This is a genomic window from Micromonospora sp. NRRL B-16802, from assembly GCF_001279555.1.
GTDB classification, from domain to species: Bacteria; Actinomycetota; Actinomycetes; order Mycobacteriales; family Micromonosporaceae; genus Micromonospora; species Micromonospora profundi.
Genome location: NZ_LGEB01000132.1, coordinates 167,417 through 223,702 on the forward strand (window position 1 = coordinate 167,417; position 56,286 = coordinate 223,702).

Sequence of the window (56,286 nt, forward strand, 5' to 3'; positions counted from 1 at the left end):
ACCGGCAGCATGCCGGCGTGGTGGGCCGCGAGGCCGCGCTCCAGGCCGTCGAGCCACTCCCAGTAGCCAAGCACCGTCAGGTCCTCGCCGGGAATGGCGGTGACGCGGGACTCGACCACCCGGCGGATCTCGGCCCGCTCGTCGGGCGAGGTGAGCCGCAGCCCGGCGGCGAGGCACTGCTGCACCGCGGCGGCGCACCCGGCGCGGCTGAAGATGAACAGGATCGCCGGCAGCAGGCCCTCACGGTCCAGCCTGTCGACGATGTCCGGGCGCATCGGGCCGCGCCACCGTGGCCCACGCCGACCGGCGCCCGGCCCGGCGCTGCGCCCCTCCCCCAACTCCAGGCGGCGCATCTGGTCGCGGGTGTAGCGCAGCAGCTCCGGGTGCACGTCGTGCTTGCGGGCGGCGTCGGCGTCGTGGAACAGGTCGAACATCCGCTTGCCGACAAGCATGTGCTGCCACAGCGGCACCGGCCGGTGCTCGCTTACCACCACCGCCGTCTCGCCGCGCACGGTGACCAGCCAGTCGGCGAACTCCTCGGCGTTGGACACCGTCGCCGACAGCGAGACCAGTGTCACCGAGGCGGGCAGGTGGATGATCACCTCTTCCCACACGCCACCGCGGAACCGGTCGGCGAGGTAGTGCACCTCGTCCATCACCACGTAGGCGAGTCCTTGAAGGGTGCTGGAGCCCGCGTAGAGCATGTTGCGCAGCACCTCGGTGGTCATCACCACCACCGGAGCGTCACCGTTGATGGCGTTGTCGCCGGTGAGCAGGCCAACCTGCTCGGCGCCGTAGCGGGCGACCAGGTCGTGGTACTTCTGGTTGGACAGCGCCTTGATGGGCGTCGTGTAGAAGCACTTGCGCCGCGCCGGTGGCGTCGTCGCGCCGTCGGCCGGCGCCGGGTCGTCGGGCCGCCCCCGCAACGCCAGGTGTACGGCGAACTCGCCGACCACCGTCTTGCCGGCGCCGGTGGGGGCGCACACCAGCACCCCGCTGCCCCGTTCGAGGGACTGACACGCCTCCCGCTGGAAGTCGTCGAGGTCGAACCCCAGGTCAAGGGCGAACTCGTCCAGCGCCGGGAACTGTGAGGCCTGCGCGGCCCGGCGGCGCGCCGCTGCGTACCGCTCGGCGGGGCTCGACATGGCACCAAGATTAGTGCGTGCCGGGACACGACACCCGACAAGGCCGTCCGGAGGGGCCGTCAGCGGGGGTCGGTAGGGTGCACGGCGTGCCGGACCATGCCGAACCGCCCCAGACCAGTCCGCAGGGCAGTGTCGACGACGCCGCCGCCCCCCGGGCCTCCCGACGGCCCGTCAAGGCGGTGCTCTTCGACTTCCACGGCACCCTGGCCCAGGTGGAGGAGCCCCGGCGGTGGGTACTGGAGGCCGCCGCCGCGTGCGGGGTCACCCTGGACCCGGTCCGGGCCACGTCCCTTGCCGATCGGCTCCTGACAGCCGGGCGCGCCGGCGGCCCGCTGCCGGCCCGGGTGCCGCCCCGGCTGGCCGAGTTGTGGGCCGACCGGGATCTCTACGAGCACGCGCACCGGGCGGCGTACACGGGGCTGGCCGAGACCGTCGACGCCGGCATCGAGGGCTTCGCCGAGGCGCTCTACGAGCGGCTGCTCGTCGCCGACGGCTGGCTGCCGTACCCGGACACCACGCCCACGCTGACCGCGCTGCGCGACGCCGGTGTGAAGGTGGCGGTGGTCAGCAACATCGGCTTCGACCTGCGACCGCACTTCGACACCTGGGGCCTGACCGACCTCGTCGACGCGTTCGTGCTGTCCTACGAGGTGGGGCGCTGCAAGCCCGACCCGGCGATCTTCTGGCGGGCCTGCGGGATGCTCGGCGTCGACCCGGAGCAGACGCTGATGGTCGGCGACACCCCGGCGGACGCGGGCGCGGTGGCCGCCGGCTGCGCGGTGCTGGTGCTCCCGGCCGCCGACCCGGGCCGGGAGAACGGGCTCGGCGCGGTGCTGGACCTGGCCCTGCCGGCCTGACCCGCGCAGGGCCAGCCGCCGTGCGGTCAGCCCGGAACGCGGATCACCGGTAGCTCGCCGTCGCCGTAGCGGTCCTCGCCGGTCAGGATCGAGGCGTCGTGTTCGAGGACGGCCAGCGCGGTGGTCGCCAGGTCGGCGCGGCCCGTCAGCGTGCGCCAGTAGCTGAGTTCGTGCCAGGAGTGCCCGTCGGTGGCGAGCACCGCGCAGGCGTCCAGGGCCAGCAGCCGGTGCAGGGTCGCCCGGTCTTTCGGGTCGCTGACGACCGCCAGGGTCTCCGCGACGGTCACGGCGGTGACGCCGAACCTATTGCGGTCCTGGATGACCTCGTGCAAGGGTTCGCCGACATGCACCGACCCCGCCAGGTACGCCAGCAGCGCCGACCGGTCCAGCACGAGCCGGACCGGCCGGTCATCCTCGCGGGTCACGCGGCCGGCTGCTCGACACCGCCCGCGGCGGTGTCGAGCAGATGCTGGCGTGCCCGCTCACGGAGTGCCTTGCGTCGCTCCGGCGACCACTCGGCCTCCACGGCGGCACGCCGGGCGCGTGCCTCGGCCACGCCCTGCTCGGTGATCTCGATGCCCTGATGGGCCAGCTCCGCGTCCAGGGCGTCCAGACGCATCCGGTCCCGCACGGCCTGCGTGATGTAGGCGCTGGCGTTGGACTCCTGCTCCAGGCGCTCCGCCACGTCGGGTGGCACGGAGATCGACAGTTTCCGCATCGCGCTGGTCATACCCGCGACGGTACGCCGGTAGTACCGCGTTGGCGAACGCTTGCGGCCGTGTCGGCGCGAGCGGCGGCCTCGGGAGCCGCCCGAGAACGGCCGATGCCGATCGCCTAGCGTCGTGCCGTGACGGACACCCTGCTGCCCACCCCGCGCGCGGCCGACGCGCCGCCCGAGCGCCGTGGCGGCGTCGTCGCTGTGGGCCTGGTGCTCGGCGGGGCGCTGTCGGTGCAGTTCGGCTCGGCCCTGGCCGCGCTGATCTTCCCGCGTACCGGGGTGGCCGGAGCGGTGACCCTGCGACTGACGATCTCGGCGGTGCTGCTGCTCGTCGTGTGCCGGCCGCGCCTGCGCGGACACGACCGCTCGGCCTGGCTCGCGGTAGGCGCGTTCGGGCTGGCGCTGGCCGGCATGAACTCGCTGTTCTACCAGGCCATCGAACGCATCCCGCTCGGCCCGACGGTGACCCTGGAGGTGCTCGGCCCGCTGGCGCTGTCGGTGTTCACCGCCCGACGGCTGGCCAGCTGGTGCTGGGCAGGGCTGGCGCTGGCCGGGGTGACGCTGCTCGGGCAGAGCGGCTTCGACAGGCTCAACCCGGCGGGTGTCGCCTTCGCGTTCGGCGCGGGCGCCATGTGGGCCGCGTACATCGTGCTCAGCGCGCGGGTCGGCGGTCGGTTCCCGGGCGCGGACGGGCTGGCGCTCGCACTGGCCCTCGCCGCGCTTGTCACACTGCCCCTCGGGATCGTCGACGGCGGCGCTGTCCTGCTCGACCCGACAGTGCTGGCGCTCGGCACGGCCCTCGCGGTGCTCGCCTCCGGGCTGCCGTACACCCTTGAGCTGCTGGCGCTGCGCCGGATGCCCACCGCCACGTTCGCGGTGCTCATGAGCCTCGGCCCGGCCATCGCCACACTCGCCGGCTGGCTGGTCCTGCGCCAGCAGTTGACCCTGCTGGAGTGCGCCGCCATCCTGCTGGTCATCGTGGCGAGCATCGGCGCGGTACGGGTCAGCGCAGCAGCCGCACCGCGCCCGGCACCGCACTGATCGTCACCGGCAGGGCCAGCGACCGCTCCCCGTCGGCGTACCCGACGATGCCCTCGGCCGCCACCTCCACCGTGCGGGCACGGTAGGTGGTCACCAGCGGATGGCTGACGTGGGTGCCCTGGTAGATGCGCGGCTTCACCCGGATCAGGGTCCGGCGGTCGGCCCGGCCGGCCACCACCACGTCGAGCAGCCCGTCGGTCGGGTCGGCGTCCGGGCAGATCCGCATCCCACCGCCGTACGTCGGGCAGTTGCCCACCGCCACGAGGACCGCGTCCAGCTCGTGCGGCACCCCGTCCAAGCGCAGCGTGTACCGGCGTGGTCGCAGCCGGGCCAGCTCGACCAGGATCGCCAGGTCGTACCGACGGGGGCCGCGCGGCCACCGCATCCGGTTGGCCCGCTCGTTGACGATCGCGTCGAACCCCGCCGCGAGGACCGCCCCGTACCAGCGTTCGACGCCCTCCGCGTTGACCATCCGGGCCAGGTCGACGGCGTGGGTCCGGCCGGCGCGCAGCGCCTCGACCATCACCGCCACCGCCGCGAGGGGGTCGGCCGGGAACCCGGTGTCGACCGCGAAGTCGTTACCGGTGCCCGCCGGCACCGGCCCGAACGGCACGTCGGTGCCGGCGACCGCCTGCAACGCCTGGTGGACCGTGCCGTCCCCGCCGATCGCCACGAGCGCGCCGACGCCGTCGGCGACCGCAGCACGGCAGGCCGCCTCCGCCTCGCCCGGACCGGACGCCGACAACAGTCGTATCGGCCGGCCGGCGGCAGCCAGCCCTTCCACAAGCTGGGGCAGCAACGCGCGGTGCCGTCCCCGTCCGGCCGTCGGGTTCGTCAGCACGGCGACGGGGCCACCGGCGAGCGCGCCGGGCAGGTGATCGTCTGCGGTCACGGGCAGCACCGTACCGCCCGCACACCCGCCGGTCACCTGGCTGCCGCGGCGTCTTGATCAGCCCCGCTGCCGTTGCGACGGGCGACGGCCGGTGAGGCGCTGGCCGGCGGTGGTGTGAGCTGCTGGACACGGCGACGCCGCCCCCGGCAGGCGGGGACGGCGTCGGCGGGACCAGACGGCGCGCGGCCGTCAGGTCATGTCGTCGTAGCGACGCTCGATCGGTGCAGGCTTGGCGATCGGCTCGGGGGCACCGATCGGCGCTGTCACGTCGACCCGCTGCCCGGCCACCACCGGATCCGCCTCGTGCTCCAGCGGCGAGACCTCGTCGTCGTCCAGACCGGCGTAGACCTCCTTGCCGCGCCCACGCCGCTTGTCGTTGATGAACGCCACCCCGACCGCTGCGAAGTACAGAGCGCACAGACAGATCGCCAGCGCGGTCATCCCGAACGGGTCAGGGGTGGGCGTCACCACTGCGGAGAACGCGAAGAACACGAACACCGCCACCCGCCACCAGCTGAGTAGCCGCTTGGCGCTTGCCATGCCCACGAAGTTGAGCATCAGCACGATCAGCGGGAACTCGAACGCCACACCGAACAGCAGGATCAGGTTGGTGACGAACGATATGTACCTGGTGACTTCCAGCGTGGTCGAGATGTCATCGCCGGACACGTTCATCAGGAACTCGAGGCCCTTGGCGGTGACGAAGTACGCCAGCACCGCACCGGCGGCGAAGAGCGGCGCCGCCAGAGCCGTGAAGGCGTAGGCATAGCGCCGCTCGTGCCGGTGCAGACCGGGCGCGATGAACGCCCAGAGCTGGTAGAGCCAGATCGGCGCCGCGATGATCAGACCCACCCACAGGCCGATCTTCAGGTTGAGCAGGAACAGGTCCGCGGGGCCGAGCTGGACGAACAGGCACTTGCCGGTGCTCGGGTCGACCGAGCCGGGCAGGTCGCAGTACGGCCGCGACAGCAACAACCGGACCGGCTCGGCCAGCCAGATGCCGAACCCGAAGCCGATCAGGATCGCCAGCGAGGCACGAAACAGGCGGTTGCGCAGCTCGCGGACGTGCTCGATGAGCGTCATCGAGCCGTCGGCGGCCCGCTCGAACGTGCTGGGGCCGCGCTTACGCAGGGCGAAGGCCACGATGGTGGGGCCTCTCGGTCAGTTGTCGCGGCCGCGGTGCACCGGGTCGACGACCGGCTGCTGCTGCGGCGCCTGCTGGTACGGCGCCTGCTGCGGCTGACCGGTGTACGGCGCCTGCTGCCCGGCGTGCGGCGGCAGCGGCTGGTAGCCGGCCTGCGCGTCGGCCTTCTCGGCGAGGTCGCGGTCGTCATCCTGCAGGCTCTTGGTCTCGGCCTTGATGATCCGCAGCGAGCGGCCCAGCGAGCGGGCGGCGTCGGGGAGCCGCTTCGCGCCGAACAGCAGGATCAGCACAACCACAAGAACGGCGATGTGCCACGGCTTGAGGGCACCCATGAGAAGCTCCAGTCGCTCTGTGTCCGGGGGTGGTACGCAGCCCATCGTACGTGCGGACGAGCGGAATGCCACCTGCCGGGGCGGTGATGATCAGGCCCGGCCGGGTGAAGTCTCGACCACCCACGATCATCCGTCAACCGTCGCCCCACAGGTCACCCGGGGTGTACGCCCGCCCTGGCCGGAGGGGCCGATGACGCCCGTCGATCAGCTGCGCTTGGCCTTGATGAGGGCGAGATGATGCTGGGCGGTGTCGAGTTGCTGTTGGATTCCCTCGGCGCGCTGCTGCAACGCCTCGGCGGTCTCCCGCAGCGCCTCGGCCTCGGCGGCCCGCCGCTGCAATGCCACCGAGGCGCGACGCAGGTGGGGCAGCCGGGACAACACCGGTCGTACGGCCAGCGCGAGCACCACGAGCGGGAGCAGCACCACCGCGAGCACGATCCAGATCAGCACGACGGACAGCCTACTGGGTGCGCTCGGCCACTGCCGGACGAGCGTGCCGTATGCAGGAACGAGTGGCCGCTCCGCGCCGCGGATGCCACTCGTTCCATCGTGAGCGGGCTGCCCCGGCCACCGTCGCCGATCGTGCGTCGGCCTGACCAGAGTCGGGCCTAGGACGCCGCTGAGCCGGACGTCGCGATGTCACGGGCCGCAGCCTCGGAGCCGGCGTCCGGGGCAGCGGCGGTGTCGGGCCCGGACCCTCCAGACCCGGCGGCGGGCGCGGGTACGGCATACGCATCGAGGGCGGCGGCTGCCGTGGCCCGGACCTGCTCGGCCAGCTCGACCGGGGCGACCACCGTGGCACCCGGGCCGAGCCCCAGCACGAACCGGCGGGCCCAGCTGAGGTCGGTCACCCGCAGCGAGACGAGCCACTGGTCGCCGTCGCCGGCCTCCACCCGCTCACACGGGTAGTACTCGGTGATCCACCGCTCGCTCCGCCCGATGCGCAGGGTGATCAACGGCAGGTCTGGCGAGGGGCGGAAGACTCCCCCGGCGAGATCGTGCGGGACGGCCTGCGGCGGAACGGTGGCCGGCTCGTCCAGCTCGGTGATCGCGTCGATCCGGTCGGCGCGGAACAGCCGGACCGCCTCCGCGCGCCGGCACCACGCCTCGACGTACGCCCGGCCGCCGACCATCAGCATCCGCAGCGGGTCGATGACGCGCTCGGTGGTCTCGTCCCGGGCGGCGGTGTAGTAGACGATCCGCAGCGCCCGTCCGCCCTCCACGGCGGCGCGCAGCGCCTCGACGCGCCGCGCGTCGCCGGGCAGCCGGACCGCCACCGGGGCGCCCACCAGGTCACCAGCGGCGTCCTCGATCTTGGCGAGGGCCCGTTCGATGGCCTCCCGGTTGGCCACGCCGGGCGTCTCGGCGAGCATCCGCAGCGCCACCACGAGCGCGAGCGCCTCGTCGGGGGTGAGCCGCAGCGGCCTGTCGATCCCCGCGTCGTAGGTGATTGTCACCCGGTCACCGTCGAACGCCATGTCGATCAGGTCGCCGGGACCGTAACCGGGCAGCCCGCACACCCAGAGCAGCTCCAGGTCCTCCCGGAGCTGGCGTTCGGTGACGCCCAGGTCGCCGGCCGCCTCGGCGATCTCGATGCCGGGCCGGGCAAGCAGGTAGGGCACCAGGTTGAGCAGCCGGGCCAGCCGGTCGGCGGAGGTTCGGGAGGCCGGCCGGGTCACCGGGCACCTCCCGTGACGGCCAGCTCGTCGTGCCGCGCGGCGATCTCCTTGAGTCGCTGGATGACCGCCTCGCGGACCTCCGGCGGATCGAGCGCCCGCACGTCCGGGCCGTACCCGATGAGTTGCCCGGCCAGCCCGTCCGGGTCGGAGTACGGCAGGGTGAGCAGGTCGCCGTCCGGGCCGGCGGTCACCTCCACCGCCCAGCGGCGCAGGCCGGCGGCCCGTCCCGGCGCGGCAAGAACCGTGGCACGGCCGGTGTGCTCCACCGGGCCGGACCAGCGCGCGACGTGGCTGATCAGGTCCACCCCGGCGGGCGGCTCGTAGGCGCCGGGGGCGCCGGTCACCCGGACCGTGCCGACGACGCGGGACAGGCGGAAGCAGCGGGTGGCCTCGCGGTCCAGGTCATGGCCGACCACATACCACCGGCCACGCCAGCACACCACGCCCCAGGGCTGCAACCGTCGACGGCTGGGCGCGTCCCGGTCAGGTATGCGGTAGTCGAACCCCACCTCGCGGCGGTCCCGCGCGGCGCTGGTCAGCGGCGCGAACGCCGGGTCGACGGTGACCATCGGCTCCAGACCGAGGGTGGCCTGCGGGTCGACGTCCACGCCTGCGGCACGCAGCTTGGCCAGCCCGGACGACGCGGCGGCCGCCAGCCCGGCGTGCTGCCACAGGCGGGCGGCGATGCCCACCGCGGCTGCCTCGTCCGGCTCGAGCGGGATGTCGGGCAACGCGTACTCGCGGTGGGCGATGCGGTAACCCGGCTCGGCGTCGAAGACGCTGGCCGTGCCGGTCTCCAGTGGGACACCCAGCTCGCGCAGCTCGGCCTTGTCCCGTTCGAATTTGCGCTGGAACGCCTCGTGGTCACGCGCGTCGTCCGGATCGTGCTCGTAACCGGGCACGGTCGCGGCGATCTGCGCGGCGGTCAGGAACCGTCGCGTGGACAGCAGGCAGATCACCAGGTTGACCAGGCGTTCGGTGCGGGTCCGCGACACGGGTAGACGCTAGCAGCCGACACGCCGCAGGCGTGCACCCGCGCGGGCGTGCCGCACACTTGTTCGGATCGGCGGTGTCCACTGCGTGTGTCCGACGCCGGCCATAGTGTGGCCCTCATGGCGCAAGCGGGGACGAAGACCGAGAGCGAGAGCGTCGCAACGGTGGTCGTGGCCGGTGCCGCCAACCTCGCGATCGCCGTCGCGAAGCTGGTTGCCGGACTGATCTCCGGCTCGGCGGCGATGCTCTCCGAGGCGGCGCACTCGGTCGCCGACACCACCACCGAGGTGTTGCTCTTCCAGGCGCTACGCCGGGGCGCACGGCCGGCCGACCCCCAACACCCCTTCGGGTACGGCAAGGAAAGCTACGTCTGGGCGTTCTTCGCCGCCATGTTCACCTTCGTGGCCGGTGCCGGTTTCGCCGTCACCCACGGTGTCACCACCATCCTGGTGCACGAGCACAGCGGCGACTACCTGATCTCGTACGTCGTGCTTGCCGTCTCGTTCGTCATCGAGTCCATCTCGCTGGCGCGGGCCGTGCGGCAGGTCCGCCGCGAGTCCCGGCGGTGGCAGACCACACCCCGGCGGTTCCTGCGCCTGACCGCCGACACCACCGTCAAGGCGGTCTTCCTGGAAGACAGCGCGGCGCTGATCGGGCTGCTGATTGCCGCACTCGGCGTCGGTCTTTCCGAGGCCACCGGCGACGAGCTGTGGGACGGCATCGCCTCGATCCTGATCGGGCTGCTGCTGCTGACCGTCGCGGGCATCCTGGCCAGCAACAACCTGTCGCTGCTTGTCGGCCGGTCGGTCCCGGAGCGGCTGCGTCGCGAGATCGAGCACGACCTGGCCGGCCTGCCCGAGGTGGAGCGGATCGACACCCTGCTGACGATGCAGCTCGGCCCGGACGACGTCCTGGTCGCCGCGAAGGTCGACTTCCGCGACGACGCCACCGGCGCGGCCATCGAGGCCACCGCCGACGAGGCCGAACGGCGGCTCACCGGGCGGTATCCGGCGATCCGGTACGTCTTCCTCGACCCGACCCGGTCGCTGCCCGGTGCCGCCGGAACAGCCCGCGACACCCAGGCCCAACCGAGTGAGGACGCCGGCGGCGAACCCGACCCGAGCTGACCGCCCCAGCACCCGGGCGCGGGGCTGCGCGCACGCGCCGCTAGCGTTTCCCGTCATGGTGCGATGGCGGGCGGGGACGGTGGCGGCACTGCGACGGCAGTGGACCGGGGCGGTGGAACTCGACGTCGATCTGCCCGACGGCACACGGATGCGGGCGCTCGCGTACCCCGAACTGGTCGGCAACCCCGAGCCCGGCGACCGGGTGCTGCTCAACGCCGGCGCGCTGCTGATGGGGCTCGGCACCGGCGGGTACGCCCTCGTGGTGGCACTGCCGGACCGGCTGCCGCCGGACCCGCCGGACGTCGGCGACACCCGCGATGCCGGGCACCTCGTCAAGGCCCGCTACACCCCGCTGCAGCCGATCCTGCTCGGCGTCGACGAGGAGGCGTCGCCGTACCGGGATGTGCTGGCCGACGCCGACGACCTGGGCGGGATGCCAGTGGTCACCGCCGACCTGCACTCGGCGCTGCCGGCGATCCTGGCCGGCATCCGGGCCGACGCCCCGCACGCCCGGGTGGCGTACCTGCTGACCGACGGCGGAGCGCTGCCGGCGTGGTTCTCCCGCACCCTCGCCGGGCTACGACGCGAGCTAGCTGGCACGATCAGCGTCGGGCAGTCGTTCGGCGGCGACCTGGAGGCCACCTCACTGCACGGCGGCCTGCTCGCCGCCCGCCACGTGCTCGACGCCGACGTGGCAATCGTGGCGCAGGGGCCCGGCAACCTGGGCACAGGCACCCGCTGGGGTTTCTCCGGAGTGGCAGTCGGCGAAGCCGTCAACGCGATCGCCACGCTCGGCGGCCACGCGGTCGGCTCGCTGCGGATCTCCGACGCCGACGCCCGTCCCCGGCACCGGGGCGTGTCGCACCACAGCCTCACCGCGTACGGCCGGGTGGCGCTCGCCCCGGCGGAACTGGTGGTGCCCGACGACCTGCCCCTGGCGCTGGCCGCCGAGGTCGACGCGGCGCTGGCGCCGCTCGCGGCCCGGCACCGGATCGTGCGGGTGCCCACCGCTGGCCTCGACGCCGCCCTGCGGGCCACCCCGGTGCCACTGTCCACGATGGGCCGCGGCCTCGACGCCGACCACGCCTACTTCCTGGCAGCAGCAGCCGCCGGCCGCCAAGCAGTAACCCACCTCCCCCGAGCCCCGGGAACCCCAACCCCGTAACCCGAACCCCAACCCCAACTTCGTCGATCATGGAGTTGTGGTGGTGGACGAAGGCGGCGAATCGTCAGAACTCAGGCACCACAACTCCATGATCGACGCGCAAGGCGGCGGGGACTACGCGAGGAAGATCAGGGCTAGCCAGCCGCCCACGATGAGGGCCAGGGCCAGGGCCAGCACCCACGTCGGCACTGTGTAGTCACCGCGCCGGTTGCGGTCGATCTCGGCGCGGATCTTCTCCCGCCGCCGCTCGACCCAGTTCTGCCGCGAGCCGCGCTCGGAGCCGTCGGAAGGTCCAGAAGTCGTCATGGCGCGCCCAGCCTACCGGGCCGGTCGGCCCCGCCGGCGGTGACCACCGACGGGACCGGCACGACCGTCACATGCTGGCGATCAGCCGCTCCACCCGCTCGTCGTACGCGCGGAACGGGTCCTTGCAGAGCACTGTGCGCTGCGCCTGGTCGTTGAGCTTGAGGTGCACCCAGTCGACTGTGAAGTCCCGGCGCTTCTCCTGGGCGTGCCTGATGAACTCGCCGCGCAGCCGCGCCCGGGTGGTCTGCGGCGGGGTCTCCTTCGCCTCGAAAATCTCCGGGTCGGTGGTCACCCGGTCGACCTCACCGCGGCGCTCCAGCAGCCCGTAGAGGCCACGTCCGCGGCGTACGTCGTGGTAGGCCAGGTCCAGTTGGGCCACCCGGGGGTGTGACAGCGGCAGGTCGTGCTTGCGCTGGTAGCGCTCGATCAGCCGCAGTTTGCTGACCCAGTCGATCTCCCGGGAGACCGGCTCCAGGTCGCCGGTCTCGACCGCGTGCAGGACCCGGCCCCACAGCTCGACGACCCGCTTGGCGGCCTGGTCGCCGCCCCGGCGCTCGACGAACTCGGTGGCCTTGGCCAGGTATTCCTGCTGGATGTCCAGCGCGCTGACCTCCTTGCCGGAGGCCAACCGGACCTTGCGCCGGCCGGTGATGTCGTGTGACACCTCGCGGATCGCCCGGATCGGGTTCTCCAGCGACAGGTCGCGCATCACCACACCGGCCTCGATCATCCGCAGCACGATGTCGGCGGTGCCGACCTTGAGCAGCGTGGTGACCTCGTTCATGTTGGAGTCGCCGACGATGACGTGCAGCCGCCGGTAGCGCTCGGCGTCGGCGTGCGGCTCGTCGCGGGTGTTGATGATCGGGCGGCTGCGGGTGGTCGCCGAGGAGACGCCCTCCCAGATGTGCTCGGCCCGCTGCGACAGGCAGTAGACCGCGCCGCGCGGGGTCTGCAGCACCTTGCCGGCCCCGCAGATCAACTGCCGGGTGACAAGGAACGGGATGAGTACGTCGGCGAGCCGGCCGAACTCTCCGTGCCGGGACACCAGGTAGTTTTCGTGGCAGCCGTACGAGTTGCCGGCCGAGTCGGTGTTGTTCTTGAACAGGTAGATCTCACCTGCGATGCCCTCGTCGTGCAGTCGCTTCTCCGCGTCGACGAGCAGCCCTTCCAGGATCCGCTCGCCGGCCCGGTCGTGGGCGACCAGGTCGGTCACCGAGTCGCACTCCGGTGTGGCGTACTCCGGGTGCGACCCGACGTCCAGGTAGAGCCGGGCCCCATTGCGCAGGAACACGTTGCTCGACCGGCCCCAGGACACGACGCGACGGAACAGATACCGCGCGACCTCGTCCGGGGACAGCCGCCGCTGCCCGCGATAGGTGCAGGTGACGCCGTACTCGGTCTCGAGGCCGAAGATTCGCCGCTCCATGGTGTGACATTAGCCGCCTGGAGGCCCCGTTCGTCACTGTCACACCACAGGTGGTGTTTCGGGCGTGGTCACATACCGGTTGAGTGCGACATTCCGTCCGGCCCGAGGCTCGCCACGAACCGCCGGCAGTTGTCGTACTCCGGCAGCAGGCCGCTCTCGCGGGCCTGGGCGAGCGTCGGTGCCGCGTCGTCGCGCGCGGACAGCAGCGGTACGTCCGCAGGCCATTCGATGGCCAACTCCCCGTCCAGCGGGTGCACGGCGTGCTCACCTGTCGGGTTGTACGTGGCCGAGCAGAGGTAGCTCAACGTCGCGTCGTCGGTAAGGGCGCAGAAGCCGTGCCCGAGACCCTCGCTGAGGTAGACCGCCTGCCGGTCGGTGTCGTCCAGCCGGACGCCCTCCCACCGGCCGAAGGTCGGCGAGCCCACCCGCAGGTCCACGATCACGTCGAGGACGGCGCCGCGTACGCAGGTGACGTACTTGGCCTGGCCCGGAGGGACGTCGGCGAAGTGGATGCCGCGCACCACACCCCGCGCGGAGACCGACATGTTGGCCTGCGCCAGGCGCAGTGGGTGGCCGACCGCCTCGGCGAGCTTGTCGAAGCGGTACCACTCCATGAACATGCCGCGCGGGTCGCCGTGCTGCTGCGGGGTGATCTCCCAGGCGCCCTCGATGCCCAGCTCGCGGATCTTCATCGTTGCCCCTGCCGCTCGTGCTTCTCGGCCAGCAGGCCGAGCAGATAGTCGCCGTAGCCGCTCTTGGTCAACGGCTCGGCGAGGGCACGCAACTGGTCGTCGTCGATGAGGCCGGCCCGCCAGGCCACCTCCTCGATACAGCCGACCTTCAGGCCCTGCCGCTCCTCGATGACCCGGACGAACTCGCCGGCCTGCATCATCGAGTTGAACGTGCCGGTATCCAGCCAGGCGGTGCCCCGGTCGAGCAGGGTGACGGACAGCTCGCCGCGCTCCAGGTACGTCTCGTTGATCGCGGTGATCTCCAGCTCGCCCCGGGCGCTCGGGGTGAGCTTGCCGGCGATCTCGACGACCCGGTTGTCGTAGAAGTACAGGCCGGGCACCGCGTAGCGGGACTTCGGCCGGACCGGCTTCTCCTCGATCGAGAGCACCCGGCCGTCGGCGTCGAAGTCGACGACGCCGTACGCCTCGGGGTTGGCCACCGGGTAGGCGAACACCCGGCCGCCGACCAGGTCGCTGTGGGCGGCCAACTGCCGGCCCAGGCCGACGCCGTGGAAGATGTTGTCACCGAGGATCAGCGCGACCGATTCGTCGCCGATGAAGTCGGCGCCCAGCACGAACGCCTGCGCGATGCCCTCCGGGCGGGCCTGCGTGACGTACTCCAGCCGCAACCCGAACTGGCTTCCGTCGCCGAGCAGCCGGCGGAACTGGTCCTGGTCCTCCGGTGTGGTGATCACCAGGATCTCCCGAACCCCGGACATGACCAGGGTGGAGAGGGGATAGTAGATCATCGGCTTGTCGAAGACCGGCATCAGCTGCTTGGACACTGCCCGGGTGATCGGCCAGAGCCGGGAACCGGTGCCGCCGGCGAGTAGGATTCCGCGCACCGGGGGAGCTTAGCCGCAACCGGCCGCCGGCATGTCGGTGGTCGCCGCCCCCGGCCGACCGTCCGTTTCGCGTACACTCCTGGACCCGTGAGGATCCTCGTCACCGGCGGTGCCGGCTTCATCGGTTCGGAATACGTCCGCATGCTGCTCGGCGTGCCTGGTGGCAGCGCCTCGGGCGTGCCCGCGGTCGACCCCACCGCCGTGACAGTGCTCGACAAGCTGACGTACTCGGGCAACCTGGCCAACCTGGAGCCGGTGCGCGCCGACCCCCGGTTGCGCTTCGTGCGGGGCGACATCTGCGACCCGGACACCGTCGACGAGGTGGTCGCCGGGCACGACGTGATCGTGCACTTCGCCGCCGAATCGCACGTCGACCGGTCGATCGCCGGTGCCGCACCGTTCGTCACCACAAACGTGCTGGGCACCCAGACGCTGTTGGACGCCGCCCTGCGGCACGGCACCGCCCGGTTCGTGCACGTCTCCACCGACGAGGTGTACGGGTCGATCGACGAGGGTTCCTGGACCGAGACGTGGCCGCTGGCCCCGAACTCCCCGTACTCGGCGTCGAAGGCCGGCTCGGACCTGCTCGCGCTCGCCTACCACCGCACCCACGGCATGGACGTGGTGGTCACCCGCTGCTCCAACAACTACGGGCCGTACCAGTTCCCGGAGAAGGTCATCCCGCTGTTCGTCACCAACCTGCTCGACGGTGGCACCGTGCCGCTCTACGGCGACGGTGGCAACGTCCGCGACTGGCTGCACGTGCACGACCACTGCCGGGGCATCGGGCTGGTCCAGCAGAGGGGTCGCGCCGGTGAGGTCTACAACATCGGCGGCGGCACCGAGCTGACAAACAAGGAGCTCACCGGTCTGCTCCTGGACGCCTGCGGCGCCGGCTGGGACCGGGTCGTTCCGGTCGCCGACCGCAAGGGCCACGACCGCCGCTACTCGCTGGCCATCACCAAGATCAACGAAGAGCTGGGGTACGCCCCGAGCATCGACCTCGCCGACGGCCTGGCGCAGACCGTGCAGTGGTACCGCGACAACCGGGCCTGGTGGGAGCCGTTGAAGGTCGCACCGCCCGCATGACCCGCCTGCTCGTCACCGGCCCCGGCCGTACCATCTGGTCCGGCCTGGGCCGGTCGGTGTCGGCGCCGCACGGCCCGGACTCCGCCCGGAACCGGCCGATTCGCGACGACCGGTCCCCCCGTTCCGCCCCCCGATCGGCGTACAGTCTGCTAGGGAACGGCCGTCGGGCCGCCACGCGTGTGCCACCCCCTGCGGGCTGGCTCACCACCCTGGCCGCCGCGTTCGCCTCCGCCGCTCCACCCGCCCCGTGGAAGGTCGCATGAAGCTCACCCTCGTCACCGGCTTGACCGGCCTGATACTGCTGGCCACGATCGTCGAGCTGCTGCGCCGCCGCCAGCTCCGCGAGAAGTACGGCATGCTCTGGCTCGGCGTCCTGGTGATCATCATCCCGCTGTCGCTCTTCCCCCGCCTGCTGGACAACGTGGCCGAACTGCTCGGCGTCGCCTCCGGCGTGAGCCTGGTGCTCTTCCTCGGCATCGTCTTCCTGCTGCTGGTCTGCGTGCACCTCAGCTGGGAGGTCAGCGCCCTGGAGGAAGAGACCCGCACCCTTGCAGAAGACTTCGCCCTGCTCCGCGCCGAGATCGAGGCGGACCGGGCGGCCCGAGACGAACTGGTGTCGCACGATGGTTAACGGCAAGCGGGTCCTGATCATCATTCCGGCGCTCAACGAGTCCGGCTCGATCGCCGACGTGGTCGGCGAGGTCCGTGGCGAGTTGCCGGGCGTCGACGTCCTCGTCGTCGACGACGGCTCCACCGACCGCACCGCCGCCGTGGCCGCCGCTGCCGGCGCCCGGGTCGCGAAACTCCCGTACAACCTGGGTGTCGGCGGGGCCATGCGGCTGGGCTACCGGTACGCGCGGGACCACGACTACGACGTGGCCATCCAGATCGACGCGGACGGCCAGCACGATCCCCGGTACGTGCCGAAGCTCGTCGACCTGCTCGACGAGACGGACCTGGTGATCGGTGCCCGGTTCGCCGGCGAGGGCGACTACAGCGTCCGCGGCCCCCGCCGCTGGGCGATGGTCATGCTCTCCGGCGTGCTGTCCCGGGTGGCCCGCACCAAGCTCACCGACACCACCTCCGGGTTCCGGGCCGCCAACCGGCGGGTGATCGACATGTTCGCCAGCTGGTATCCGGTGGAGTACCTGGGCGACACCGTCGAGACGCTCGTGCACACCGCCCGGCGCGGCTACACCATCCGTCAGGTGCCGGTGGCCATGCGCAAGCGGATGGCGGGCACCCCCAGCCACTCGCCGGCCAAGGCGATGATCTACCTCGGCCGCGCCTTCGCCGTACTCACGTTGGCGCTCATCCGCCGGTGATCCGGCGGATTCTGAGTCTGGTCCCACCGGGCACCCTCGCCGTCGGCGCGGGCCTGGCCCTGCTGGGGCTCGCCTCCTACGTCCACCTGGCTGTCGCCGGGCACAGCCTCACCAAGGCGGACTACTCGTCGCTGTCGGTGCTCTGGTCGATCGTCTTCACCCTGGGCATCGGCCTGTTCATGCCCGTCGAGCAGGAGGTCGCCCGGCTCGTGGCCGGGCGGCACAGCCAGGGCCTGCCGCCCGGACCGGTGCTGGCCCGCGGGGCTGCCCTGGCCCTCGGCCTGCTCGTGGCCATCGTCGCGCTGATCATCGCCGCCCGGGGCCCGCTCACCGACCGGTTCTTCGCCGGCGACAGCCGCATGGTCACCGTGCTGATCGGGTCGCTCGCCGCGCTCGCCGTCGCGCACACCACCCGCGGTGTGCTCTCCGGCCTGCAACTGTTCCCCTGGTACGGCACCCAGCTCGGCGTCGACGGCGGTCTGCGCATCGCCCTCGTCGCCGTGCTCGGCCTCACCGGGGTCACCTCCCCCGTGTGGTTCGGCGCGGTGCTGATCGTCGCCCCGCTTGTCGGTGTGGCACTCACCGCCCCGCCGGTGCTGCGGGCCATCGGCGGCGGCGTCCCGGTCGCCTGGGCATCGTTCCTGCGCGGCCTCGGCCTGCTCATCGTGTCCAGCCTGCTCTCCCAGGTCGTGGTCAACATCGGCGTGATCAACGTCAAGGTGCTGGACCCGTCCGACGTCGCCACCGCCGGCGCGCTGCTCTCCGCGCTCGTCCTGGTACGAATCCCGCTGTTCGTCTTCGCCTCGTTGCAGGCATCCCTGCTGCCCGGCCTCGCCACCACCGCCGCCACCGGCGACCGCGCCGGCTTCCACAGCCTTCTGCGCCGGGCACTGGGCGTGGTCACCGCACTCGCCCTGGCCGGCGGCGTGGTCGCCGTGCTGCTCGGCCCGTGGCTGGTGCAGACCCTCTTCGACGCGCCGGCCGTCCTGGGCCACGGTGACTTCGCCTGGCTCTCGGTCGCCACCCTCGCCTACCTGTGGGCGATGGTCCTCGGTCAAGGACTGCTCGCCCTCGACCGGCACCGGGCGCAGGCCGCCGCGTGGGCCGTGGGCGTGGCGGCGCTTGTCGTCGCCACCCTCGCCCCGGTCGCCACCACGCTGCGGGTCGAACTCGGTTACGCGATCGGCTCCGCCGTGGTCGCCGCCACGATGATCGTCCTGCTGCGCGCCCGCACCTCCGGTGTGGGTTCCGTACCGTCGCCCGAGGTGCGGGAGGCTGTCACGCCGGGAGTGACCGGAGGGGCATGACCCCGGTGCCATCCCGCCGGCGGCGACTGCCACCTGCGCGGTGGCGAACGCGGCCGGTGCCGTCCCGGCTCAGCGTGGTCATGCTGGCCTACGGCGCCGACCCGTAGGTCCTCGACGCCGCCCGTGTGGTGCTCGCCAGCGTGCCGCCGCGTCCTGAGTCCCGTGATCGACTCGCTTTCCTGCAAATCGGGGTGTCCCAGATCCTCCGATGCCCCGGCTTGCAGGAAGGCGAGTCGATCGTGGCTGGGCTGCGCCGAGTGCCGACGCGCGACAACGAGTACGACCTGTACATCAAGCACGGCTTCCCGAACGCCATACGGTGGGCGATTTCGTCGGTTCGCCGACGCCGGGCCGGGGCCGCCCGACGCCGGGCCAGGGCCGCCGGAAGGTGGATCTGGGTGCGCCCGGATGGGGGCGGGTGACGCCCAGCACCGTCGCGGGCGGAACACATACCCCCGGGGGTATGTTGGATCCAGGCAGTAGGGTTTGGATATACCCCCCGGGGTATCCTGGCGAAGGAGGTGGGTGCGCATGGAGATGGGTCCGATCATGCTGAAGGACGCGCTGACCCGACTGAAGCGGGCGCAGGGGCAACTCGGCGCCGTGATCGCGATGATCGAGAACGGTGACGACTGCAAGCGGGTCCTCACCCAACTGGCCGCCGTTTCCAGCGCTGTCGACCGGGCAGGCTTCAAGATCATCGCCACCGGCATGCGGGAGTGCCAGGCTGCTCGCGGGCGCGGCGAGGAGCCGCCGATGAGCGAGGAAGAACTCGAAAAGCTGTTCCTGGCCCTCTCCTGACCTACGGAGACGGAGGACGACCGGTGCATTCCAGGTCACCCGGGGTATCCGCTGGCGGATGCCACCTGCGCGACAAGGGCTGAAAGAGCCGCACCAGCACGGCGAGACGGGGCACAACGGCCAACCAACCCGCCGCTGGGTGAAACGCGCCGATCGACGCAGCCGCCCCTCGAGGTGCCCGTCCTGGCGACTGCGTGCCCTCGCGGCGGGCTGGTCGCCGTACACCCGCTGGGCTGACGACAGACCCCGGCGCCGGCTGGCCGATCGCCCCGCGGCCCGGCTCGCCCGCGGCCCGGCTCGGGCCGAGACCGGCCGCTTACCTACCTACCGCAACCGAACGAGGAGATAGAGCAGTGACGGACCTGAGTGTGGAGGTCGTGCAGACCTCGTCCCTGGGAGACCGCAGCTATCTTGCCCACGACGGCGAGGTGGCGATCGTCGTCGACCCGCAACGCGACATCGACCGTCTCCTGGCGCTGGCCGGCAGTCTCGGCGTACGCATCACACACGTCGCCGAGACCCACCTGCACAACGACTACGTCTCGGGAGGGCTCGCCCTCGCCCGGCTCACCGGCGCGACGTACCTGGTCGCGGCCGACGACGAGGTCGACTTCGAGCGGCGGCCGGTCACCGACGGTGACACGATCACGGTGTCGGAGCGGATGCGGCTGCGGGTCGTGGGCACCCCCGGGCACACCTTCCACCACCTGTCCTACGTCCTCGACGGCGACGACGGCCCGGTGGGTGTGTTCACCGGCGGCTCCCTGCTGTTCGGCACCACAGGCCGCACCGACCTGCTCGGCAAGCAGCACGCCCACACCCTCGCCGAGCGTCAGTACGCCTCCGCGCACCGGCTGGCCGACCTCCTGCCCGACGGCGCCCAGGTGTGGCCCACCCACGGCTTCGGCAGCTTCTGCTCCGCCACCCAGTCCGACGCCCCCGAGTCGACAATCGGCCGGGAACGCACCGCCAACCCGGCGCTGCGCCTGGAGGCCGACGACTTCGTCAAGCAGACCCTCGCCGGGTTGGACGCCTACCCGGCCTACTACGCGCACATGGGTGCCCGTAACACCGCGGGCGCCGACCTCGTCGACCTCACCCCGGTCGCCGTCGCCGACCCGGCCGCGCTGGCTCAGCGGATCGCCGACGGGGAGTGGGTGGTCGACCTGCGCGCCCGCAAGGCGTTCGCGCACCGGCACCTCACCGGCACCCTGAGCTTCGGCCTCGACGGCCCGATGTCGACCTGGCTGGGCTGGATGGCACCGTGGGGCGCACCGATCACCCTCCTCGGCGACAGCGAGCAGCAGGTCGCCGACGCGCAGCGGGAACTGGCCCGCATCGGGATCGACAGGCCCGCCGCCGCAGCCACCGGCAGCCCCGAGCAGTGGGCCGCCGACGACGACTCCCGACTGTCCACCCTCACCACGGCGTCCTTCGCCGACCTCGCCGCCGCCCGCGCCGGCAACTCCGGCCTGCCCGCCGCCGACGTGGTGCTCGACGTACGCATGACGAACGAATGGCGTACCGAGCACATCGACGGCGTGACCCACATCCCGCTGCCCGACCTGCCACACCGGCTCGACGACGTACCGGCCGGCACGGTGTGGGTGCACTGCGGCTCCGGCTACCGGGCAGCGATCGCCAGCAGCCTGCTGCAACGAGCCGGCCGCGAGGTCGTGCACATCGACGACTCCTACGCCGTCGCCGCTGACGCCGGCCTGCCCACCGTCCCCGGAAACTGACCCCTCCCCCGAAACCGAATAGGAGCAACAGCACCACATGACCACGCCCACAAGCACCCCGGCCAGCCTCGACGTCGCCGCCCTGCAGGACCTCATCGGCACCGGCCAGGCACCTCGACTGATCGACGTGCGTACCCCTGCCGAGTTCGAGAGCGCGCACATCCCCGGCGCCTACAACGTGCCGCTGGACCTGCTGCGCGAGCACCGCGACGAACTCCGCGCCCACCTCGACGAGCAGGTCGTGCTCGTCTGCCGCTCCGGGCAGCGCGCCGCCCAGGCCGAGCAGGCTCTCGCCACTGCCGGCCTGCCGAACGTACGGGTCCTCACCGGCGGCATCAACGCCTGGCAGGCCGCTCACGCACCGGTCACCACGGGCACACCCCGCTGGGATCTCGAACGGCAGGTCCGCCTCGTCGCCGGCAGCATCGTCCTGGTCGCTGTGCTCGTCAGCGCCCTTGTCGAGCCGGTCAAGTGGGTCGCCGCGTTCATCGGCGCCGGCCTCACCGTCGCCGCGCTCACCAACACCTGCGCCATGGGCATGATGCTGGCCAAACTCCCGTACAACCGTGGCCCCCGCACCACCGTCGACCAGGTCGTCAGGGCCCTCGCCACGGACCAGCGGTAGCGCCATGCGCTGTCGGTGCAGCAGCACACGTTCCCGGCCGACCGGCGCGGGTCGGCCGGGAGCAGGTGACGCATGATCGCCGCGATCGGGTTGGGTGCCCTCGTCGGCGTCCTGCTCGGCCTGCTCGGCGGGGGCGGTTCGATCCTGGCCGTCCCCGCCCTCGTCTACGGTGCCGGCCTCACGCTCGCCGCAGCGGTCCCCACGTCCCTGCTCGTGGTCGGCGTCTCGTCGGCCACCGCACTGCTCCCCCGGCTGCGAGCCGGCCTGGTGCGGTGGCGCCTGGCCGCCGTCATCGGCGGCACGGGCGCAGCGGCGACGTTCGCCGGCGCCGCCGTCAACCGGCTCCTCGACCCCCGCGTCGTCCTCGGCGGCTTCGCCGCCCTCATGGTCGTCGCCGGCCTACGGATGCTGCGCGACACCGACGACTCCGGCGGCGACTGCGCCCTGCCCGGTGGCGGCATCAACTGGCGTGGCTGCCTGCCCAAATCTGTCGCCGCCGGCCTCAGCGTCGGCTTCCTCACGGGCCTGTTCGGCGTCGGCGGCGGCTTCCTCATCATCCCCGCGCTGGTCCTGCTGCTCGGCCTGACCATGCCGACCGCCGTCGCCACCTCACTGGCCATCATCGTCATCAACTCCGCCGCCGGCTTCGCCGCCCACCTCGGCGACGTCGCCCTCGACTACGGCATCACAGTGGCGTTCACCGCAGCGGCCATCATCGGTTCGCTGGCCGCCGGCCGGCTCGCCACCCGGCTGCCCACCCACCGGCTGCAACGCGCCTTCGCCTGGCTCGTCTTCGCCGTCGCGGCGTTCGTCGCCACCCAGGCGCTCGTCAACCCCGCCCCGGCCTGACCGGCCGAAGTTCCCAGGCGGGGGTACGTGCCGCAGGACGTTCATCCTCGTCAGAGGGACGTCGGCGCCGTCCTGGGTAACAATCACCAGCGCAGGCGGCAGCGCTTACCAACGGCTGATGGCGGCAGCGCTGGCCGCCGGCAGGCGACGCCGCGCTGCCGCCACCGTGGGCAGCTCGCAGTGCTGGTGTTACTTGCCGTCGGCCGGCTTGTCCTCCAGATCGGCGGAGCCCGCCGACGTCGTCGGCTTGTGCGGCTCCGTCGTCGGCACCGCCGGCGTGTCCGGGCCGCCCGCCTCGGCCGGCTGGTCCGTGGCGGCGACGTCGCCGTCCAGCAGCGCAGTCAGGGCCGCGCCCGTGATGCGGCGGAACGTACGCCCCACCCGCTGGCGGTCCAGCACCGCCACCTCGAGCTGGTTGGCGGCGATCGTACGGGCCGCGCCGCCCTCCCCGCCGACGGCGCTCAACGCCTGCACCGCAACGCGGGCCGCCTCGGCGAGGGACATGTCCGGACGGTGCTGCGACTTCAGCACCCCGGTGATCGCCTCGGCCTGGCCACCCATCGCCATCCGCCCCGGCTCGTCGTTGACCGAGCCGTCATAGGTGAGCCGGTACAGCTCGTCCTCCTCGGCCGTGGCACCGACCTCCGCTACGCAGATCTCCACCTCGAACGGCTTCGACTGCTCCGTGAAGATCGCACCGAGGGTCTGCGCGAAGGCGTTCGCCAGCGCGCGGCCTGTGACATCACGCCGGTCGTAGCTGAGCCCGTTCAGGTCGGCCATCCGCACACCGGCCCGGCGCAGATTCTCGAACTCGTTGTAGCGGCCGACCGCGGCGAAGCCGATCCGGTCGTAGATCTCGCTGACCTTGTGCAGGGCACTGGAGAGGTTCTCCGCGACGAAGAGCACGCCGCCGGAGTAGCTCAGGACCACCGCGCTGCGGCCCCGAGCGATGCCCTTGCGGGCCAGCTCGGAACGGTCGCGCATGATCTGTTCGGGCGAGGCGTAGAACTGCATGGCCACGGCGGCGGTTCTCCTTACGGCGCTGTGCTGACGACTGCTGACGGGTGGGGGTGGACGGGGCTCAGCCGCCCGGGTTCTCCATCCGGCCGCTGACCACACCTTCGGCGATAGCTGCCGTCTCGGGATCGGTCAGCCGACGGGTGCCCTCGGCGGTGGCGGTCATCACCACCGGATAGATCCGGCGGGTCAGGTCCGGTCCGCCGGTCGCGGTGTCGTCGTCGGCCGCGTCGTAGAGCGCCTCGACAGCGAGCCGGGTCGCGTCCTCGACGGACAGGCCGGCCCGGAAACGCTTCTTCAGAGCCGACTTCGCGAAGAGCGAACCGGAGCCGATCGCGTCGTAACCGGTCTCCTCGTACGGGCCGCCGGTCACGTCGAAGCTGAAGATCCGACCGGCCTTCGCCGGGTCGGCAGCGGCCAGGTCGAAGCCGGCGAACAGCGGCACCACCGCGAGACCCTGCATGGCAGCACCCAGGTTGCCCCGGATCATCGACGCCAGCCGGTTGGCCTTGCCGTCGAGCGAGAGCATCGCGCCCTCGATCTTCTCGTAGTGCTCCAACTCCACCTGGAACAGTCGCATCAGCTCGATGCCGATGCCCGCGGTGCCCGCGATGCCGACCAACGAGTACGCGTCGGCGGGGTGCACCTTCTCGATGTCACGCTGGGCGATCAGGTTGCCCATGGTGGCCCGTCGGTCGCCGGCCATCACCACGCCGTCGGCGGCCGAGATGGCCACGATGGTTGTCGCGTGCGGCGCCAGGTCGGCGGCCATGCCCGGCGGCAGCGGCCGCCGTCCGGGCAGCATCTCGGGGGCCACCCGACTCAGGAACGTGGTGAAGGAGGACGTCCCCGCGTTGGTGAACACATCTGGTAGACGCCCGGATGGATCAAAGCCCGCTGCCACGTGGTTCCTCTCAGGTACGTGATCGCCCTGGCCAGCCTCATGGGACTGTCACGGAACTGGCCAAGACCACCGTTGCAGTTGAAGCAGAGTATCCCGCGCACCCATCCGGTGCGATGATCGTGGTCCAGATGTTCCGGATCGGGGCGGCCACAGACGGCGCAGACGCCGCCCTGCTCGGCGAGGAGTTCCTGAAACTCCTTCTCCCCGACGCCGTAACGCCGCCGCAGGTGGTATTCGCGCGTCCCGCCGTACAGCCGCTCTTTGGTCTCTCTGGTCCTGGTGTTGTGGCAGGGCTTGCAGTAGGTGGCATAGCCGGACGTGTCGGCCCGGTTGCGGGGAAAGGCATCGAACGGCTTGACCTCGCCGCAGGCCGGGCAGTGCTTGTGCCCCTCCGGCACGACGCGCCCTTGGCGCACCTCACGGTCGAATTTCGCCTTCACCCGACGCGCGTAGCTTGCCTTGGACCGCTCGTTGAAGCAGACCTTGCAGTAGCTGCCCCGCCCCTCCGGTCTCTTCGAACTCGCACAGAACTGATCGAGCGCCTTCCATTCGCCACAATCTCGGCAGGGGCGAAGGCCTTCCCGATCATCGCTCGTTTCTCGGCATGTCCGAATTGACCCTATATGCTCACTGGCCTCCCTTTTGTACGTAACCCCTCACGAATTCCTCGGCGTTCTCTTCGAGGACGGAGTCGATCTCGTCGAGCAGGTCGTCGACGTCCTCGGTGATCTCGGCGTGCCGCTCGGCCACCTCGGGGTTGGCCTCGGTGGTGACGTCCTCGATCTCCTCGCCCTGCCGGGACTTGCCGGACTGCGACTGGCCGCCGCTGTCATGAGTGGCCATTGCTGCCTCCTCCACGATCGTCTGCGATGAACTTACCTCGCCTGGGCGACGAAAAGCCCGCCGCGCGCCGGGTTACGGCACACGACGGGCATCCGGACGCGGATTCAGCCTCCGGTCAACGTCTCCAGCAGGTCCTTGGCGCTTGCGCAGCGGTCGAACAGCGCACCGACGTGCGCGCGGGTGCCCCGCTCCGGCTCCATCATCGGCACCCGGACCAGCGACTCCCGGCCCACGTCGAAGATCACCGAGTCCCAGCTGGCGGCGACCACCTCGGAGGCGTACTGGGCGAGGCAGCGGCCACGGAAGTAGGCCCGGGTGTCCTCCGGCGGCTCGGTCATCGCGGTGCGGGTCTCGTCGTCGGTGAGCAGCGTCTTCATCGCCCCCCGCGAGACCAGCCGGTGGTAGAGGCCCTTCTCCGGCCGTACGTCGGAGTACTGCAGGTCGACGAGCTGAAGCTTGTGCGAGCCCCAGCCGAGCTTCTCCCGCTCGCGGTAGCCCTCCAGCAGCCGCAGCTTGGCCACCCAGTCCAGCTCGTCGGCGCAGAGCATCGGGTCCCGGCCGAGCCGGTCCAGCACGCTCTCCCACCGGTCGAGCACGTCGGCGGTCTGCTCGTCGACGTCGGTGCCGTAGCGGTCGTCGACAAAGGACCGAACCCGCTCCAGGTACGCCCACTGCAGGTCAAGTGCGGTGAGCCGGCGACCGTCGCGCAGCCGCATCAGGTGCGACAGGGAGGGGTCGTGGCTGACCGCGCGCAGCTCGCTGACCGGGTCGGCGATGCCCAGATCGGCGGTGAGCGCCTTCTCCTCGATCATCGTGAGGATCAGCGCGGTGGTGCCCACCTTGAGGTAGGTGGAGATTTCGGAGAGGTTGGCGTCGCCGATGATGACGTGCAGCCGGCGGTACTTGTCGGCGTCGGCGTGCGGCTCGTCGCGGGTGTTGATGATCGGCCGCTTGAGCGTGGTCTCCAGGCCCACCTCGACCTCGAAGAAGTCGGCACGCTGGGAGATCTGGAAGCCGCTCTGACCGCCGTCCTGCCCGATGCCGACCCGGCCCGCGCCGCAGACGATCTGCCGGGTGACGAAGAACGGCGTCAGGTACGCCACGATGTCGGCGAACGGCGTCTGCCGACGCATCAGGTAGTTCTCGTGGGCGCCGTAGCTCGCGCCCTTGTTGTCAGTGTTGTTCTTGTAGAGGTGGATCGGCTGGGTGCCGGGGATGGTGGCGGCCCGGCGGGACGCCTCGGCCATCACCCGCTCGCCGGCCTTGTCCCAGCGCACGATGTCCCGGGGGGTGGTGACCTCGGGGGTGGAGTATTCGGGGTGGGCGTGGTCCACGTAGAGCCGAGCGCCGTTGGTGAGTATCACGTTGGCCAGGCCGAGGTCCTCGTCCGCGAGAGCCTCGGCGGGGTCGTACGCGGCCCCGGAGTAGGTGAAGCCGCGGGCGTCGCGCAGCGGCGACTCCTCCTCGTAGTCCCAGCGGGCGCGCCCGCCCCGGTTGAGCTCGGGCCGGGCCCCGTAGGCGTTTACCACCTGCGACGAGGTGACCATCGGGTTGGCTCCGGCCTGGCCGGGCACGGAGATGCCGTACTCGACCTCGGTGCCCATGATCCGTCTTACGCTCATCGACCTACCCGCTTCGCTCGCCCGACCCGGTCCCCCGTCATGTCGAGCGTAGTCCGACTGCTCGGGGAGGGGGGCGCGCCGGTGCAGCCGGGTTCCGGTGTCGCCCGCTCGCAGCGTCGCGTCGGCACTTGATGATCTTCGGTGCGACGGTGATCCGGTGCCACAGCTCGGGGTGCCCGGCTGGCGTGCCGACGGAGGCTGGTGGGGGCGGCACAGCGGAGCCCGGGACGTTGCGCGTCCCGGGCTCCGTGGTGCTACCGGTGGTTCAGAGGTACTGGCCGGTGTTGCTTGCGGTCTCGATGGACCGGCCGGCCTCGGCGCCCTTGCCGCCGGAGACGAGCGTGCGGATGTAGACGATCCGCTCACCCTTCTTGCCGGAGATGCGGGCCCAGTCGTCGGGGTTGGTGGTGTTGGGGAGGTCCTCGTTCTCGCGGAACTCGTCGACGCAGGCGTCGAGCAGGTGCTGCAGGCGCAGCCCCTTGCGACCGGAGGTGAGGAACTCCTTGATGGCCATCTTCTTGCTCCGGTCGACGATGTTCTGGATCATCGCGCCGGAGTTGAAGTCCTTGAAGTAGAGGACTTCCTTGTCACCGTTGGCGTAGGTGACTTCGAGGAAGCGGTTCTCCTCGGTTTCGGAGTACATCCGCAGCACCACGGCGTCGATCATCGCCGCGACGGTGGCCTGGGGGTCGGCTCCGTGCTCGGCGAGGTCGTCCGGGTGCAGCGGCAGCCCGGAGAGGATGTACTTGGAGAAGATGTCCTTCGCCGCTTCGGCGTCCGGCCGCTCGATCTTGATCTTCACGTCGAGTCGACCGGGACGCAGGATCGCCGGGTCGATCATGTCTTCCCGGTTGGAGGCGCCGATGACGATGACGTTCTCCAGACCCTCCACGCCGTCGATCTCGCTGAGCAACTGCGGGACGATGGTGTTCTCCACGTCGGAGGAGACACCGGAGCCACGGGTCCGGAAGATCGAGTCCATCTCGTCGAAGAACACGATCACCGGCGTGCCCTCGCCGGCCTTCTCCCGAGCCCGCTGGAAGATCAGCCGGATGTGCCGCTCGGTCTCGCCGACGTACTTGTTGAGCAGCTCCGGACCCTTGATGTTGAGGAAGAAGCTTGTGTGCTTCTCCTTGCCCTGCCGCTCGGCGATCTTCTTGGCCAACGAGTTGGCCACCGCCTTGGCGATCAGCGTCTTGCCGCAGCCGGGCGGCCCGTAGAGCAGGATGCCCTTGGGCGGACGGAGCTGGTGCTCACGGAACAGGTCCGCGTGCAGGAACGGCAACTCCACCGCGTCGCGGATCTGCTCGATCTGCGACTGGAGGCCACCGATGTCGCTGTAGTCGACATCCGGCACCTCCTCCAGGACCAGCTCCTCGACCTCGCTCTTCGGGATCCGCTCGTACGCGTACGCCGAGCGGGGCTCGATCATGAGCGAGTCGCCGGCCCGGATCGCCGAGCCGATGAGCGTCTCGGCGAGGTGCACGATGCGCTCCTCGTCCGAGTGGGAGACCACAAGCGCCCGGTCACCCGGCCCGCCGCCTGGTCCCTCCAGGATCTCCTTGAGCATCACCACCTCGCCGACCCGCTCGTATCCGAACGCGTCGACGATGTTGAGCGCGTCGTTGAGCAGGACCTCCTGACCACGACGCAACTCGGCCGTGTCCAACGAGGGCGAGACCGCGACCCGCAGCTTGCGGCCGCCGGTGAACACGTCCACCGTCCCGTCCTCGTGCTTGGCCAGGAAGACGCCGTAGCCACTCGGCGGTTGCGCGAGGCGGTCGATCTCCTCCTTGAGCGTGACGATCTGCGTGCGAGCCTCCTTGAGGGTGCTCACCAGCCGGTCGTTGTTCTCGGTCAGCCGCGCCAACTGTGCCTGGGTGGCCGCCAGCCGCTCTTCGAGCTGCCGGACGTGTCGGGGGCTTTCGGTCAACTTACGCCGCACCAGAGCGAGTTCCTCCTGAAGGAACGCGACCTGCGTGGAGAGATCGTGGGCTTCCTTCTCCCACCGTGCGGCGCGCGAGTCCGCGTCGTCGCTGCGTGCTGCCACGTCCCACCTCCCCGGGGGGCTTGAACGTTCTGAGCTAACACTAGCCGCTATGAGCCCGATTCGGTCCCACGCAACACCCTCGTCACTGAACCTTGATCGCCAAGGGGTGGTCTGCCGGGCCGGTACGGGCGTTCGGGTACCGTCGGGTGGTGGCACGGGAGAACATGGGGGGTGCACCAATGGCCGAGGTCGCGACCGATCAGTTGCAGGTCTGGGTGGACCAGGATCTCTGCACGGGCGACGGGCTCTGCGTGCAGTACGCGCCGGAGGTCTTCGAGTTCGACATCGACGGGCTGGCGTACGTCAAGGGCGCCGACGGTGAACTGCGGATGGCGCCGGGCAGCCGGGTCGACGTACCCGAGCACCTGCGACTCGAAGTGATCGACTCCGCGAAGGAATGCCCGGGCGACTGCATCCACGTCGTCCGCGGTGACGGCGTCGAGGTGGCCGGCCCGGACGCCGAGGACGACTGAGCCGACCGCCGGCCGGGCCACGCGCGGCCCGGCCGGGGGTACGCCTCAGAGCAGGGGCCTGCCGACCACCGAGGCGACCAGCCGGGCGAACTCCTCCAGCCGGGCGATCTGCCCGGCCCCGCCGTCGTCCAGGGTCTTGCCGAAGCGCAGTGCGTCGTGTCGCGGCGTACCGGCCATGTCCTCGCTCGGCGGCGCCTCGTCCAGCGAGGACAGCAGCAGGTAGACGTCGATGCTGTCGACCCGGATCTCACCGCTCTCGGAACGGTTGAGGCGTCGCCGGCAGCCGACCTCGGTCACCGTGGACACCGGCACCACGCGCAACGACGAGGTCATCGATCCCGGCGGCCCCTCCCCCGGCGGCACGTCCTCGCCGTGCCACAGGATCAGCCGGCTGCCGTCGCAGACGACGACCTCCTGCCACACGCCGTTCACCTCGTTCACGAAGCGTTCCAGTGTGAAGCCGAGCACCGAGGCGCCGCGCAACACCCCGCCGAGCGCCTCCAGGGCGACGTCCGGGTCACGCAGGTAGGCCCGCGCCGCCGACTCCAGGTCCTGGTAGGGAGACCAGTCCGGAAACACCGCGGGCAGGTCGCCTCCGCCGTAGCCCGGTCGGCTCATGCCGCCGCCCTCCCCCGCCCGGTGAGGCCGGCGCCCAGGTCGATCCGCCTGGTCACGCCGGCGCCCAACTCGATGGTCACGGCCGTTCCATCTCCCCCGTCGCGTCGGGCTGCGCGCCGGCCGCCTGCGCGGCTGCGGCCTGCCGGGCGGCCTCGGCCTCCCGCAGGTCCTGGCGGCGCTGCGCGTACGCCTCGGTGCCCTTGCTGGGCTTGCGGCGGCGCGGTGGCGCGGTGACGCCCGGGGCCAGCTTGCGCGCGGAGACGAGGAACGCGGTGTGCGCGATCATCCGGTGGTCCGGCCGGACGGCGAGGCCCTCGGCGTGCCAGTCGCGCACCAGCGACTCCCAGGCGCGCGGCTCGGTCCAGCCGCCGCGCTCGCGCAGCGCCTCGACGAGCTCGGAGAGCTGGGGCGTGGTGGCCACGTAGCCGATGAACACGCCGCCGGGCACCAGCGCCCGCTCGACCATGTCGAGGGTCTCCCAGGGGGTGAGCATGTCCAGGATGATCCGGTCGAAGCCGGTCTCCTGGCACTGCGCGACGTCGCCGACGTGCAGCTGCCACGCCGGGTGCGGCCCGTTGAAGAACGCCTCGACGTTGCGCTTGGCGATCTGGGCGAAGTCGTCGCGCAGCTCGAACGAGTGCAGCTCGCCCTCGGTGCCGACGGCCCGCAGCAGCGAGCAGCTGAGCGCGCCCGATCCGGCGCCGGCTTCGAGGACCTTCGCGCCGGGGAAGATGTCACCCATGGCGACGATCTGCGCCGAGTCCTTCGGGTAGATCACCTGGGCGCCGCGCGGCATGGACAGCACGTAGTCCGACAGCAGCGGGCGCAGCGCCAGGAAGGCGGTGCCGCCGCCGGAGGTGGTCACCACGCTGCCGTCGGGCAGCCCGATCAGCGCGTCGTGCGCCAGGATGCCGCGGTGGGTGTGGAACTCCTTGCCGGGCTCCAGCGTCACGGTGTGCATCCGCCCCTTGGGGTCGGTCAGCTGCACCCGGTCGCCGGGCCGGAACGGGCCGCGGTGCACGGGTGTCAGCGTCGGGGCGGCGGCCGGGACGGTGGAGGGAATTGCGGTCACGATGTCATCTTCCGGTTGGGTTCGAGGAGCTGCGCCAGATCCGCGATGTGCAGAACGCCGACGACATCTTCGCCTGCCGTCACGACGTACTGCGCGCCCGGGTGGGTCTGCACTGCCTCGATCACCCGCTCCCCGTCCAGCCCGACCGGAAGGGTGGGAAGTGTGCCCAGGGACCGGGCGACGGCGTCCACCGCCAACCAGGGTCGACGCTCGGCGGGTACGGCCGCGGCGGCGGCCGGGTCGACCAGCGCGACCGGGCGGCCTGTGGAGTCGGTGACCAGCAGCGCGGCGGCCGGCTGCCCGCCCTCGGCACGGCGGCGCTGCGCCTCGGACAGCGGCGTGCCGGTGGCCACCGGCCAGACCGGTCGCGCCAGCCGGGACAGGTCGATGAGCGGGAACCGGCGGCTCACCCGGGCGGACCGGATCGACTGCCCGGCACCCCGCCAGAGGGTGAGTGCGACGAGCAGCATCAGTGGGAGCGCCAGGGGCGCCAGGAAGTCGGCCAGGGTGAGCAGCAGGACCAGGCCGGCGGTGCCGACGGCGACCACACGCCCCGCCCAGCCGGCGACCTCGGTGCCGCGGTGACGGTCGCTTGTCAGGCCCCACACGGCGGCGCGCAACGCCCGGCCGCCGTCCAGCGGCAACCCGGGCAGGATGTTGAACAGCGCGACGATGACGTTGCTCAGCGCGAGCTGGAAGGCGAGCTGGTGGGCCACAGTGCCCTGGGGCAGTGCGAGGGTTGCGGCCACCGCGAGGACGCCGAGCACCGCGGAGACCGCCGGGCCGGCAAGCGAGACGAGCAGGTCGATCCGGGGCGTCGGGGCGTCGCGGTCCATCTCGGTGTACCCGCCGAGCAGCTCCAGGGTGATCCCGCGCACACCGATGCCGTAGCGCCGGGCGGTGAGCGCGTGGCCCAGCTCGTGCAGCAGCACCGAGCCGAGCAGTGACACCACGAACCCGAAGCCGATCAGGTAGCCGCTGATCTGCGACAGGTCCAGCTGCCGGCGGGCGAACTCGGCGTAGAGCACGGCGACCAGCACGGCGAGCAGGAGCATCGAGACGTTGAGGTGCAGCGGAACCCCGAACACCCGGCCCACGCTCAGGCCGGGACGCCGGTCGGACCGGTCGGGCCGGCGCGCCGGCCGAGATGTCTGCTCCATCGCCACGATGCTACGGACCTGCCGTACGCCGGGCGGGCGGCGGTCGGTGTCATACGGGTGCCCTACCCTTTGCGCACATGACGGCGGAACCGGTCACCAGCCCCAAGCCCACCTCCCCGGCACAGACGCCGCCGACGGTGCGGGCCTCGCTGTCCCCCTCGCGGGCGGCGGATTTCAAGACGTGCCCGTTGCTCTACCGTTTCCGCAGCATCGACCGTCTGCCTGAGCGGACGACCATCGAGCAGGCCCGCGGCACCCTCGTGCACGCCGTGCTGGAACGGTTGTTCGACCTGCCCGCGCAGGGCCGCACCCCGGCCGCGGCCGGCGACCTGGTGGCCCCCCAGTGGGACCGGCTGGTCACCGAGCAGCCGGAGCTGGCCGCGATCTTCGACGGCGCGGAGCCCGCCGGCCCTGTGGAGTTCCTACGCTCGGCGGCGGGGCTGCTGGAGGGTTACTTCGCGGTGGAGGACCCGACCCGGCTGGAGCCGGCCGAGCGGGAGAGCCTGATCTCGGCGGTTGTCGACGACGAGCTGCTGATCCGTGGCTACCTGGACCGCCTCGACGTCGCCCCGGACGGCGCGCTGCGGGTGGTCGACTACAAGACCGGTGGCGCCCCGCGGGAGGCGTTCGAGGCGCGGGCGCTGTTCCAGCTGAAGTTCTATGCCCTGGTGCTGTGGCGCACCCGGGGGGTGGTGCCCAAGGTGCTGCGACTGCTCTACCTGCGCGACGCCGAGGTGTTGGATTACGCGCCCGACGCCGACGAGCTGGTCCGCTTCGAGCGCACCGTGGTGGCGCTGTGGCGAGCCATCGAGCAGGCCACCGCCCGGCAGGATTTCCGGCCGCGGCCGAGCCGGCTCTGCGACTGGTGCAGCCACCAGGCCCTGTGCCCCAGCTTCGGGGGAACCCCGCCGCCGTTCCCGGTCGCGCTGGCCGCCCCCGATCCGCTACGCGACGCCCGGAGCGCTCCGGTGGCGCCCGGCGCCGACGAGTGACGGCCCGCCGCGGGCGCCCACCACAGCTGGACGGCCGCGCGCCCGATTGAGACGGCGCCGGGCCGGTCGGGACACGGCGAGCGGCCTGTCTCTACGGTGGTCCGCGACGCACCGGTACGCGTCCGCGACGCACCGTTGCGTCAAACCGACGACCGGCGCGTCGAGACGATGCCGGTGCGTCGAGACGACGACCGGTGCATCGGGACGATGACCGGCGCGTCGGGACGAGGCGTCGGCGCGGAAACGGGAGGCGAGATGACCGATCGGGCAGCGTCCGGGCGGCCGGTGCGGGTCCTGCTCGCCGATGACCAGCCGCTGCTGCGCACCGGGTTCCGCATGGTGCTCGGCGCCGAGCACGACCTGGACGTGGTGGCCGAGGCCGGCGACGGTGTGGAGGCGGTGGAGCTGTCCCGTCGGCTGCTGCCCGACGTGGTGCTGATGGACGTCCGGATGCCCCGGATGGACGGGATCGCCGCGACCCGGGCCATCGTCGACACCCGGCTGCCCGTCCGGGTGCTGGTGCTGACGACGTTCGACCTGGACGAGTACGTGGTGGGCGCGGTGCGCGCCGGTGCCAGCGGGTTCCTGTCCAAGGACGTACCCGCGGAGGAGTTGATCGCGGCTATCCGCACGGTGGCCGGCGGGGACGCGGTGGTGGCGCCACGGATCCTGCGGCGGCTGCTGGAGCGCTTCGCCGACCTGCTGCCCGACCCGACGGCGACCCCGTCGTCGGCGCTCAGCGCGCTCACCGAGCGGGAGCGTGAGGTGCTCGTGCAGGTGGCGCGCGGGTTGTCCAACGCCGAGATCGCGGCGGCGCTGTCGGTGAGCGAGACGACGATCAAGACGCACGTCGGGCACGTGCTGACCAAGCTGGGTCTGCGCGACCGGGTACAGGCGGTGGTGCTGGCGTACGAGTCGGGGTTGGTCCGACCCCGGGCGTAGGCGCCGTCCGGCGACTACCCCGCTCGGCGTACCAGAGGATCACACCGTGGGGGGACGGCCGGGTTGCCGCGGTCACATACCGTGACCCGAGACGGCCCGGCGCTGTTGACCCTCCTGTGACGTGAGGCGGAAGGCTCGACTGCGGCGGTGGGAATCCGCTCGACCGGCCGTCGTGTCAGGGGCAACCCTGACCCGGCATGGGGGTGCACCCGCAGCCGGAAATCCGCTCCGGGTCCGCCCATGGACGGACAGGATCGGCGTGACCAGCGCCGAGAATGGAGCTGCCGCGCCGGACCATCGGGGGGCGGCGCGGTGTTGACAGACGGAACAGACGGAAGAGGTAGATGACGTGACCGCGACGGTAGGCCAGCACGCGCAGGCCGCGGCCCGGGCGAACGACGTGTGGAAGGTGTACGGCAGCGGCGAGGCTCAGGTCATCGCGCTGCGGGGGGTCAGCGCGGAGTTCGAACGGAGCCAGTTCACCGCGATCATGGGCCCGTCGGGTTCCGGCAAGTCGACGCTCATGCACTGCCTGGCGGGCCTGGACTCGGTGACCCGGGGGACTGTGGCGATCGGCGAGACCACCGTCACCGGCCTGGGCGACTCGGGGCTGACGAAGCTGCGCCGGGACAAGGTGGGGTTCATCTTCCAGCAGTTCAACCTGCTGCCCACGCTCACCGCCAAGGAGAACATCCTGCTGCCGCTGTCGATCGCCGGGCGTAAGCCCGACCCGGCCTGGTACGACACGGTGATCGACACTGTCGGCCTGCGGGACCGGCTGGATCACCGGCCGGCGCAGCTCTCCGGCGGCCAGCAGCAGCGTGTGGCATGCGCGCGGGCGCTCGTCTCCCGCCCTGAGGTGATCTTCGCCGACGAGCCGACCGGCAACCTGGACTCGCGCTCCGGCGCGGAGGTGCTGGCGTTCCTGCGCAACTCGGTCCGCGAGCACGGGCAGACCATCGTGATGGTCACCCACGACCCGACCGCCGCCGCGTACGCCGATCGGGTGGTCTTCCTCGCCGACGGGCAGATCGTCTCGGAGTTGATCGAGCCGACGGCTGAGACGGTGCTGGACACCATGAAGAAGCTGGACACTCCCGCTGAGGTGGGCAACTGATGTTCCGGGCGACACTGAAGAGTCTGCTGGCCCGCAAGGTCCGGCTGATCCTGTCCGGGCTGGCGGTGGTGCTCGGCGTGATGTTCGTCTCGGGTGCCTTCGTCCTCACCGACACGCTGGGCCGCTCCTTCGACTCGACCTTCGCCGACGCCTATTCGGACATCGACGTGAACGTGGCGGCGAAACCGAAGGTGGATGTCGACGAGTTCGAGGGCGAACAGACCGCCAATCCGCTGCCGGCCTCGGTGGTGGAGCAGGTCAAGCAGGTGCCGGGGGTGGCGTCGGCGACCGGCGTCGTCGCCGCCGACGGCGCCCGGATCATTGGCAGCAACGGCAAGGTGGTGAGCTCGTTCGGTCCGCCGCAGCTGGGCGAGAACTGGACCGGCGAGAGCGAGCTGCTGCGGCTGCGCGAGGGGCGCGCCCCGCAGGCCGACGACGAGATCGTCATCAACAAGGCGCTTGCCACAGCGGCCAAGGTGCAGGTCGGCCAGAAGGTCGGCGTGCTCACCGCGTTCGAGTCGAAGAAGCGGGACTTCACCCTGGTCGGCATCTTCGGTTACAGCGGTGACCGGGACTCGATCGGTGGCGCCAACGAGGTCTTCTTCACCACGCCTGTGGCGCAGCGGCTGATGCTCGGCGAGCCGGACGTGTTCAGCAGCGTCACCGTGCGCGCTGCCGGTGGGGTCTCCGACGAGAAGCTGCGCGACGACCTGGCCGGTGCCCTCGGCGCCAACTTCCAGGTGAAGACCGGCGAGCAGTTGGCCGCGGACGCCGCGGACGGCCTGAAGGAGGGTCTGTCCTTCTTCAACAAGATCCTGCTCGGCTTCGCCGCGGTGGCGCTGCTGGTGGGCACCTTCCTGATCCTCAACACCTTCTCGATCATCGTCGCGCAGCGGACCCGGGAGTTGGCGCTGATGCGCGCCATCGGGGCCAGTGGCCGGCAGATCATCGGCTCGGTGGTGCTGGAGGCGATAGCCGTGGGGCTCATCGCCTCGGTGCTCGGCCTGGCCGCCGGCATCGGCGTGGGCGCGCTGCTGGCGTTCCTGTTCGGCAAGCTGGCCGGTGGCCTCGCCCTGGCCGGGGTCGGTGTGCCCGCGTCGGCGGTGATCGGTTCGTTCGCCGTCGGCCTGGTGATCACCGTGGTGGCGGCGCTGCTGCCGGCGCTGCGGGCGTCCCGGATCCCGCCGATCGCCGCCATGCAGGACGTGGCCACACCGGACCGGCCGCTGACCAAGGTCACCGTGGCCGGGTCGGTGGTCACCGGCATCGGCGCCGTGCTGCTCTTCCTCGGGCTCAGCGGCAACGCCGGCGGCCAGACCCTGACGACAATCCTGGGCGGGGTGCTGTTCGCCTTCATCGGGGTTGCGCTGCTGACCCCGCTGCTCAGCCGGCCGGTGGTGAGCCTGCTCGGGGCGATCTTCTCCTGGTCGGTGCCGGGCAAGCTGGGCCGGCTCAACTCCGGGCGCAACCCGCGCCGCACCGCGATCACGGCCGCCGCGCTGATGGTCGGCATCGCGCTTGTCACAGGCGTCACGGTGATCCTCGACTCTGCCAAGGGCAGCATCGGCGCGCTCGCCCAGGACAGCATCAAGGCCGAGCTGGTGATCGCCGGGAGCCAGGGCGGCCCGCGCCCGCCGAGTTTCGACCCGGCGGTGCTGGACCAGGCCAAGACTCTGCCCGGCGTGCAGATGGTCACCGGCGAGTACGGCGACATGGCGAAGCTCAACGGCGAGAGCACCTGGGTCGGGGCCAGCAGCGACATCGCGTCGCTGCGGCAGATCTTCAGCGCCAAGCCGACCGCCGGTGACATCGACCGGCTCGGGCCGACGCAGATGCTCGCCAGTTCCGACACTGCCGCCTCGCGTGGCTGGTCGGTGGGTTCGACTGTCGACGTGCAGTTGACCCGGGGCGAGGCGCGGACGTACACGGTCAGCGGCATCTACGAGTCCGGGCAGCTGTTGAACCCTGTGGTGCTTCCGGTGACGGCGGCGAAGGACTTCGCGATCCCGCAGCCCTTCCAGGGGTACATCCAGCTGGCGCCCGGCACCGCCGTTGCCGACGTACAGCCGCAGGTGGAGTCGTTGCTCGCGGACAGCCCCGAGGTGTCGGTGGCTGACCGGAACGCGTTCATCGAGCAGCAGACCAGTCAGCTCGACGGGCTGCTCACGATGATCCAGATCCTGCTGGCGCTTGCCATCGTGATCGCCGTGCTGGGCATCATCAACACCCTGGCGCTGTCGGTGCTGGAGCGGACCCGCGAGTTGGGCCTGCTGCGGGCCATCGGCCTGCGCCGTGGGCAGACCATGGCCATGATCACGGTCGAGGCGGTGGTGATCTCCGTGTTCGGCGCGCTGCTGGGCGTGGTGGTCGGCGCCGGTCTAGGCGCGGCCGTGGTCGAGGCGCTCAAGGACGACGGGATCACCGACCTGATCCTGCCGTGGGGGCAGATGGGTGTCTTCCTCGGTCTCGCCGCGATCATCGGGGTGGTGGCCGCGGTGCTGCCCGCCGTGCGTGCGGCCCGGATCAACGTCCTGGGCGCCATCGCCCACGACTGACCGGCAACAGCAGAGGCCCCCGATCGGATCGCGATCGGGGGCCTCTGCTGTTGCGGCCAGGGTTCTCCTGACGTCTGAATCAGCCGGTCGCGCCGGCTCGGTCGGCGAGCAGCCCGGCGAGCACGTCCAGGTCCACGCCGGTCAGGCTCTCCACCTGGTGTACGCCTGCCGTGTCGGGCAGAGGCGTCTCCGGTACGGCAAGCACCGCCGCGCCGGACGCGAGCGCGCTTGCCACACCGGTCGCCGAGTCCTCGATCGCCACGCACCGCTCGATCGGTACGTCGAGCAGTCGAGCCGCCGTCAGGTACGGCTCGGGGTGCGGCTTGGCGGCCACCACCTCGTCGCCGCAGACCACAGCGTCGAAGTTGTCCCGACCGAGGGTGTCCAGGGCGATCTCGACAAGCGCACGGCCGCTGGAGGTGACGAGCGCCGTGGGGATGCCCGCCGCGCGGACCGCGCCCAGCAGGGCGAACGCGCCCGGCTGCCAGCGCAGCCCGGTGCGGAACAGCTCCAGGATCCGGGCGTTGATCCACGCCGCGCTGATCTCCGCGTCCCGCTCGGGCTGGCCCAGGTCGTCGTGCAGGATGCGCATCGACTCGGCCATGCTGGTGCCGGTGATCGACCGCCGGCCGTCCTCGGAAAGCTCACCGCCGTACTCCCGGGCCAACTCCTGGAGCGCGACGTCCCACAGCTTCTCGCTGTCGACGAGCGTGCCGTCCATGTCGAAGAGCACTGCGGCGGGGTGATGGCTGCTCAGCGGGTCCTCCAGGGTCGTGGGCGACATCGGCGATCCTGCCAGGGTCGGTCACGACCGGTGCCGGCGACGGACGCCGAGGTGACCCGGTTAACGCCGCTTTGCCGGGCTGGACACCCGATCAACCGAGGTCGCAGGCCTTCAGCGAACGCTCGTATCCCCGGAAGAACGAGTCGGTGCGCTGCTCGGAGGTGCCGTGCGAGCCCTCGGCGAACCACGGCTGGTCGGGGTCGTCACCGACCGCCGCCACTCCTTCCCGGAACTCCTCCAGGTCGCCTTCGGCCAGGGTCAGCGCACCGGAGCGCACCGAGTCGCCGAGGTACGCGCCGGCCATGCAGTCGGCCTGCAACTCCTGCTGGATGGTGAAGCTGTAGTTGATCCCGAGCCGCACCTGGATGCCGTGCGCGTACTCGTGCCCGAGCAGGTAGAACACGAACGCGTCACCGACCTGGCGGAACGCCGCCACCGACCAGTTGACGTCGTACGCGATGAAGTCGCCCCGCGAGCAGTAGACGGCGTTGTTGCGGGGCAACGGCTGGCCGCCGCAGGACACCTCGCCCTCCCGCTGGTACGGGATGATCCGCCGGATCGGCTCGAACCGCTGCCCGGACGCCTTGAACTGGGCGGCCCAGTAGCGCTCGGCGACCGCCTGCGCGTCGGCGACGTCCTGCTCGAACTCGGCCACGCTCGTGGTGCTGTCGGCCCGGGTGGTGTCCGCCCCCGGCGACGCCGGGGACTGGCCCGGCGCGGGGCGCTCCGCCTGCGGCTCGGTCAACCCACCGCCGGCGCAGGCGAGCGACACCAGCGCGGCGACCACCAGAGCGGCCAACGCGCCTCGGGCGTCGCGTCCTGATCGTGCCCCCACTGCGCCTCCCCAGGTCGTCGGTGTCGCGCTGGGCAATACCCCGACGACACGACCGCCAAGCCCGTCACCAGTTACACGAGCGGCACGGGCAGACGGTTCACGACCCTGCGCACGCTGCATCCCACGGACGCCTGACGCCTGCCACCGGCAGGCACAATGGACCGCCTGTTCAGCCGCTGGAATCGCGGCCGCGCTGCCAGGTGTCGCCCTGGCCGCCGTGCCGCTCGGCCTCGTACCGCTGCTGCCGAGCCCGGGCGTCCCGCCCAGCCGCACGGTCGTCGTCCCCGATCCCACCGGCGTTACGCCCCGCCAGACGACAACCCCGTACGCCGCGCCAGCGACAACCGCGAGAACCCCGACCACCACCCACACGGTCTCCACGAGGCCAACCTAATCCCCCCACGACCACCCCTGCGGTCCCCTGATCATGAGGTTGTCGGCATCTTCCCCGGCGTGTCGGAACGGCAACCGCATGGTCAACAAATCGGATGGGGCGAGCGTGTCCGGGGACCGGGTCTGAGGTTCGACGTTTCCTGTGACGGACGCCGGGCCCCCGCCCGGAACAGGAGGAGGCAAACACGATGAAGTACATGATTCTGCTCTACGGGTCGCAGCGGGACTACGACGTGCTGGCGGGTCGGGCCTCCGACCGGCCGGCGATGTCGGCCGAGCAGGTCGCGGCCATGCACAAGCACATGGAGACGTTCCATCAGACGCTCGCCGAGTCCGGGGAACTCGTCGACGCCCGAGGGCTCAGCGAGCCGGTGCACGCCCGCCGGGTGCAGGTGCGCGACGGCGCGCCGGTGGTCACCGACGGTCCGTACCCGGAGACGCAGGAGGTCCTCGCGGGCTACACGGTCGTGGAGTGCGCCAGCTTCGACCGGGCCACCGAGATCGCCGCCGGCCTTGTCGACCCCGGCACCCCCGGCGCGTACGTGGACGTGCGGCCGGTGCTCGACGGCGTCGAGGACCTGGGCGGCTGACCGGTGCCGGAAACACCCGTCGAGGACCTGCTGCGCAGCCTGGCGCCGCAGGTCCTCGGCGCGCTCGTCCGCCGCTTCGGGCACTTCGACACCGCCGAGGACGCGGTGCAGGAGGCGCTGATCGCGGCGGCGGACGGGTGGCCGCGCGACGGCGTACCGGAGAATCCGCGCGGCTGGCTCATCACCGTGGCGTCGCGGCGGCTTACCGACCTGTTGCGTCGTGACCAGGCCCGGATCCGGCGGGAGGACACGGTGGCGCGGTGGACGCCGCCGGAGCGGTGGCTGGCGCCGCCCGCCGACCGGCCGCCGGAGGACGCCGACGACACGCTCATCCTGCTGTTCCTGTGCTGCCATCCGGCGCTCACACCTGCCTCGCAGATCGCGCTCACGCTGCGGGCCGTGGGTGGTCTGAGCACCGCCGAGGTGGCGCGCGCGTTCCTGGTGCCGGAGGCGACGATGACCCGGCGGATCAGCCGGGGCAAGCAGCGGATCCGCGACAGCGGGCTGCGCTTCGCACCGCCGATCGGCGCAGAGCGCGCCGACCGGCTCGCCGCCGTGCTGCACGTCCTCTATCTGATCTTCACCGAGGGGTACGCGCGCACCGCCGGCCCCGGTTTGCTGCGTGCCGACCTGACCGCCGAGGCGATCCGGCTGGCCCGTCTGGTGCACCGGCTGCTGCCCGACGACCCTGAGGTCCTGGGGCTGCTGGCGTTGATGCTGCTCACCGATGCCCGCGCACCCGCTCGCACCGGCCCGCACGGCGAGTTGGTGCCGATGGCGGAGCAGGACCGCAGCCGGTGGCGGGCCGATCAGATCGCCGAGGGGGTCGCCCTGATCACCGAGGCGCTACCGCGCGGGGTCGTCGGACCGTACCAGCTGCAGGCGGCCATCGCTGCGGTGCACGACGAGGCGCCGAACGCGGCAGCCACCGACTGGGCGCAGATCACCGCCCTGTACGAGGTGCTGCTCGGCCTCGCCGACAACCCGGTCGTGGCGCTCAACCACGCGGTGGCGGTGGCGATGAGCACTGGCGCGCGGGCCGGCCTGGCGCTCCTGGCCGGGTTGGCCGGCGACGCCCGGTTGGCCGACGATCCGCGGCTGCCTGCCGCCCGCGCGCACCTGTGGGAGTCCGAGGGTGATCGGGTCGCGGCGCGCGAGGCGTACCGGCTGGCGGCGGCGCTGTCGACGAACCTTGCCCAGCAGCGCTACCTGAACGCCCGCGCGGACCGCCTCGCCGACGATCCGCCGGCAGAGACGGACGGAGGGGTTCCTGGCTGAGCAACCGGGAACCCCTCCGTGAACGAGGCGGGATCAGGGGCTGGCGGCAAGGAAGACGAAGGCGGCCAGCAGCACCAGGTGCACGCCACCCTGCAACACGTTGGCCCGGCCCGGGACCACTGTCAGGACCGCTGTCACAGCGGTGAGCGCGAGCAGGACGAGTTGGGTGCCGCCGAGGCCGAGCAGCAGCGGCCCGTCCAGCCAGATCGAGGCGATCGCGATGGCCGGGATGGTCAGGCCGATGCTTGCCATCGCGGAGCCGAGCGCCAGGTTGAGGCTGATCTGGACGCGGTCGCGGCGGGCGGCGCGGCCGGCGGCCAGTGTCTCCGGCAGCAGCACCAGCAGCGCGATGATCACGCCGACGAACGCGTGCGGCAGGTTCGCCCCCGCCACGGCGGCCTCGATGGTCGGTGAGACGGTCTTGGCGTCGCCGACCACCGCTACCAGTGCCACAAGCAGCAGGCCGAGGCTGACCAGCGCCGCGCGGTTCGTGGGCGGCTTGGCGTGCTCCTCCGTCTCGATGACCTTGCCCCGGCTGTCGACCGGCAGGAAGTAGTCGCGGTGCCGGCCGGTCTGCACGAGCACGAACAGCCCGTACAGGGCCAGTGAGGCGACGGCGGCGAAGGCGAGCTGGGCCGGGCTGAACTCCGGGCCCGGCCGGGCCGTGGTGAAGGTCGGGATGACAAGGCTCAGGGTGGCCAGGGTGATCACGGTGGCCAGCGCCCCGCCGGTGCCCTCCGGGTTGAACACGGCCACCCGTCGGCGGAGTGCTCCGAGCAGCAGCGACAGGCCGAGTATGCCGTTACAGGTGATCATGACGGCGGCGAAGACGGTGTCCCGGGCGAGCGACTGCGTCTTCTCCGGCCCGCTGATCATCAACGTGACGATCAGTGCGACCTCGATGACGGTGACCGCGACGGCGAGCACCAGTGACCCGTACGGCTCTCCCACCCGGTGCGCGACCACCTCGGCGTGGTGCACGGCCGCGAGCACCGCACCGCCCAGCAGCGCCGCCACCACCACCACGATGGGGCCGGAAAGTTCTCGTCCCCAGGTCACGACCAGCATGAGCACCGCGAGCACAGGCACGGCGACAGTCCAGTCGGACATGCGGAATCGGAGCAGGGCTGCTGGCATACGTTCAAGAGTGCCAGGTCAGGTGATCATGTCGCCACCATCGACGGGAGCGACTGGGAGTGTTGGAAATCTCCACAGAAATTATGCGTAACCGATGGGTTACACTTTCCGGGTGGACGAGGTGGCCGCCGCGATCGCGGACCCGGTGCGGCGACGCATCCTGACCCTGCTGCGCGACGCGCCGCTGCCCGCGGGCGAGATCGCCACGCAGTTCGCCATCAGCCGACCCGCTATCAGCCGCCACCTGCGCGTGCTGCGCGAGTGCGGACTGGTCCGCGACGACCTTGTCGGCCGCAGGAGGATCTACCGGCTCGACACCGGCCCGCTCGCCGAACTGCTCGACTGGCTCGCCGATCTCGCCACGCCCGCGCCGTGGGAGCGGCACCTCGACGCGCTGGAGACCGAGGTCTATCGCACCCGCCGAGAGAGCCGCGCCCGCGGCCCGGCGGAGCACCGAAGGGAGCACACGGCATGACCCGCACACCAGGCGGACGCCTGTTCCGCACCGCCACCGGCCATGATCTCGTCCTCACCCGCACGTTCCGCGCACCGGTGGCGGACGTGTGGGCCAGCCTGACCGAGCCGCAACGCACCGCCCGCTGGTTCGGCCCCTGGGAGGGCGACGCCGCGCCGGGCCGGACCATCCGGGTCCAGATGGCGTACGAGGAGGAGCAGCCCTGGTGCGAGGTCCGCATCGAGGAGTGCGAACCACAGCGACACCTCGCCGTGTCGATGGTCGACAGCTACGGCGCCTGGCTGCTGGACATGGCGTTGGCCGAGACCGACGGCACCACCCAGCTGCGGTTCACCCAGCACCTCACCACCCTCGACGGCGTCGCCGAGACGGGTGCGGGATGGGAGTACTACCTCGACATGCTCGTCGCCTCCCGGGACGGCTCGCCCCGGCCGGCCTTCGACGACTACCACCCGGCCATGCGGTCCTACTACCAGGCGCTGGCCGCCGCCCCGGCCACACCCGCCACACCGGACCCGGTGCGCGCCGCTGATCAGGGCTTGACACCCTGATCCGATGCGATCCACCGACCACCTCGCCACCAGCCGCTACGCGCGGATGCGCTGGAACACGCCGCTGTCGGAGGAGCACGCGGCCCTGCTGCTGCGACGACTCGACGTCCGGCCCGGTGCGCGCGTACTCGATCTCGGGTGTGGTTGGGGTGAGCTGCTGCTCAGGGCCGTCGCCGCCGGTGGTGTGGCCGGCCCGGTCGCGACGAGGGGGGTCGGCGTCGACACCGACGAGGCCGCCCTCGCCCGGGGGCGCGCACTCGCCGCCGGTCGGTCGCTGAACCGGCACGTCGCCTTCGTGATGGGGGAAGCGGCCGCCTGGCACGAGCCGGCCGACCGGGTCCTGTGCATCGGCTCGGCGCACGCCTTCGGCGGCACCGGCGCTGCCCTCGACGCGTTGGCCAAGGTGGTCCGGCCGGGCGGTCGGCTGCTGTTCGGCACCGCCTACTGGCAACGCGACCCCACGGCGGCGGCCGAGCAGATCTTCGGCGCGGACATCACGGACCTCGCGGGCCTCGTCGAGACCGCCCGGGGGCGGGGCTGGCGGATGCTGCACGTGAGCACCGCCGATCAGCGGGAGTGGGACGACTTCGAGTCCACCTGGCTCGCGGGCCGGCAGGAGTGGCTGCTGACGTACCCGCAGGATCCCCGCGCGGCGCAGGTCCGCGCCGAACTCGACGACCGGCTACGCCAGTACGTCGGCGACTACCGCGGCGTCGTCGGCCTCGCGTACCTCGTCCTGGGTCACTGACCCTCTGTCGTTGACCCCGGTGGCTACGCTGCGCGGGGTGAGCGGCCGACCTCGCCTCGCCCTGCACTGGCGGGTCCTCGTCGTGTTCACCGGCGCGGTGCTGGTGTGGCTGTTCCTCCATCACGACGCCCTGCTCGGCCGTGACTACAGCCGCACGACCCACGTCGTCCGGGCCGTCCTCACGACGGCGCTCGTCGTACCCCTTGTGGTGGCCGCCCGGCGTCTGCTGGACCGGCGTCCGTGGGCCGGGCTCGGGCTGCCCTCGCTGCGGGCCGGCTGGCGACGCCTGCTGCTCGGTATGGCCTGCTGGCTCGTCCCGGCCGCCGTCGGGCTCGCGCTCTGCCTCGGCCTCGGCTGGGTCGAGATCAGCCTACGGACGTCACTGGGCGACGCCGTGCGCGTGGCGGCCCTGCTTGTCGTGCTCGTCTTCCTGTACGAGGCGCTGCCGGAGGAACTGGTCTTCCGTGGCTACCTGCAACACTCCCTCGCCACCCGGTTGCCGGCCTGGCAGGCGGCTGTCGGGCAGGCCGCGCTGTTCACCGCGTTCGGGTTCCTCGTCGGAGCCGCCCGGTCGCCCGACCGGCTGCTGCTCTTCTTCGTCTTCGCGCTGCTGCTGGGTGGCTTCCGCGCCGCGACCGGCGACATCTGGGCGGGCATCGGCTTCCACGTCGCCTTCCAGACCGTCGCCCAACTGTTCGGGGACGTGGGCGGCGTCTTCGACGTGCGGGGCGCCGACGTCCTGGGCGGCGTCGCGATGGGGGCCATACCGTTCGCTGTCGGGTGGACCGTCGTACGGCACCTCTACCGGGACCGCCTGGACTGGCGTGCCGTCCGCCCGGAGGCCGATTCCTGACGCTTCTCGTTCGCTGTCGGATTCCAACCCGTGGACGCCGCCAGGCGAGCGCTTGACGACGCTCATACATCAGAGGTTTACTGCCTCAGCGACGACAATCGATATACTGTGAACGCTCACAATGGTCGCTCGGAGCCGTCGGCTGGCTCCACGCGCGCCATTCGGGCACCACCACACCACCTCGGCCGAGCATCGGCGGCTTGGCTTCCGCACCACCGCCACCCTGGCCCTGGCGTGCCCGCGGGCACATCCGGGGTCGCTGCTCAGCAGAGGAGCACAAGCATGCGTTCCCGTCCCCGTGTGTTGGCACTCATCACCGGCCTGGCCGTGATGCTGGCCAGCCTCGTCGCCCTTCCGGCCCCGGCCTCGGCCGCACCCCTGACAAAGGTCCTGGTGTTCAGCAAGACCGCCGGGTTCCGCCACTCGTCCATCCCCACCGGCATCGCGGCCATCCAGCAGCTCGGCGCGGGCAACGGGTTCACAGTGACCTCCACCGAGGACGCCGGCCAGTTCACCACCTCCAACCTGGCCCAGTACCAGGCGGTGGTCTTCCTGTCGACGACCGGTGACGTCCTCAACGCCAGCCAGCAGTCGGCGTTCGAGGCGTACATCGCCGCCGGCGGCGGATACGTCGGTGTGCACGCCGCCGCCGACACCGAATACAGCTGGCCCTGGTACGGCGGGCTGGTGGGGGCGTACTTCGACTCGCACCCGGCGATCCAGACCGCGACGGTACGGATCGAGGACCGGACGAACCCGTCGACCGCCCACCTCGGCGACACCTGGGTCCGCTCCGACGAGTGGTACAACTACCGCACCAACCCCCGGTCGAGCGTGCGGGTACTCGCCAGCCTCGACGAGTCGTCCTACAGCGGCGGCAACATGAGCGGCGACCACCCGATCACCTGGTGCAAGGCGTACGGCGGCGGACGGGCCTGGTACACGGGTCTCGGCCACACCGAGGCGTCCTACAGCGACCCGAACTTCACCCAGATGCTGCTCGGCGGCCTGCGCGTCGCCGCGGGCGCGGTCACGGCGGACTGCTCGCCGCGCACCACCACTCCGCCGCCTCCGCCCAGCGGATCGAGCCTGCGGGCACGGGCCAACAACCAGTACGTCAGCGCGCCGAACTCCACCACCGCGCTGATCGCCAACCGCAGCGCCATCGGCACCAGCGAGCGGTTCGACCTGGTCGACCTGGGCAACGGCAACGTCGCGCTGCGCGCCAAGAGCAACGGGCAGTTCGTGGCCGCCGAGAACGCCGGCGCCGCCGCGCTGATCGCCAACCGGGCCAGCGCCGGTGCGTGGGAGACGTTCCAGCTCGTGCGCAACTCCGACGGCACTGTGAGCCTGCGGGCCACCGTCAACAACAGGTACGTCGCCGCCGAGAACGCGGGCGCGTCCGCGCTTATCGCCAACCGGACCTCGATCGGCCAGTGGGAGAAGTTCGACCTCGTCACCGGCTGACCCCACCCCCGGTTCGCCTCTCACCACCCCCACCCGGCCGTGGTGCGCCCCCGCACGCCCGGCCCTGGTCGTCGAGGAAGGACGATCATGCTCTCGTACCCCCGGCGCTGGCCCCGGGCCCTCGTCGCGGCGTTCACCGCCGCCGCGGGCGTGCTCCTGGCCGTTGCCGCACCAACCCCCGCCCAGGCGGTGGTGATCCCCGCCTCCGACTACCAGCAGGTCAAGCTCGCCACCGGCTCGGCGGAGCTCGGTGAGGCCATGTCCCTGGCCGTCCTGCCCAACCGCTCGGTGCTGCACACCGCCCGCAACGGCGTCCTGCGGGTGACCGACGTGGCAGGCAACACAAAGGTCTCCGGGACGCTGTCGGTCTACACCCACGACGAGGAGGGGTTGCAGGGCGTCGCCGTCGACCCCAACTTCGCCACCAACCGGTGGATCTACCTCTACTACTCCCCCACGTTGAGCACGCCGTCCGGGGACGCCCCCACCACCGGCTCGCAGTCGGACTGGGACAGGTGGAAGGGGCACCTGCGGTTGTCCCGGTTCACCCTCAACACCGACGACACGCTCAACATGGGCAGCGAGAGGATCGTGCTCCAGGTCGCCAACGACCGTGGGCAGTGCTGCCACGTCGGTGGTGACCTGGACTTCGACGCCGCCGGCAACCTGTATCTGACCACCGGCGACGACACCAACCCGTTCGAGTCGTCCGGCTACGCGCCGCTTGACGAGCGGACCAACCGCAACCCGCAGTTCGACGCCCAGCGCACGGCGGCCAACACCAACGACCTGCGGGGCAAGCTGCTGCGGATCAAACCGCAGGCCGACGGCACGTACACGATCCCGTCGGGCAACCTGTTCGCGCCCGGGACTGCCAACACCCGCCCCGAGATCTACGCGATGGGCCTGCGCAACCCGTTCCGGATGAGCGTCGACAAGGCCACCGGCGTCGTCTACCTCGGCGACTACGGCCCGGACGCCGGGTCCACGAACTCCAGCCGGGGCCCCCAGGGTCAGGTCGAGTTCAACCGGATCACGGCGCCCGGCAACTACGGCTGGCCGTACTGCACGGGCACCAACACGAGCACGGAAACATACAACGAATACACGTTCCCGTCCGGGCCGTCGCAGTCCAAGTACAACTGCACGGGCGGGCCGACGAACAACTCGTTCCGCAACACCGGCCTCACCACGCTGCCCGCGGCGAAGCCGGCCTGGATCAAGTACGCCGGAGACTCCGGGTCACCGTCGGAGTTCGGCAGCGGCTCGGAGTCCCCGATGGGCGGGCCGGTCTACCGGTACGACGCGTCGCTCAACTCCAGCATCAAGTTCCCCGCGTCGCTGAACGGGCAGTTCTTCGCCGGCGAGTACGGCCGCCGCTGGATCAAGGCCATCGCCGTCAACTCCGACGGCTCCCGTGGCGAAATCTCCAACTTCCCGTGGAGCGGCACGCAGGTCATGGACATGGCCTTCGGCCCGGACGGCGCCCTGTACGTGCTGGACTACGGCACCGGCTCGAACAACCAGGCGCTGTTCCGGATCGAGTACATCGGCGGCGGCAACCGCAACCCGATCGCTGTCGCCTCGGCGAACCCGACCTCCGGGCCGAGCCCTCTGACAATCAACTTCTCGTCGGCGGGTAGCTCCGACCCCGAGGGTGGGGCGCTGAGCTACCTGTGGACCTTCGGCGACGGCACCACGTCGACGGCGGCGAACCCTACGAAGACGTACACCACTAACGGCACGTACAGCCCCACACTGAAGGTCACCGACCCGACCGGTCTGTCCGGCACGGCGAGCCTTGTCGTCACGGTGGGCAACACCGCTCCGACGGTGTCGCTGACTCTGCCCGCCGACGGGCAGCTGTTCAGCTTCGGTGACACGGTGCCGTACCAGATCTCGGTGAGCGACCCGCAGGACGGGACGATCGACTGCGCCCGGGTGAGCCTCACCTACGCGCTGGGCCACGACAGCCACGCCCACCAGATCACCTCGAAGAACGGGTGCAGCGGCACGATCACCGTACCCACGGACGGTGAGCACGACGCGGCGGCAAACATCTACGGCGTCTTCGACGCCGCCTACACCGACAACGGCGCGCTCACCACGCACAGCATCAAGACCCTGCAGCCGAAACACCGCCAGGGTGAGCACTTCGGCGCCCAGTCGGGTGTCCAGGTCACCGAGCACACGAGCGCCGAGGGTGGCCGCACCGCCGGGTTCATCGAGAACAACGACTGGATCTCGTACCAGCCGTACAACCTGTCCAATGCGACGCGCTTCACCGTGCGGGCGTCGTCGGCGGGTGCCGGCGGCACCATCGAGGTCCGTGCCGGATCGGCGACCGGCACACTGCTGGGCACCGTCACGGTGCCGGTGACCGGCAACTGGGAGACCTTCACCGAGGTGTCCGGCGCCATCACCAACCCGCCCGCCTCGACGACCACGTTGTACCTGGTCTTCAAGGGTGGGTCCGGCTACCTGTTCGACGTCGACGCGTTCACCTTCACCACGGGCACCACTGGCGGCACCGCCGGGATCAGCCTGCGGGCGCAGGTCAACAACCAGTACGTGTCGGCGGTCGGCACCACCGCGCTGATCGCCAACAAGGCCACAGTCGGGTCGACCGAGCAATTCGACAGGGTGGACGCCGGCAACGGCACCATCGCCCTGCGGTCCCGCGCGAGCGGCCTGTACGTCTGCGCCGAGAACGCGGGCACCGAACCACTTGTCGCCAACCGCACGACGATCGGCGCGTGGGAGACGTTCCAGCTCATCACCAACACCGACGGGACTGTCAGCCTTCGCGCCACCGTCAACAACCAGATCGTGGCCGCCGAGAACGCCGGAGCGGGCTCGTTGATCGCCAACCGCGCGTCGGTCGGCTCCTGGGAGAGGTTCATCCTGACCGGCTAGGAGCGCGTGGGTCCGGCCTGGACACTGTCCAGGCCGGACCCACGCCGCGGCGCTCAGCTCTGCTGCGGAATGTCAGTCGTGTACGCCAGCTCGCGACCCGCCTCGACGTCGGCGGTCAGCGAGTCGATCCGGGCCCTGGCCAGAGAGTAGGAATCCGAACCGAGCAGCTGGTGCAACGGCGCCTCACCCGAGGCAGCCACCTCGATGATGGCTGTCGCGGCCCGCACCGGGTCACCGAGCTGGGTGCCGGGCATCGCCAGGTGCGCCTCGGTCATCTCCCGGATCGACTCGTAGCCGGCCACCGTCCCCGACGGCAGGCCGAGCGACTCCGTACGCAGGAAGTCGGTCCGCATGTAGCCCGGCTCCACGAGGTTGACCCGCACACCGAACCCGCCGACCTCCGCGGCCAGCGACTCGGTGAGCCCCTCCACTGCGTACTTTCCGGCGCAGTAGAGGCCCCAGCCCGGAAACGAGGTCAGGCCGAGGATCGAGGAGACGTTGATGATGTGTCCGCTGCTTTGCTCGCGCAGGTGCGGCAGCACGGCACGGAGGACGTTCCAGAGTCCGAAGATCTGCACGTCGAACATCTGTCGGGCGTCGGCGTCGGTGACCTCCTCGACGGCGGCGAGATAGCCGTAGCCGGCGTTGTTCACGACGACGTCGATCGCGCCGAACCGCTCGACGGTCGAGCCGATCGCCGCCGCGACCGCCGACTCGTCGGTGAGGCTCACCTCGATCGGCAGCAGCCGGGACCGGTCCACGGAGGCCAGGGCCGCGTCGAGACGCTCGGCCGACCTTGTCGTCGCCGCGACGTTGTCGCCCCGCTCGAGGAGCTGCTTGACCAACTCCAGGCCGAGCCCACGGGAGGTGCCCGTGACGAACCAGGTGGCGGGTCGGGTGGTGGGGTAGGCCATCGAAGTTCTCCTTGTGACTGGTGTGGCAGCTTGTGAAGCGCTGAGCACTGCGGGAACGCATTTCATGCTGCTGCGGGGCGGGGGGCTCGGACACCCCTGGCCGGGCCCAGCCGTACCGGGGAATGCCGTGCCCACCCAGCACCTGGGCGTTCGCCGCGACGCGCGCGATGATTGACGGCATGGTGCGACGGACAGAGCTGGGAGACTTCCTGCGGAAGTGCCGCGCCGACACGACGCCGGAGGCGGCGGGATTCGTCGAGCAGTCCGGCAGGCGCGTCCGCGGCCTGCGCCGGGAGGAGGTGGCGCAGCTCGCCGGGGTGAGCGTCGACTACTACACCCGCCTCGAACAGGGCCGGCACACGAGCCCCTCGGAGGCGGTCCTCGACGCGTTGGGGCGGGTGTTCCGGCTTGAGGCCGCCGCCCGGGCCCACCTCGCCGACCTGGCCCGGCCGGCCCGGCACCGCACCGGGGACGTGCCGGGGCAGCGGGTACGGCCCGCCATGCACCAGCTGATCGCCTCGATGGTCGACCACCCGGCGTTCATCGTCGGCCGCCGCACCGACGTCCTCGCGTCGAACCTGCTGGCGCGCACCCTGCTCACCGACTGGCCCCGACTGCCGCCCCGCGAACGCAACTACACCCGGTGGGTCCTCCTCGACCCCGCCGCCCGCGAGGTCTACACCGACTGGGCGACAGTGGCGGCCGACGTCGTGGGCACCCTGCGCCTCTACGCCGGCCGCTTCCCCGACGACCCTCAGCTCAACGAACTCGTCGGCGAGCTGACAATCAAGAGCCCGCAGTTCCGCACCTGGTGGGACAACCACCGGGTGCACGAGCGGACCCACGGCACCAAACACATGATCCACCCCGCCGTGGGACCCATCACCATCCGGTACGAGGCGCTGACGCTGCCGGGCGACGACGACCAGACCCTCTTCGTCTACAACACCGATCCCGGCAGCAGCTCACACGACAACATGCGCCTGCTCGCGCTCTGGACGACGCAGAACACGGCGGCGGACGAGGAGCGGAACCAGCGCCTCCACCGGTAACCGACCGCAGCGACCACGATGACTGCTTGACAACCACCCGTATCCAGAGTGGACGATGCATCGTGCGGATTCTCGTGGTGGGTGGCAGCGGTCTGATCGGCGCGCATGTCGTGGAGGTCCTGCGCGAGCGGGGCCACGCCGCGACCACTGTGGCGCGTACCGCCCGCCCGGGTGTCGACCACCTTGTCGACGTGGACGCCGCCTCGGTCGACGACCTGCGCCCGCTGCTCGCCGACCACGACGGCGTCGTCTACGCCACCCGCACCGACGAGCAACGACCGCTGCCGAAGCCGATCTATCCGCAGTTCCGCCACGACAACGTCGAGCCGGTCGTGCGCCTGTTCACCGCCGCGCGCCTGGAGGGCCTCACCCGAGGGGTCGTCATGGGCTCGTACTACACCTGTTTCGACAGGTTGCATCCGCAGTGGCGGCTCGCCGAGCGGCACACGTACATCCGGTGCCGGGTGGAACAGGCCCGGGAAGGACGGGAAGCCGCGGGCACCGATCTGCCGGTCGCCGTCCTCGAACTGCCGTTCGTCTTCGGCCGCGCCGGTGACCGGCTGCCCAACTGGGCCGGGCCGCTGGACCGGTGGGCGCGCTCGCGTACACCTCTGGTCGCCCCCACCGGCGGAACCGCCGCAGCCTCGGCGCGCAGCGTCGCCGAGGTCACGGTGGATGCCCTGGAGGCGGCCAGCGGCGACGACATCCCGGTGGCCGACGAGAACCTGACCTGGGACGACATGCTCGGCCGCATCGCCGCGGCGGTGGGTCGACCTCGTCGGGTTTCGCGGATGCCGTCCGGCGCGGCGAAGGCCGCCCTGCGCCTCGGCGGCGCGCTCCAGGCCCTCGGTCGCAAGGAGTCGGGCATCAACCCGACCTACCTCGCCGACCTCCTGCTCGCCGAGTTGTTCATCGAGCCGACGACCGGCCGACCGCTGGGTCGGGCCCTGCGCGAGACATTCGGCGAGGGTGCCGCCTAGCCTGGCGGCGCGCCCTCAGGCAGCGGCGTCCCGCTCCAGGTGCTGGTAGGCGGTGCGGATAACCGAGTCCAGCCGTTCCCGGGCCTCGGCGAGGTCGCTCAATTGGCGGTCGATGCGGTTCCGCTCGGCCGTGAGCCTGGCGATCATGTCGGGCGTGGCGCTGCCGGTGTAGACGCACGGGAGCAGTTCGAGGATGTCCCGGCTCGACAGGCCGGCGGCGTAGAGCTGCTGGATGAGGTTCACCCGCTCCACCGCTGCCGCGCCGTAGTGTCGCTGCCCGCTCGCGCTGCGCTCGGCCTGCAACAGGCCCTGCTCCTCGTAGTACCGCAGGGCGCGCACGCTGACCCCGGATCGCTCCGCCACCTCGCCGATGCGCACAATCACCCCTTTCGGTACGTCCCACCGCGCCGGTTCCTGCCTCTGACGTCACCGTCAGCAACGACAGTAGCGCCGGCCCACCCCCGCCGACGTGTGACCCGGACCACTCGATGTTGCCTCTGACGTCAACGTCAGCAAATAGCGTCGCCAGTCGTCAACACACATGAAGGAGAGCGACGATGAGCCGCGCATTTGGCTACCACGCATTCGGTGGCCCCGAGGTCCAGCAGTACTTCGATCGACCCGACCCGAAGCCCGCCGACAACGAGATCCTCATCCGGGTCCGGGCAGCCGGGGTGGCACGCCTCGACCACCTGCTCCGCGACGGCGCCGTCCCGGCGCTCAACGGGCACGTACCGTTCCCGCAGGTGATGGGGATGGAGGCCGCCGGCGACGTTCTCGCGGTCGGGGCCGGCGTCACCGATCTCAAGGTGGGCGACGCGGTGTTCGGGTTCGCGCTCAGCGGCGCCGGCACGTACGCCGAGACGACAGTCCTGCCGGCGGAGAACGCGGCCCGCAAGCCGGAGTCGTTGCCCTACGAGTGGGCGGCGACAGTACCGGTTTCCGGCACGACAGCCCTCGACGGGCTCGACCGGCTCGACCTGCCGGCAGGCTCGACACTGCTGATCAACGGTGTCGGTGGCAGCACCGGCCTCGCCACCGCGCAGCTTGCCCGAGCACGGGGACTGACTGTCATCGGAACGGGCAGCGACAGCAAGCGGGCGGTGGCCGAGGCGCTCGGCGTCACCTTCGCCAGCTACACCGCCGGCGACATTCCGGGACAGGTGCGGGCGCTCGCGCCGTCCGGTGTCGACGGGCTGTTCGACCTCGTCGGCGGCGACTCGCTGCGCTCGGTCGCCGGGCTGGTGAAGGATGCCAAGTACCTGCTGTCGGCCGCGGACTACACGGTGAGTGAGCTGGGTGGCGAGTTCGTGGACCGTCGGCTCGGCAGAACGTCGCTTGAGGCTGTCGCCGCGCTGATGGTGGACGGCACCATCGATCCGCACATCACACGGACGTTCACCTTCGACCAGAGCGCGGAGGCGGTGGCGGCCGTGGAGACCGGCCACACCACCGGCAAGCTGGTCATCGCCCTCGGGTGAGATCCCCGACGGTCACCGGCGGGGTGGCACGGACGACGCGCGCCGCCCCGCCGACGGTCGTCGCCTGGGACTACGCCGCCCGCCACCGCTTCTTGGAGTCCGTCGCGGTGGTCGTACACACCATCGGCTTACCGGTCTTCGTCACCCCACGCGCTCCCTGCTTGGAGCAGAACGACCCGGGATGCACTGTTGCCACCGATGGCGGTTTCGGTTTCGCCGTCGTGGGCTTCGGCTTCGGCGCTGCCGTCGTCGCCTTCGGCTTGGGTGCTGCCGTCGTCGTCTTCGGCTTGGGCTTGGTGGTCGTCGGCTTCACGATCGGCCGAGGTGTCGGCTCACCACTGGTGTCCTGCGGGCCCGGTGTCGGGCTCGACGCGGCAGGCTCTGGGATCGTCGACGGCGGCGCGTCCGGGGTGGCGCTCGCGTCCTCCGCGAGACGGTCGCTGGCCGTCGGAGCGGTCTGTGTGGCCGCCGCAGTGGGCTTCTTGTCACTGTCGTCGGTGGTGAGCGCCCCGATGGTGCCGACGCCGCAGCACAGTAAGACCGAGATCGCGGCGGCGATACCAACGGCACCGAGATTGCCGATCTTCTTTTTCGCCGGGTAAGTGGTCACCTCCGGGAGTGTGCTGGGCGAGGTGAGCCGGCGGCACCGCTGATCGGGGGCAGTTGAACTCCAACGACCCACAGCCGGGCCACAGCAGGAGCACAGCAGAGGAGCCGGTCGTCGATATGTGCCGGCTGGCCGTCCACCTTGGAACATCGATGCGGGTGGTCACCGATGGACGTACCGACGCGCACCCGACCGAACGGACGGGCGAACCGACACGACAAGATCAACCGTTCGGGGGGATCGAGACTTTCTCGCGTCCCCTACCGTCGCTATCTATGACCTACCCGTACCAGGTGCCCCCGCCACCACCCAAGCGACGGACGCTGCGGACCGTGCTGATCGTCGTAGGCGTGGTCGTCGTGCTGTGCTGCGCCGGCGTCGGCACCGGCGGCTTCTTTCTGTTCAAGGGCCTCAAAGCCGCAACCGATCCGGCTCGACAGGCCGCCGAGTCGTTCGTGAGCGACCTGGAGGCCGGCGACGCGGCGGCGGCGTACGAGCTGTTGTGCACCGACACGCGCAGAAGCTTCACGAAGGACGCATTCGTCCGGGGCGTCGCCAGACAGCCACAGATCCAGAGCCACAAGGTCAACGGCGTCAACGTGTCGACAGTCAACGGGCGCACCTCGGGGACCGTGAGCATGGCCCTGAAGCTTGACAGCGGCTTCACCGACCGGCGCGCGATCCCGCTGGTGAAGGAGGACGGCGCCTGGAAGGTCTGCGGCCAACCGTACTGACCAGCAGGTGCATGGCTGCCAACTCACCTTCGTCACGACTATTCGCATGTACAGGTCCCCACCACCGTGCGGCGGTTCGCCGCTCAGCCTGCCGGTCGGACGTCGGTCGACGGCACGTGGCGGCGGGGCAACGCGGACGCCGTGAGTGCGAGCAGCGCCGCGCCCGCCCCCACCACGAATAGTGGCGCCAGAGCTGGTTGCCCGAGCCACTCCCACATGGGGTGCCAGGACGGGTGCGGCTCGTCCGTGTGATGCCTCAGCGTGGACGGGCCAGCAAGGAGGATCGGTGCCCACCACGTGACGGCGGCAAGTCCGAACAGAACAGCGGTGAGCACGCGCAGCGTCCGGCCGCGATTCTCGGTGCGGCGGCTGGCCCACCCGAACATCAACCAGGCCACCACCATCCCGAGCAGGAAGCCTGCGACGCCGAAGGGCTTGACCGCTCCCGGGGCCGCCCGCGTCAACTCGGCGTAGACGTATGTCTCGTCACTGTGGTCGGTCACCCCCGGCTTCGGCGGAGGCGACAGGGAACTGCCAAGCGATATGTCGAGATTCAGTACGTCGTCCTCCCGCCACGCGGCGAAGACCGCGCTCCTGGGCAGCTTCGATTCGTCGCAGCTGGTGCACTCCACCCTGTTGCGGGTGATCACGTCCGAGACACGCCATCCGTTGTCGCGTAGCCACGCTCGGCTGGACTCGACAAGGGCCTGGGGGGCCACCCGCGACGGGCCGCTCAGGCCCACCATGGCGCGACCCTGCTGGTACTCACCGGCGTCGGGCGAGAACAGGACGTGCAGGTTGTCGGAGCCGAGCGGCTGCCCGTAGATGACGAACAACGCCGGGTCCACTCCGACGCGACCAGTCGTGTCCTGACCCAGTACGCCACTGAACAGCTCCGTCGCCTCGGCCGCGCTGGGTAACGGACGGGCGGTCTCCCACCCGAGGCGGCTGGCGAAGGCACCACCGAACAGTCCCCACACGATCGCG

Annotated in this window: 58 protein-coding genes (2 of these 58 only partly in view); 30 read left to right on the plus strand and 28 right to left on the minus strand. The window is 71.1% G+C overall.

Annotated features, from left to right (window positions below):
* Positions 1-1,145, minus strand: the beginning of a protein-coding gene (locus tag ADK66_RS30020) for an RNA helicase (RefSeq protein ID WP_053661293.1). Its footprint begins 1,657 nt before the window's first position; the window shows 1,145 of its 2,802 coding nt (coding positions 1-1,145); it begins with the start codon at positions 1,143-1,145; its stop codon lies off the left edge, out of view.
* Positions 1,146-1,231: 86 nt separating this feature from the next.
* On the opposite strand from ADK66_RS30020, the gene ADK66_RS30025 reads away from it, so the two are divergent.
* Positions 1,232-2,002 carry an HAD-IA family hydrolase gene (locus tag ADK66_RS30025; RefSeq protein WP_053661443.1) on the plus strand — a complete coding sequence of 257 codons (771 nt, stop codon included), beginning with the start codon at positions 1,232-1,234 and terminating at the stop codon, positions 2,000-2,002.
* Between the two features lie 26 nt (positions 2,003-2,028).
* Here ADK66_RS30025 and ADK66_RS30030 read toward each other — a convergent pair whose 3' ends face one another.
* Together ADK66_RS30030 and ADK66_RS30035 are read right to left on the minus strand one after the other, a co-directional pair.
* A complete protein-coding gene (locus ADK66_RS30030) occupies positions 2,029-2,427 on the minus strand; it encodes a PIN domain-containing protein (RefSeq protein ID WP_053661295.1) in 399 nt (132 codons plus the stop codon).
* A complete protein-coding gene (locus ADK66_RS30035; protein ID WP_053661298.1) occupies positions 2,424-2,732 on the minus strand; it encodes a hypothetical protein in 309 nt (102 codons plus the stop codon). Before ADK66_RS30035 ends, ADK66_RS30030 begins: the two co-directional genes overlap by 4 nt.
* A gap of 117 nt (positions 2,733-2,849) precedes the next feature.
* Between ADK66_RS30035 and ADK66_RS30040 the strand changes: the two genes are divergently transcribed.
* Positions 2,850-3,761, plus strand: coding sequence for a DMT family transporter (locus tag ADK66_RS30040; RefSeq protein ID WP_053661299.1), 912 nt, complete (start codon positions 2,850-2,852; stop codon positions 3,759-3,761).
* On the opposite strand, the gene ADK66_RS30045 is transcribed toward ADK66_RS30040, so the two are convergent.
* The 6 genes from ADK66_RS30045 to ADK66_RS30070 all read right to left on the minus strand — a co-directional run bounded on the left by ADK66_RS30045 (position 3,724) and on the right by ADK66_RS30070 (position 8,803).
* Entirely contained in the window at positions 3,724-4,662 is a 939-nt protein-coding gene (locus ADK66_RS30045; RefSeq protein ID WP_053661445.1) for a diacylglycerol kinase, read from the minus strand. The two genes, ADK66_RS30040 and ADK66_RS30045, sit on opposite strands and share 38 nt — an antisense overlap.
* 180 nt (positions 4,663-4,842) lie before the next feature.
* Positions 4,843-5,796, minus strand: a complete 954-nt coding sequence (gene tatC / locus ADK66_RS30050; protein WP_053661301.1) for a twin-arginine translocase subunit TatC — start codon at positions 5,794-5,796, stop codon at positions 4,843-4,845.
* 18 nt (positions 5,797-5,814) lie between these two features.
* Positions 5,815-6,129, minus strand: a complete 315-nt coding sequence (tatA, locus tag ADK66_RS30055; protein WP_053661303.1) for a Sec-independent protein translocase subunit TatA — start codon at positions 6,127-6,129, stop codon at positions 5,815-5,817.
* A 204-nt stretch (positions 6,130-6,333) separates the two neighbouring features.
* Positions 6,334-6,579, minus strand: a complete 246-nt coding sequence (locus tag ADK66_RS30060; protein ID WP_053661305.1) for a hypothetical protein — start codon at positions 6,577-6,579, stop codon at positions 6,334-6,336.
* 158 nt (positions 6,580-6,737) lie between these two features.
* Positions 6,738-7,808: a YafY family protein gene (locus ADK66_RS30065; RefSeq protein WP_053661307.1), complete on the minus strand. Its 1,071-nt coding sequence runs from the start codon at positions 7,806-7,808 to the stop codon at positions 6,738-6,740.
* Positions 7,805-8,803, minus strand: coding sequence for a YafY family protein (locus tag ADK66_RS30070; protein ID WP_053661309.1), 999 nt, complete (start codon positions 8,801-8,803; stop codon positions 7,805-7,807). The genes ADK66_RS30065 and ADK66_RS30070 overlap by 4 nt, the downstream gene beginning before the upstream one ends.
* Before the next feature lie 117 nt (positions 8,804-8,920).
* Here ADK66_RS30070 and ADK66_RS30075 point away from each other — a divergent pair, with 117 nt between their 5' ends.
* Both ADK66_RS30075 and ADK66_RS30080 read left to right on the plus strand, forming a co-directional pair.
* Positions 8,921-9,928 (plus strand): cation diffusion facilitator family transporter, encoded by a 1,008-nt coding sequence (locus ADK66_RS30075; protein ID WP_053661311.1) that lies wholly within the window; start codon positions 8,921-8,923, stop codon positions 9,926-9,928.
* 55 nt (positions 9,929-9,983) lie between these two features.
* Positions 9,984-11,093: a DUF3866 family protein gene (locus ADK66_RS30080; RefSeq protein WP_053661313.1), complete on the plus strand. Its 1,110-nt coding sequence runs from the start codon at positions 9,984-9,986 to the stop codon at positions 11,091-11,093.
* A gap of 114 nt (positions 11,094-11,207) precedes the next feature.
* Here ADK66_RS30080 and ADK66_RS30085 read toward each other — a convergent pair whose 3' ends face one another.
* The 4 genes from ADK66_RS30085 to rfbA all read right to left on the minus strand — a co-directional run bounded on the left by ADK66_RS30085 (position 11,208) and on the right by rfbA (position 14,401).
* Positions 11,208-11,399 (minus strand): hypothetical protein, encoded by a 192-nt coding sequence (locus ADK66_RS30085; protein ID WP_053661315.1) that lies wholly within the window; start codon positions 11,397-11,399, stop codon positions 11,208-11,210.
* Between the two features lie 67 nt (positions 11,400-11,466).
* Positions 11,467-12,825: a Pup--protein ligase gene (pafA, locus tag ADK66_RS30090; RefSeq protein ID WP_053661316.1), complete on the minus strand. Its 1,359-nt coding sequence runs from the start codon at positions 12,823-12,825 to the stop codon at positions 11,467-11,469.
* A 68-nt stretch (positions 12,826-12,893) separates the two neighbouring features.
* Positions 12,894-13,517: a dTDP-4-dehydrorhamnose 3,5-epimerase gene (gene rfbC, locus ADK66_RS30095; RefSeq protein ID WP_053661318.1), complete on the minus strand. Its 624-nt coding sequence runs from the start codon at positions 13,515-13,517 to the stop codon at positions 12,894-12,896.
* On the minus strand, positions 13,514-14,401 hold the full coding sequence (gene rfbA / locus ADK66_RS30100) for a glucose-1-phosphate thymidylyltransferase RfbA (protein WP_053661320.1): 888 nt from the start codon (positions 14,399-14,401) through the stop codon (positions 13,514-13,516). The genes rfbC and rfbA overlap by 4 nt, the downstream gene beginning before the upstream one ends.
* 87 nt (positions 14,402-14,488) lie before the next feature.
* Here rfbA and rfbB point away from each other — a divergent pair, with 87 nt between their 5' ends.
* The 8 genes from rfbB to ADK66_RS30150 all read left to right on the plus strand — a co-directional run bounded on the left by rfbB (position 14,489) and on the right by ADK66_RS30150 (position 22,139).
* The gene (rfbB, locus tag ADK66_RS30105; protein WP_053661322.1) at positions 14,489-15,490 is read left to right on the plus strand and encodes a dTDP-glucose 4,6-dehydratase; all 1,002 of its coding nucleotides are present in this window, start codon (positions 14,489-14,491) and stop codon (positions 15,488-15,490) included.
* A 259-nt stretch (positions 15,491-15,749) separates the two neighbouring features.
* Positions 15,750-16,121, plus strand: a complete 372-nt coding sequence (locus tag ADK66_RS30115) for a DUF2304 domain-containing protein (RefSeq protein ID WP_053661327.1) — start codon at positions 15,750-15,752, stop codon at positions 16,119-16,121.
* On the plus strand, positions 16,114-16,815 hold the full coding sequence (locus ADK66_RS30120) for a glycosyltransferase family 2 protein (RefSeq protein WP_053661329.1): 702 nt from the start codon (positions 16,114-16,116) through the stop codon (positions 16,813-16,815). The genes ADK66_RS30115 and ADK66_RS30120 overlap by 8 nt, the downstream gene beginning before the upstream one ends.
* Positions 16,812-18,122 carry a polysaccharide biosynthesis protein gene (locus ADK66_RS30125; protein WP_053661331.1) on the plus strand — a complete coding sequence of 437 codons (1,311 nt, stop codon included), beginning with the start codon at positions 16,812-16,814 and terminating at the stop codon, positions 18,120-18,122. Before ADK66_RS30120 ends, ADK66_RS30125 begins: the two co-directional genes overlap by 4 nt.
* 549 nt (positions 18,123-18,671) lie before the next feature.
* Positions 18,672-18,923: a metal-sensitive transcriptional regulator gene (locus ADK66_RS30135; RefSeq protein ID WP_369814859.1), complete on the plus strand. Its 252-nt coding sequence runs from the start codon at positions 18,672-18,674 to the stop codon at positions 18,921-18,923.
* Positions 18,924-19,276: 353 nt separating this feature from the next.
* Positions 19,277-20,665, plus strand: coding sequence for a rhodanese-like domain-containing protein (locus ADK66_RS30140; protein WP_053661336.1), 1,389 nt, complete (start codon positions 19,277-19,279; stop codon positions 20,663-20,665).
* A gap of 37 nt (positions 20,666-20,702) precedes the next feature.
* The gene (locus tag ADK66_RS30145) at positions 20,703-21,290 is read left to right on the plus strand and encodes a rhodanese-like domain-containing protein (RefSeq protein ID WP_053661338.1); all 588 of its coding nucleotides are present in this window, start codon (positions 20,703-20,705) and stop codon (positions 21,288-21,290) included.
* A 72-nt stretch (positions 21,291-21,362) separates the two neighbouring features.
* Positions 21,363-22,139: a sulfite exporter TauE/SafE family protein gene (locus ADK66_RS30150; protein ID WP_053661340.1), complete on the plus strand. Its 777-nt coding sequence runs from the start codon at positions 21,363-21,365 to the stop codon at positions 22,137-22,139.
* Between the two features lie 189 nt (positions 22,140-22,328).
* On the opposite strand, the gene prcA is transcribed toward ADK66_RS30150, so the two are convergent.
* The 6 genes from prcA to arc form a co-directional block, all read right to left on the minus strand.
* Positions 22,329-23,159 (minus strand): proteasome subunit alpha, encoded by an 831-nt coding sequence (gene prcA / locus ADK66_RS30155; protein ID WP_053661342.1) that lies wholly within the window; start codon positions 23,157-23,159, stop codon positions 22,329-22,331.
* A gap of 61 nt (positions 23,160-23,220) precedes the next feature.
* Positions 23,221-24,060 carry a proteasome subunit beta gene (prcB, locus tag ADK66_RS30160; RefSeq protein ID WP_197281689.1) on the minus strand — a complete coding sequence of 280 codons (840 nt, stop codon included), beginning with the start codon at positions 24,058-24,060 and terminating at the stop codon, positions 23,221-23,223.
* A complete protein-coding gene (locus ADK66_RS31175) occupies positions 23,979-24,500 on the minus strand; it encodes an endonuclease VII domain-containing protein (RefSeq protein WP_231640254.1) in 522 nt (173 codons plus the stop codon). The genes prcB and ADK66_RS31175 overlap by 82 nt, the downstream gene beginning before the upstream one ends.
* 187 nt (positions 24,501-24,687) lie before the next feature.
* Entirely contained in the window at positions 24,688-24,903 is a 216-nt protein-coding gene (locus ADK66_RS30165) for a ubiquitin-like protein Pup (protein WP_030332902.1), read from the minus strand.
* Between the two features lie 104 nt (positions 24,904-25,007).
* A complete protein-coding gene (dop, locus tag ADK66_RS30170) occupies positions 25,008-26,525 on the minus strand; it encodes a depupylase/deamidase Dop (protein WP_053661345.1) in 1,518 nt (505 codons plus the stop codon).
* Between the two features lie 265 nt (positions 26,526-26,790).
* Complete coding sequence (arc, locus tag ADK66_RS30175) at positions 26,791-28,575, minus strand: proteasome ATPase (RefSeq protein WP_053661348.1); 1,785 nt, start codon at positions 28,573-28,575, stop codon at positions 26,791-26,793.
* Positions 28,576-28,754: 179 nt separating this feature from the next.
* On the opposite strand from arc, the gene ADK66_RS30180 reads away from it, so the two are divergent.
* Positions 28,755-29,048 carry a ferredoxin gene (locus ADK66_RS30180; RefSeq protein WP_053661350.1) on the plus strand — a complete coding sequence of 98 codons (294 nt, stop codon included), beginning with the start codon at positions 28,755-28,757 and terminating at the stop codon, positions 29,046-29,048.
* A 45-nt stretch (positions 29,049-29,093) separates the two neighbouring features.
* Here ADK66_RS30180 and ADK66_RS30185 read toward each other — a convergent pair whose 3' ends face one another.
* The 3 genes from ADK66_RS30185 to ADK66_RS30195 all read right to left on the minus strand — a co-directional run bounded on the left by ADK66_RS30185 (position 29,094) and on the right by ADK66_RS30195 (position 31,826).
* Positions 29,094-29,666: a hypothetical protein gene (locus tag ADK66_RS30185; RefSeq protein WP_053661352.1), complete on the minus strand. Its 573-nt coding sequence runs from the start codon at positions 29,664-29,666 to the stop codon at positions 29,094-29,096.
* 76 nt (positions 29,667-29,742) lie between these two features.
* Positions 29,743-30,738 (minus strand): tRNA (adenine-N1)-methyltransferase, encoded by a 996-nt coding sequence (locus ADK66_RS30190; RefSeq protein WP_053661354.1) that lies wholly within the window; start codon positions 30,736-30,738, stop codon positions 29,743-29,745.
* Positions 30,735-31,826 carry a site-2 protease family protein gene (locus ADK66_RS30195; protein WP_053661447.1) on the minus strand — a complete coding sequence of 364 codons (1,092 nt, stop codon included), beginning with the start codon at positions 31,824-31,826 and terminating at the stop codon, positions 30,735-30,737. The genes ADK66_RS30190 and ADK66_RS30195 overlap by 4 nt, the downstream gene beginning before the upstream one ends.
* 149 nt (positions 31,827-31,975) lie before the next feature.
* Between ADK66_RS30195 and ADK66_RS30200 the strand changes: the two genes are divergently transcribed.
* From ADK66_RS30200 to ADK66_RS30215, 4 genes are all read left to right on the plus strand, one after another.
* A complete protein-coding gene (locus ADK66_RS30200) occupies positions 31,976-32,890 on the plus strand; it encodes a RecB family exonuclease (protein ID WP_053661356.1) in 915 nt (304 codons plus the stop codon).
* A 255-nt stretch (positions 32,891-33,145) separates the two neighbouring features.
* The gene (locus ADK66_RS30205) at positions 33,146-33,832 is read left to right on the plus strand and encodes a response regulator transcription factor (RefSeq protein ID WP_053661448.1); all 687 of its coding nucleotides are present in this window, start codon (positions 33,146-33,148) and stop codon (positions 33,830-33,832) included.
* Positions 33,833-34,181: 349 nt separating this feature from the next.
* Positions 34,182-34,949: an ABC transporter ATP-binding protein gene (locus ADK66_RS30210; protein WP_053661358.1), complete on the plus strand. Its 768-nt coding sequence runs from the start codon at positions 34,182-34,184 to the stop codon at positions 34,947-34,949.
* The gene (locus ADK66_RS30215; RefSeq protein ID WP_053661360.1) at positions 34,949-37,504 is read left to right on the plus strand and encodes an ABC transporter permease; all 2,556 of its coding nucleotides are present in this window, start codon (positions 34,949-34,951) and stop codon (positions 37,502-37,504) included. The genes ADK66_RS30210 and ADK66_RS30215 overlap by 1 nt, the downstream gene beginning before the upstream one ends.
* Positions 37,505-37,583: 79 nt before the next feature.
* Here ADK66_RS30215 and ADK66_RS30220 read toward each other — a convergent pair whose 3' ends face one another.
* Both ADK66_RS30220 and ADK66_RS30225 read right to left on the minus strand, forming a co-directional pair.
* Positions 37,584-38,237: an HAD family phosphatase gene (locus ADK66_RS30220; RefSeq protein WP_053661450.1), complete on the minus strand. Its 654-nt coding sequence runs from the start codon at positions 38,235-38,237 to the stop codon at positions 37,584-37,586.
* 142 nt (positions 38,238-38,379) lie between these two features.
* The gene (locus tag ADK66_RS30225) at positions 38,380-39,123 is read right to left on the minus strand and encodes a neutral zinc metallopeptidase (RefSeq protein WP_053661362.1); all 744 of its coding nucleotides are present in this window, start codon (positions 39,121-39,123) and stop codon (positions 38,380-38,382) included.
* Positions 39,124-39,704: 581 nt separating this feature from the next.
* Here ADK66_RS30225 and ADK66_RS30230 point away from each other — a divergent pair.
* A complete protein-coding gene (locus ADK66_RS30230) occupies positions 39,705-40,106 on the plus strand; it encodes a YciI family protein (protein ID WP_053661364.1) in 402 nt (133 codons plus the stop codon).
* Between the two features lie 3 nt (positions 40,107-40,109).
* On the plus strand, positions 40,110-41,384 hold the full coding sequence (locus ADK66_RS30235; protein ID WP_053661366.1) for an RNA polymerase sigma factor: 1,275 nt from the start codon (positions 40,110-40,112) through the stop codon (positions 41,382-41,384).
* Between the two features lie 33 nt (positions 41,385-41,417).
* Here ADK66_RS30235 and ADK66_RS30240 read toward each other — a convergent pair whose 3' ends face one another.
* A complete protein-coding gene (locus ADK66_RS30240; protein WP_197281690.1) occupies positions 41,418-42,521 on the minus strand; it encodes a calcium:proton antiporter in 1,104 nt (367 codons plus the stop codon).
* A 94-nt stretch (positions 42,522-42,615) separates the two neighbouring features.
* Between ADK66_RS30240 and ADK66_RS30245 the strand changes: the two genes are divergently transcribed.
* The 6 genes from ADK66_RS30245 to ADK66_RS30270 all read left to right on the plus strand — a co-directional run bounded on the left by ADK66_RS30245 (position 42,616) and on the right by ADK66_RS30270 (position 49,531).
* Positions 42,616-42,996 (plus strand): metalloregulator ArsR/SmtB family transcription factor, encoded by a 381-nt coding sequence (locus tag ADK66_RS30245; RefSeq protein ID WP_053661368.1) that lies wholly within the window; start codon positions 42,616-42,618, stop codon positions 42,994-42,996.
* Positions 42,993-43,547, plus strand: coding sequence for an SRPBCC family protein (locus ADK66_RS30250; protein WP_053661370.1), 555 nt, complete (start codon positions 42,993-42,995; stop codon positions 43,545-43,547). Before ADK66_RS30245 ends, ADK66_RS30250 begins: the two co-directional genes overlap by 4 nt.
* 4 nt (positions 43,548-43,551) lie before the next feature.
* Entirely contained in the window at positions 43,552-44,295 is a 744-nt protein-coding gene (locus tag ADK66_RS30255) for a cyclopropane-fatty-acyl-phospholipid synthase family protein (protein WP_053661372.1), read from the plus strand.
* Between the two features lie 37 nt (positions 44,296-44,332).
* Complete coding sequence (locus ADK66_RS30260; RefSeq protein WP_053661374.1) at positions 44,333-45,148, plus strand: CPBP family intramembrane glutamic endopeptidase; 816 nt, start codon at positions 44,333-44,335, stop codon at positions 45,146-45,148.
* 282 nt (positions 45,149-45,430) lie between these two features.
* Positions 45,431-46,615, plus strand: a complete 1,185-nt coding sequence (locus ADK66_RS30265; protein ID WP_053661376.1) for a ThuA domain-containing protein — start codon at positions 45,431-45,433, stop codon at positions 46,613-46,615.
* Positions 46,616-46,702: 87 nt separating this feature from the next.
* A complete protein-coding gene (locus tag ADK66_RS30270; RefSeq protein ID WP_053661378.1) occupies positions 46,703-49,531 on the plus strand; it encodes a PQQ-dependent sugar dehydrogenase in 2,829 nt (942 codons plus the stop codon).
* Between the two features lie 53 nt (positions 49,532-49,584).
* On the opposite strand, the gene ADK66_RS30275 is transcribed toward ADK66_RS30270, so the two are convergent.
* A complete protein-coding gene (locus tag ADK66_RS30275) occupies positions 49,585-50,445 on the minus strand; it encodes an SDR family NAD(P)-dependent oxidoreductase (protein ID WP_053661380.1) in 861 nt (286 codons plus the stop codon).
* 179 nt (positions 50,446-50,624) lie between these two features.
* On the opposite strand from ADK66_RS30275, the gene ADK66_RS30280 reads away from it, so the two are divergent.
* Both ADK66_RS30280 and ADK66_RS30285 read left to right on the plus strand, forming a co-directional pair.
* Complete coding sequence (locus ADK66_RS30280; protein ID WP_053661382.1) at positions 50,625-51,497, plus strand: helix-turn-helix transcriptional regulator; 873 nt, start codon at positions 50,625-50,627, stop codon at positions 51,495-51,497.
* A gap of 26 nt (positions 51,498-51,523) precedes the next feature.
* Positions 51,524-52,477 carry an NAD(P)H-binding protein gene (locus ADK66_RS30285; RefSeq protein ID WP_209273236.1) on the plus strand — a complete coding sequence of 318 codons (954 nt, stop codon included), beginning with the start codon at positions 51,524-51,526 and terminating at the stop codon, positions 52,475-52,477.
* 15 nt (positions 52,478-52,492) lie between these two features.
* Here ADK66_RS30285 and ADK66_RS30290 read toward each other — a convergent pair whose 3' ends face one another.
* Entirely contained in the window at positions 52,493-52,855 is a 363-nt protein-coding gene (locus tag ADK66_RS30290; protein ID WP_053661386.1) for a MerR family transcriptional regulator, read from the minus strand.
* Between the two features lie 179 nt (positions 52,856-53,034).
* Here ADK66_RS30290 and ADK66_RS30295 point away from each other — a divergent pair, with 179 nt between their 5' ends.
* The 3 genes from ADK66_RS30295 to ADK66_RS32060 all read left to right on the plus strand — a co-directional run bounded on the left by ADK66_RS30295 (position 53,035) and on the right by ADK66_RS32060 (position 55,299).
* Positions 53,035-53,958: an NADP-dependent oxidoreductase gene (locus ADK66_RS30295; protein WP_053661388.1), complete on the plus strand. Its 924-nt coding sequence runs from the start codon at positions 53,035-53,037 to the stop codon at positions 53,956-53,958.
* The gene (locus ADK66_RS30300; RefSeq protein WP_157553095.1) at positions 53,955-54,560 is read left to right on the plus strand and encodes a hypothetical protein; all 606 of its coding nucleotides are present in this window, start codon (positions 53,955-53,957) and stop codon (positions 54,558-54,560) included. The genes ADK66_RS30295 and ADK66_RS30300 overlap by 4 nt, the downstream gene beginning before the upstream one ends.
* Before the next feature lie 355 nt (positions 54,561-54,915).
* Entirely contained in the window at positions 54,916-55,299 is a 384-nt protein-coding gene (locus ADK66_RS32060; protein ID WP_167943798.1) for a DUF4878 domain-containing protein, read from the plus strand.
* A gap of 83 nt (positions 55,300-55,382) precedes the next feature.
* Here the strand turns inward: ADK66_RS32060 and ADK66_RS30310 are convergent, their stop codons facing one another.
* A protein-coding gene (locus ADK66_RS30310) for a hypothetical protein (protein ID WP_053661394.1) crosses the window boundary here: on the minus strand, positions 55,383-56,286 show its 3' portion. It continues 233 nt past the right edge of the window; only the last 904 of its 1,137 coding nucleotides appear in the window; its start codon lies off the right edge, out of view; its stop codon occupies positions 55,383-55,385.

Bases quoted from the DNA above. Each gene is read 5' to 3' on its own strand.
- ADK66_RS30035 (WP_053661298.1), bottom strand. From the start codon at position 2,732: ATGACCAGCGCGATGCGGAAACTGTCGATCTCCGTGCCACCCGACGTG.
- tatA (WP_053661303.1), bottom strand. From the start codon at position 6,129: ATGGGTGCCCTCAAGCCGTGGCACATCGCCGTTCTTGTGGTTGTGCTG.
- ADK66_RS30075 (WP_053661311.1), top strand. From the start codon at position 8,921: ATGGCGCAAGCGGGGACGAAGACCGAGAGCGAGAGCGTCGCAACGGTG.
- ADK66_RS30080 (WP_053661313.1), top strand. From the start codon at position 9,984: ATGGTGCGATGGCGGGCGGGGACGGTGGCGGCACTGCGACGGCAGTGG.
- ADK66_RS30085 (WP_053661315.1), bottom strand. From the start codon at position 11,399: ATGACGACTTCTGGACCTTCCGACGGCTCCGAGCGCGGCTCGCGGCAG.
- pafA (WP_053661316.1), bottom strand. From the start codon at position 12,825: ATGGAGCGGCGAATCTTCGGCCTCGAGACCGAGTACGGCGTCACCTGC.
- rfbC (WP_053661318.1), bottom strand. From the start codon at position 13,517: ATGAAGATCCGCGAGCTGGGCATCGAGGGCGCCTGGGAGATCACCCCG.
- ADK66_RS30115 (WP_053661327.1), top strand. From the start codon at position 15,750: ATGAAGCTCACCCTCGTCACCGGCTTGACCGGCCTGATACTGCTGGCC.
- ADK66_RS30120 (WP_053661329.1), top strand. From the start codon at position 16,114: ATGGTTAACGGCAAGCGGGTCCTGATCATCATTCCGGCGCTCAACGAG.
- ADK66_RS30135 (WP_369814859.1), top strand. From the start codon at position 18,672: ATGCTGAAGGACGCGCTGACCCGACTGAAGCGGGCGCAGGGGCAACTC.
- ADK66_RS30145 (WP_053661338.1), top strand. From the start codon at position 20,703: ATGACCACGCCCACAAGCACCCCGGCCAGCCTCGACGTCGCCGCCCTG.
- ADK66_RS30150 (WP_053661340.1), top strand. From the start codon at position 21,363: ATGATCGCCGCGATCGGGTTGGGTGCCCTCGTCGGCGTCCTGCTCGGC.
- ADK66_RS30165 (WP_030332902.1), bottom strand. From the start codon at position 24,903: ATGGCCACTCATGACAGCGGCGGCCAGTCGCAGTCCGGCAAGTCCCGG.
- dop (WP_053661345.1), bottom strand. From the start codon at position 26,525: ATGAGCGTAAGACGGATCATGGGCACCGAGGTCGAGTACGGCATCTCC.
- ADK66_RS30180 (WP_053661350.1), top strand. From the start codon at position 28,755: ATGGCCGAGGTCGCGACCGATCAGTTGCAGGTCTGGGTGGACCAGGAT.
- ADK66_RS30185 (WP_053661352.1), bottom strand. From the start codon at position 29,666: ATGAGCCGACCGGGCTACGGCGGAGGCGACCTGCCCGCGGTGTTTCCG.
- ADK66_RS30200 (WP_053661356.1), top strand. From the start codon at position 31,976: ATGACGGCGGAACCGGTCACCAGCCCCAAGCCCACCTCCCCGGCACAG.
- ADK66_RS30205 (WP_053661448.1), top strand. From the start codon at position 33,146: ATGACCGATCGGGCAGCGTCCGGGCGGCCGGTGCGGGTCCTGCTCGCC.
- ADK66_RS30215 (WP_053661360.1), top strand. From the start codon at position 34,949: ATGTTCCGGGCGACACTGAAGAGTCTGCTGGCCCGCAAGGTCCGGCTG.
- ADK66_RS30230 (WP_053661364.1), top strand. From the start codon at position 39,705: ATGAAGTACATGATTCTGCTCTACGGGTCGCAGCGGGACTACGACGTG.
- ADK66_RS30240 (WP_197281690.1), bottom strand. From the start codon at position 42,521: ATGCCAGCAGCCCTGCTCCGATTCCGCATGTCCGACTGGACTGTCGCC.
- ADK66_RS30245 (WP_053661368.1), top strand. From the start codon at position 42,616: ATGGGTTACACTTTCCGGGTGGACGAGGTGGCCGCCGCGATCGCGGAC.
- ADK66_RS30250 (WP_053661370.1), top strand. From the start codon at position 42,993: ATGACCCGCACACCAGGCGGACGCCTGTTCCGCACCGCCACCGGCCAT.
- ADK66_RS30255 (WP_053661372.1), top strand. From the start codon at position 43,552: ATGCGATCCACCGACCACCTCGCCACCAGCCGCTACGCGCGGATGCGC.
- ADK66_RS30265 (WP_053661376.1), top strand. From the start codon at position 45,431: ATGCGTTCCCGTCCCCGTGTGTTGGCACTCATCACCGGCCTGGCCGTG.
- ADK66_RS30270 (WP_053661378.1), top strand. From the start codon at position 46,703: ATGCTCTCGTACCCCCGGCGCTGGCCCCGGGCCCTCGTCGCGGCGTTC.
- ADK66_RS30275 (WP_053661380.1), bottom strand. From the start codon at position 50,445: ATGGCCTACCCCACCACCCGACCCGCCACCTGGTTCGTCACGGGCACC.
- ADK66_RS30280 (WP_053661382.1), top strand. From the start codon at position 50,625: ATGGTGCGACGGACAGAGCTGGGAGACTTCCTGCGGAAGTGCCGCGCC.
- ADK66_RS30295 (WP_053661388.1), top strand. From the start codon at position 53,035: ATGAGCCGCGCATTTGGCTACCACGCATTCGGTGGCCCCGAGGTCCAG.